Below are 48,790 nucleotides of genomic sequence, written 5' to 3'. Positions count from 1 at the left end.
CGGCGCCCGTGCCTGCCGCTGCGCCCGAGGTCGCTGTCGCAGCGCCCGAGGAACCGGCAGGAAGGATCGCCGGTTTTGCTGAAGGCATCGCCGGGCAGGTCCGCGCCCATCTGCCCTCAGGCAAAAGCGTCAGGGACACACTCACCAAACCGGTGCACTTCGTATCCGCCAGCTATTCCTGGGTGGTGACGCGGCTCGCTGATTAGGCGGCCGCAAGCGCCGCGTAGACGCGGGCCGATTGTCGCTGCTCGTTAACATGCAGCTTTTCCACCAGGTCGAGCAGTTCGCCGATCGCGCCATGCGCGTCATGATGGCGGAATTTTTCGAGAAGACGGCCGCAGACATTGCCGAGCACGCTGCCCGGCGCTTTTCTGGCGGCGTCGCGCCACAGCATCGTCGCCTCGACAAAGATCACGCTGATATTCCTCGGCAGGCCGGCGGACTCGTAGAGCGCACGCACGGCATGCATACGCCCGGTTGCCAGGATCGAACGCACCCGGCGCTCGCTGCACGCGGTCAGATCGACGATCGCGCCGGCGAAGAAGTCCACCTTGCCGGCGCAGAGCGCATGCATCAGGAAGGATGGCGTCAGCCGGCCGTTGAGGCGCAGATGCTGGACGAGGTCGGGGATTTCGCGCGGGGCAATATCGCCGGCGATCGAGACGATGGCAGCCTCGGTCGCCTCGCGGCTGATGCGCTGGAGCCGCTGCAGGCCGATCGCCGCCTGCACCAACGGCAGCCCGATCAGCGCATTGCTGACATGCTGGGTGAGCAACTGGCGGGCATCGGCCGGAAGGTCGCTTCGGTCGAGAAGCAGGTTGCGGATATCGCAGCAGTCCCCGAGCCGTTCGGCGATGCGCTTCAACGACAGGCTGGAGATCACCGCGCCGTCATTCTCGAGCAGGCAGAGGAGTTCTTCCTCGTCGCCGACCTCCGCAAGCGCGGCGGAGACCGGGCGCGTCACATGCGCCCTCGCCGCGATCAGCATGCGGGTCGCGCCATTGCCGCGCGCGGCAAGGTCGACCAGATCAGCGTCGCTCAAAAGTGGCGAACAGGTCACCGCATGGCAGGCAACCTCGGGCTGGTCTTCGGCAAGCGAAAGGATCAGGCTGCGCGGCGCATCGGGCGACCAGGCGATCGCCTCGGCAAGCGCAAGCCGCACACGTGGCGACGGATCGTCGAGAAGAAAGGTCATCGCCATTTCGGCCGCCGCCCGCTCGTCCGCAGACATTTCGGACTGCAGATAGGCGCGCCCGAGTGCGTTTGCGGCCCGGGCCCGGTCACCGGTCTTGGCCGTTTCGATCCAACGAAGGAAAGCTTCTACGATCACGCGACGCCCCAGCACTTGAACGCGATTCCCTCGCGCTCCATTCAATGCTGCGACCGTAGTGGCAAAAGGTTTAAGATTGGTTCACCATGCTTCTTAAGGCTTTGGACACCTTGCCGGTTCGGCTCAGCCTTGCTGCGGCTTCGGCCGGACCATCTCGAAAACTTCGCTGCCTTCGCTGTAATCCATGTAGCCCATGCGGGCCAAAGGTCGGGCGATCGACATGTCGAGGCGGCCATCCCTGACGATCGCTTCATCGATACGGATGCCGACCACTTCGCCGAAGACCAGGACGTTTTCGGACGGTTCCCCCGACAGCGTCTTCGGCTCGATGATCTCCGTGACCTTGCATTCGAGCACCGCGAAAGCCTCGCCGACATAGGGCGCGTCGATCAGTTCGGCCGGCTTCGGCGTCAGGCCGGCGAAATCGAATTCGCTGTCGCCGTAGGGCAGCGCCGCCGAGGAGAGATTCATCTTCTCGGCGAGATCGCGGCTGACGAAATTGCAGGTGAAGACGCCGGTCTCGGCCGCGTTGCGCTGGCTGTGCTTGCGTCCGGCCGAAGAAAACATCACCAGCTTCGGGCGGTCGGCAACGGCATTGAAGAAGGAATAGGGCGCCAGATTGATCGAACCATCCCTGCCCTTGCTGCCGATCCAGCCGATCGGTCGCGGCGACACGATCGCCTTGAACGGGTCATGCGCGAGCCCGTGCCGGTTGCTGTCGGTGGTGTAGAACATCAGTCGTCTCCGCCGACCCAGGTTACCGTATCGGCAAGTTCCGGCCGCGGCCGCTCGATTGCCGGAAATGTGGTCGAGCCGATATGGATGAACCCTGCCACCTTTTCATCCGGACCGACGCCGAGCAGCGGATAGGCGCGCTCGTCATAGGCGAACCACTCCGTCAGCCAGTTGGCGACATAACCATTGGCATTGGCGGCGAGGATGACGTTGAAGCAAAGCGCGCCTGCCGACATCAACTGCTCCCATTCCGGGATCTTGATATGCGGTCCTGCCTTGCTGACGACAGCGACGACCACGGGCGCGCGGGTGAAACGGCTGCGCTCGACCTGGATCATCTCTTCGGAAAGTTCGGGCTTTGTCTGAAGTGCCAGCGTCAGAAGCCCCTCGCCGAGACGCACGCGCTGCTCTCCGCGATAGACGATGAAGCGCCAGGGGGCGATCTTGCCGTGATCGGGAACACGCGAGGCTAGACGCAGAATCTCCTCGATCTCGGCCTTCTCGGGGCCTGGTTCGCACATCTGGAAAGCGGGGATGGAGCGGCGCACGGCGAGGTAGTCGATCAGCTTGATATCGGATTTCATGCGGGAGAGGCTCTCATTATTTATGCTGCTGCAAAGGGTGGGTCTTGAATTTGCCATCGCGTTGGTCTTGAAGTGGCCTTTGCGATTTCAGAAGTCAATCGGTTCACGAAACAGATGTTTGGCATTTTGCCTTTTGCACGCATCGGCCTTGCCATTGCCCTGATCATACTGACGCCCTTCGGCGCCGGCGCTCAGGATGCCTTCAAGGGATTCAAACAGCTTGAATCGACGCCGAAGATGCCGAAGCTCGATGCCTTCATCGCGCCCGGTGCGGCGCCCGAAGGGGTCAAACTGCGCGACGTCCCGATGGAGGCCAAGCTGACGGCGGACGGCACGCCGGTTGAGGAAGGCCTCTCCTGGTACGTCTTCAGCCCGATCGCCGGATCCGACGGCAAGTTGCCGCTGATCGCCAGCGCCAAGGGCGGGCCCGCCGCCTTCCAGCTCGCTCCGGGCGATTATTTCGTCAACGTCTCCTTCGGCCGAGCCGGCGTCACCAAGAAACTGACCGTGCCCGCTGAAGGCGAGGTCGACAAGCAGGTGATGGTGCTCGATGCCGGCGGCCTGCTCCTCAATGCCGTCTCCGGCACCGATGCCCGCATCCGCCCCGACCAGTTGAGCTTCTCGATCTATTCCTCGGAAGTGCGCGACGATGGCGAGCGCGGCCTCGTCATGGCCGATGTCTCGCCGAATACCGTTGTCCGCCTCAATGCCGGCACCTACCACATCGTTTCCGAATATGGCAGCGTCAACGCCGTGATCCGCGCCGACATCCAGGTCGAGGCCGGCAAGCTGACCGAAGCGACGATCCAGCATCGCGCCGCGCAGATCACCTTCAAGCTGGTCTCCGACGCCGGTGGCGAGGCGATCGCCGATACCGCATGGTCGATCCTGACGGCGGCCGGCGACAGCGTCGGCGAAAGCGTCAGCGCCTTCCCCACCATGGTTCTCGCCGAAGGCGGATATTCCGCCGTCGCCCGCAACAAGGACAAGATCTATCAGCGCGATTTCACCGTCGTCGCCGGCAGGAACACCGATGTTGAGGTCCTGATGAAGGACCAGCAGCCGCAGCCTCCGGCGGATGCTGCCCGCACGGTGCAGCAGGTGCCTGTGGGCACACCGACACCGCCGGGTGTCCAGCCGGCTCCGGTGCAGCCGCTGCCCTCTTACGAACAGCTCGTGCCGCAGGGCGGTGACGACACCAGCCTCGATTGATTTTACCGCGCGCGGTTTCGGCTCAGCCGAGACGTTTGGAAGGCGCGCTTCGGCGGCGCCATCGTGAGGACGGCCTCGTTATCGCGACTTAGAAGCCCCCGGCCGTACAATCAGCAGGTTTCATCATTGGTATGGGGAGATTCGTTGAAGCGCCGCTCGGCCTCGGGCGACGCGCAGACCGGATTTCCGACAGCGCCGAGCCTGGCGCTGTCGGATCCCTGCTATTCAGGCCGCCTTGGCTTTTTTTGCTTCGGCCTTGCGACGAATGTCGGGCGGTGTCGCTTCGAGGGCAAGGCTCTCGACGGCGGCGTCGAGCCCCATCGAAACCTGCTCCTGGCTGCCCAGGCGGCGGATATTGACCGTGCGCTCCTCGGCCTCCTTCCTGCCGCAGACGATGATGACAGGAACCTTGGTGACCGAATGTTCGCGGACCTTGTAGTTGATCTTCTCGTTGCGGAAGTCGGTTTCGACGTTGAGACCGGCCTCGCGCAGCGCCTCGGCCACTTCAAGCCCGTAGGCGTCGGCTTCCGAGGTGATCGTTGCGACCACCACCTGAAGCGGCGATACCCAAAGCGGCATATGGCCGGCGAAGTTCTCGATCAGGATGCCGAGAAAGCGCTCCATCGAGCCGCAGATGGCGCGGTGGATCATCACCGGCTGCGTCTTTTCGGAGTTGCTGTCGATATAGAAGGCGCCGAAGCGTTCCGGCAGGTTGAAGTCGACCTGCGTCGTGCCGCACTGCCATTCGCGGCCGATCGCATCCTTCAGCGTATATTCGAACTTCGGCCCGTAGAAGGCGCCCTCGCCCGGCAGAATGCCGGTCTTGATGTCATTCGACTGCTGCTGGATCGTCTCCAGCACGCCCATCATCACGTTTTCCGCGCGGTCCCAGAGTTCGTCCGAACCGACGCGCTTGTCCGGCCGGGTCGAAAGTTTGATGGTGACTTCGTCGAAGCCGAAATCCTTATAGACCGAAAGGATCAGGTCGTTGATCTTCAGGCATTCGGCGGCCATCTGCTCGTCGGTGCAGAAGATATGCGCATCGTCCTGCGTGAAACCGCGCACGCGCATCAGCCCGTGCAGCGCGCCCGACGGTTCGTAGCGATGGACATTGCCGAATTCGGCAAGCCGGATCGGCAGCTCGCGGTAGGATTTCAGCCCGTGCTTGAAGATCTGGATATGGCCGGGGCAGTTCATCGGCTTCAGCGCAAAGACGCGGTCGTCGTCGGTGTCGTCGCCGGCAACCGTCACCTTGAACATGTTATCGCGGTACCAGCCCCAGTGACCGGAGGTTTCCCACAGCGATTTGTCGAGCACCTGCGGCGCATTGACTTCCTGATAGTCGCCGGCAAGCCGGCGGCGCATATAAGCGACCAGCGTCTGGAATACGCGCCAGCCCTTGCCGTGCCAGAAGACGACGCCAGGACCCTCTTCCTGGAAATGGAAGAGATCCATCTCGCGGCCGAGGCGGCGGTGATCGCGCTTTTCAGCTTCGGCAAGCATATGCAGGTAGTTGTCGAGTTCCGACTGCTCGGCGAAGGCCGTGCCGTAGATGCGGCTCAGCATCGGATTGTTGCTGTCGCCGCGCCAATAGGCACCGGCCACCTTCAAGAGCTTGAAGGCTGAGCCGATCTGGCCGGTCGAGGCCATGTGCGGGCCGCGGCAAAGGTCGAACCAGTCGCCCTGATAATAGATCTTGAGATCCTGCCCTTCCGGGATCGCGTCGACGAGTTCGACCTTGTACTGCTCGCCCTTGTCGGCGAAGACCTGTTTCGCCTTCTCGCGCGACCAGACCTGCTTGGTGAAGGCGGCGTTGCGGGCGATGATTTCCTTCATCTTCTTTTCGATCTTCGGCAGATCGTCGAGTGTGAAGGGCTCGTTCTTGGCGAAGTCGTAATAGAAGCCGTTTTCGATGACCGGACCGATCGTCACCTGGGTGCCGGGCCAGAGCTCCTGCACCGCTTCGGCCATGACATGCGCTGCGTCGTGGCGGATGAGTTCGAGCGCGCGGTCGTCATTGCGGGTGATGATTTCGATCCGGCCGGTCGCCACGGGATCGGAAAGGTCGCGCACGGTGCCGTCGATTGCAACGGCGACTGCCTTCTTGGCGAGCGACTTGGAAATGGATTCGGCGACATCCCGGCCGGTTGCGCCAGAATCGTAGCTGCGCACGGAACCATCGGGAAATGTCAGGGAAATAGCTTGGGACATCGAAATTCTCCTTGTCCAGTCCCGCCAACGAATGCGGGTGGTTGCAACGACAGCGCCTCCGTCCTTGGATGCGCCGCCGCCTGATAGCCAGATTTGCTGCCCGAGTAAAGAAAAAGCGGGGCGATCCGGCACCGAAACGAGGTCGTGCGTCTATCCGCCGTAGGTCATTGCGTAATCCCTGAGCGCCGATTTCAAGGGCTGGTCAATCTCATCGTCCAGTGGCCCATCGTAAAGGCCGCGTCGCGAGAGGCTTCTTTTCAGTGCCGTGCGGGTGAAAGATGAAAACGCCTTCAACTCATCGGCAATCTGCCGGTCTCCCTGCCGCATTGCCAGAAGGATGTTTTCGGCTGCGTTTTCCGAACTGAAGGTCGCATCATAGGCATAGGCCAGCCGATAGGCGGCTCTGTTGTAGCCAGTGTCCATCGCCCGCAGATACCACTTGATGGCCTCTTGCCGGTTGACAGCAATTCCGAGGCCATCGTCGTAGAAACGCCCGAGCGAGAACATGCCGCCGGCCGAATTCAGCTCGGCGGATTTTTTGTAATATTGGAATGCGATAGCCTGATCTTGATCCTTGCCGTTCTCGTAGTACCACCCAAGATTAAGAGCGCCGGCCGCAGATCCCGCATCGGCCGCCTTCTGATACCAGTTGCGGGCGATGGTCTGGTCCTCTTTGGTGCCGATGCCATTCTGGTAGTAGTAGCCGACGGCGTTCATCGCTTCAGGATATTGCTTGAAGGCCGCCATCATGAACCAGCTGAGCGCCTTGGAGCGATCAATAGGCACGCCCTGCCCGTATTCGTAGATATCGCCCAGGGAGTATTGCGCTTTCGCATTGCCATGGGCCCCGGCCTTCGTCAGCCATTCCAGAGCTTTGCCGAAATCCTTCAGGTTTCCATCCGCTCCTCGATAGAGCGTCCCGAGCCTGTACATCGCGTCAGCAGAGTTCTTGTTCGCCGCCGCCTCGTACCACTCGATCGCTTTCGCATAGTCGCGGGCGACCCCATCGCCATCCTCATACTTGATGCCGAGCAGGATCATCGCCGTGACGTTACCGGCGGCCGCGCCTTTTTCCAGATAGTCGATCGACTTGCCGTCGTCCCGCGGCAGGTTGGCATCATTGGCGTACATTTCGCCAAGCTCGGCGAAGGCATCGATAAATCCGTTCTCTGCAGCGGCCTTAAACCAGTGTACGGCTTCTCTCGAATCCTGAGCCGTACCCTCGCCTCTTTCATACAAAAGCCCAACACAATACTGGGCCTTGGCCGAACCATTTTCGGCCGCCTTGAGATACCAGACAAAGGACTTTTGGGCGTCGGCAGTCGTACCCGAACCGTCATAGGAGCGGTCAGCGACTTCGAGAAATGCGTTGGTATCCCCTGCCTCCGCCGCCTTCTGGAACCATTCGAAAGCTTTGACCACATCCTTGGGAAGGCCGCCGCCTTTTTCATAACCATAGGCAAGCACCCGCATGGCGTCTGTCTCGCCGGCGGCCGCAGACTTCTCCAGCCATTTCACGCCGTTTTCGACGTCACGAGGACCACCCGTTCCCATATAGAGCGATTGACCGAAACGTCGGGCGCCGCTGGAATCTCCGAGTTCGGCAGATTTTCCATACCAGATGCGGGCTTCGCTCTCGTCTACCGGCACACCTTTACCTTGCTCATACATGGCGCCCACATCTGCCATGGCACGGGCATTCCCACGAGAGGCAGCTTCCTTCATCCAGTACATGGCCTGGTCATAGCGCGGATCGGGCATCTTCAATAAAAGCAAAGCCTTGCTGCGATAGGCAGCGAGTATGTCTTGCGCAATTGCCTGATCCAGCAGGCTCTCGGCCTTTGCGAAGTCACGCTTCGTCTCTCTGCCCGCCACGTAGACGTCTGCCAGCGTCCTCATCGCATTGCCGTCGCCAAGTGCCACGGCTTTCTCAAGGAGATCGAGCGCGGTCTTTCTCTGCGTCTTGTCCCCATCTCTCAGATAATATCGAGCAAGCGTCCTCATTCCATCGGCGGAACCTTTCCGCACCAGGTCGTCCAGCATGGCAACGGCGCGGCTGGCATTCTTCTCCGTTCCGATGCCTTTCGTGTAAAGGAATGTGATGTCCGTTGTCGCTCTCTCATGGCCCTGTTGTGCTGCGGCTGAAAGCAGTCCAAAACCCCGCTCGGCGTCAACGGGAACACCAATCCCGTCCACATACATCCAGGCAAGCGACCTCTTGGCGGGAATGTAGCCCAGCCGATCTGCAAGTTCGAAATAGGAGCGCGCCATGACAAAGTCCTGCGCAACGCCCCACCCCAACATGTACATCTCTCCAAGATAGTCGGCGGAGCGCGGATCGTTTGCTTCTCTTGCCTTTCTCAGCCAGGCCAGCGCGGCTTTGAAATCACGCTCACGCCCGAGACCGTAAGCAGATGCCTTCGCCAGGTAATCCATGGAGGGTGCGTGCCCATGGGCCGCCAACTCCTCGAATCCGGCAAGGGCCGGTTCGAATTGCTGAAGGTTGAACTTGCTGGCGAGCCAGAAATAACGGGCGTCGATGGAGCTTGGTTCTGCCTGCAAATAGGCTTCGCAAGCGGCAAGCGCATCCCGCCAGTAAGCGAGATTGTCGATTTCTACGCCATCACGCGCCAGATGGCGGCACGTGGCTTCCGATGCTGGGTCAACTGCGGTTGCAGCAGCTGCCGGGGAGTTGGCAATAGAGACGGCGAGAAAAAGCGAGGCAGTCGCGAGATAGTGAAAGAGCTTCATCAGTGACGGAATTTCAAAAATTAGAACAGGAAATACACTGATATCTGTCACTTATTCAACTGCAAGTACATTTTTTCTCAAGTGATGAAAACCTTTGAAGACGTGTTTTCCTTGCATCTAATCCAGCATGTCCATCAGAGTTCGCACCGTGTTCCAGTGCGCAGCATACCGACCGTCAGTAGCGGCATCATTTCCTGTCTGAGTAAAGACGAAGCCGGCCTACATGATCATTTCGGTGAGGCCGCGCACTGTGTTCCAGTTGCGCATCGTACCGACGCCAAGCTGCTTGGTCGTCAGCGCCGAAAGCAGCTTGGATTGGCTCGGCTTGCCGGCGAAATCGATCCAGAGATCGCCGCCGACGACGGCGATGCGCTGTCCCTCCGTCATTAGCGGCTTCAGCGCCTCCACCTTCTTCGGGTCGACCGGCAGGCGCATCACCCGGACGATCACCTGGTCGCCGTTGCCGTCCTTGAAGGGATTGGTGCTGCAAAGCGCCATCCAGGTGCAGTCGCTGCGCACGATGATATCGACATGTTTGCCGAACTTTTCTTCAAAGCCCTCTTCCAGGGTTACTTCGAGTTCGTGCGGCCGCATATCGTCGGCCTCGAAGACGAGATTGCCTGTGGAAACCAATGTGCGCGGCTCGCGATAGCCGAGCTCCTCGGCAAGGGCGCGCAAATCCTGCATGATGACGCGGCGATCGGGCGTCAGGACAATGCTGTGCAGAAGGGCGATGAAGGTGCTCATGGCACGCGCCCTCTCTTGCGTCCGAGGGTGAAATAGCGCCAAGGGGTCCACCAGCGGAAGCCGTCGCCGAGTATTTCCGGCACCTGGTCGAGGCCGCTGGTGCCGCCCGGGCCGCAGCGGCCGACGCGAAACAGCGTCATCCAGCCGCCGGCCCAGAGGCCGTGGCGGGCGATCGACTCGTAGCCATATTCGGAGCAGGTCGGGATATGGCGGCAGGAATTGCCGACAAAGCCGGACAGCGTCAGCTGGTAGAGGCGGATGAGACCCGTGCCGAGCAGGCGGTCGGGAGTTTTGCGGAAAGGACCGGTGTAATTGCGGGAAGTGCGTGCGGCCTTTTCACGCGGCTTGTCCGATCCGGCGGCGCCACCGTCGTCCTCATCGTCAGCCTGCTGGGCGCAGAACTCGCACATGTTAGTTAAGCCTCGACAACTTCCGCCCGTTTCGCCTCGATCTGCCCGATCGCGTCAACGACCGCATCGAAGGTCAGCATCGTCGAAGCATGGCGCGCCTTGTAGTCCCGCACCGGCTGGAGATAACGCATGTCCTCGAAGCGTCCATGGGGCCCCGCTCCATCCGCCTTCAACATGGCGAGCATGTCCTGGCGTGCCTGGCGCAATTCCCCCGATGTGGCGCCGACCACATGGCGGGCCATGATCGAGGACGAGGCCTGGCCGAGCGCGCAGGCCTTCACCTCATGGGCAAAACCGGTCACCGTATCGCCGTCCATCTTCAGCCAGATCCGCACCTTCGAGCCGCAGAGCTTGGAATAGGCCTGGGCGGTCGCATCCGCATCATCAAGCGTGCCGGTCAACGGAATATTGCCGGCGAATTCGAGGATTTTGCTGTTGTAGATATCGTCCATGCTGGATTTCCGCTCCAAAATCACTGCGGATCGGCCTTTATGGGGGCGTTATTGTCATCAAAACAAAAAACACACCGTGTCGTCTGAGGATACTTACATACGATGGCCGTCTTCCTATATGTATGTCGTTCGAAGGCCATTAAAATGCAATGGCCTCGTGTAAGTTTGATTGGGAAACCGTGCCGGACGGGCTGAACTTGCCCTGAAAGCCCCGGAGCCTGCCAAAGGTGCATGAATTCCCGCATGGGATTGACCAGTGGCGATTCCGACAGATGGGTCCGCGGTGCGGACCAGGAGACCATTGTTCATGGACGCCATCGTAAAGAATTTTCCGCAGACGAACCGCGACTCGGATCGCCCATCCCAGCAGGAGGCGGAGGAAGCCGTTCGCGTTCTGCTGCGCTGGGCCGGTGATGACCCGACGCGTGAAGGCCTGCTCGAAACGCCGGCCCGCGTCGTCAAATCGTACCGCGAACTCTTTTCCGGTTACGACATGGCGGCGGAAGACGTGCTCGGCCGCACATTCGAGGAGGTCGCCGGTTACGACGACATGGTCCTCGTCAAGGACATTCCGTTCTACTCGCATTGCGAACACCACATGGTGCCGATCATCGGCAAGGCCCACGTCGCCTACATGCCGGACGGGCGTGTGCTCGGCCTGTCGAAGATTGCCCGTGTCGTTGAGATCTATGGCCGCCGCCTGCAGACACAGGAAACGATGACCGCGCAGATCGCCCGGGCAATCGACGATACGCTTAATCCGCGCGGTGTCGCCGTGTTGATCGAGGCCGAACACATGTGCATGGCGATGCGCGGCGTTCAGAAGCAGGGCTCGACCACGTTGACGACGACGTTTACGGGAACGTTCAAGACCGAGCCGGCCGATCAGGCCCGTTTCATGACTATGGTGCGGAGCCGCTGATACCGGCTCCCTCAGGAGGGCCGCGATGAGTCAACTGATCTTCAATCAACCATCCGAGAACAAGTCGGCGTTGGAAGACGCCGGCGATTTCACGCCCCGTTTCGACGACCGCGGCCTGATCACCGCGATCGTCACCGACGCTGGCGATGGCGAGTTGCTGATGGTGGCGCATATGAATGCCCAGGCATTGGCGCTGACCATTCAGACCGGCACGGCGCATTATTTCAGCCGTTCGCGCGGCAAGCTCTGGAAGAAGGGCGAGACCTCCGGCAATCTCCAGACCGTGAAGGAAATCCGCACCGACTGCGATCAGGACGCCATCTGGCTTAAGGTCGAGGTCGCCGGCCACGACGCCACCTGTCACACCGGCCGCCGCTCCTGTTTCTACCGGACGATCACGCTTCAGGACGGAAAGCCGATGCTTGATATCGTTGACGACGAGCTTCAATTCGATCCGCAGGATGTCTACGGAAAATAGCCCGAATTTCCCGGTACTTGCTCCTTATTGCGCCAGAAACCGCTTCTATATACCATTTGGAAACTGATCGGGCACACTATCGGAAATCACGTGTTCTGCTGGGAGGGGAGAGCGCCATGTTGAGCTGGAGTCTGCATCGTCAAAGCTCTGAAGGCGAGGGTTCTGGTTCCGGCATGTCGACCACGCTCGATATGCTCCCGCCTCCGGCGCCTCAAAAGAAAATCAAGATTGCGCTCGCGCTCGGCGGCGGCGCTGCCCGCGGCTGGGCCCATATCGGTGTGCTGCGCGCACTCGACGAGGCTAAGGTCGAGATCGGCATGATTGCCGGCACCTCTATCGGCGCGCTGGTCGGCGGCTGCTATCTCGCCGGCAAACTCGATGAACTCGAAAGCTTCGCGCGCTCGCTGACGATGCGCCGTATCGCAAGTCTCCTCGACCTCACCATCGGCGGCAGCGGCCTGTTCGGCGGCATGCGGCTGACCAAGCGCATGCAGGAACATCTCGAAGGCCTGAACGTCGAGGATCTCGACCGGCCATTCGTCGCGGTCGCGGCCGAGGTCAATACCGGCCACGAGGTCTGGATTGCCAATGGTTCGCTGATTACGGCGCTGCGCGCCTCCTATGCCCTGCCCGGCATTTTCGAGCCGGTGCGCAGCAACCATCGCACGCTGGTCGACGGGGCGCTGGTCAATCCCGTCCCCGTCTCCGTCTGCCGCGCCTACGAACAGCCGCTCGTCGTTGCCGTCAATCTCAATTACGATCTCTACGGCCGCTCGGCCGTCGTCCGGCACAATGCCAGCCTCTCTCCGCAGGAAGTGCAGAAGCAGGAAGAGGCGCCCTATGCGCGCCTCGGTATGACCGGCGTCATGGTGCAGGCCTTCAACATTATCCAGGATAGGATCGCCCGCGCCCGCCTTGCCGGCGACCCGCCGGATATTTCGCTGCAGCCGCGTCTCAGCTATATCGGCCTTTCCGAATTCCACCGGGCTGGCGAAGCGATCGAACGCGGCTACGAGGAAGCCAGGGCCCGGCTCCCCGAGATCAAGCGCATGCAGGAAGTCTACGCCAGCCACCCCTGATGCAGGGCCGTCTAAAAGCCTGCAGCGGTTTTGCGATAACGACATCGGTCAAGCACGGCCGGCTAAAACCTCAGCCGGCGATATAGGCCTTGATTTCCTCGGCCTCACGCTCGACTTCGGCGATGCGCGATTTCACCACGTCGCCGATCGAAATGATGCCTGCAAGCTTGCCATTGCTTTCCACCGGCACGTGACGGAAACGGCGGCTGGTCATCAGCTCCATAAGCTCGTTGACGGTCGTATCCTCATGGCAGCGGTAGACCTTCGCGGTCATGACCTGGGCCAGCGACTGGTCGAGGCCTTCCTTGCCGTGTTTGGCGATCGCATGCACGAGATCGCGCTCGGTGAACATTCCCGAAATCCTGTTCTCCATGCCGACGACGACGATGGCGCCGATCTTTTTCTTGCTGAGGATGGCGGCCGCCTCGGCGACGGTGGTGCTCGGCCCGGCAGTGATGACGTCCCTGCCTTTCAGGTCGAGGATTGCTTTGACTGAACTGGTCATTCGAACCTCCTATGTCCGTGAAACACTTGTCACAGGCATCCGCGGCGGTTTCTCCCCCCATCGCAGATAGGTTGATGGTGCACTGCCCGGCTCAGGATTGCAACATATCCTTCTCGGTTCCGTCAGGTTCCATCACCGGCGGGCGCGGCGCCCGGTCGAACAGTGAAAACAGCAAGAATCCGAAGACGAATCCGCCGATATGCGCATCCCAGGCAATCGCCTGGTCGCTGTCGCCGACGAGCGGGATGCCGACGGCGATCAGCGCGTTGCCGACCAGCCAGAGCAGCATGAAGATGATGACGGTGCGGCTCTTCAGCGCCTCGACGATGGAAAGCCGGGGATTGAGATGCGCCGGCGCCATCGGCCGCCGTTCGGCCGGAAAGGCGAATCGGCAGGCGGCGCCCATCAGCCCGGAGATGACTCCCGACGCACCGATCAGCAGTGACACATCCCCCCAGTTCAGCACCGCGTGCAGGGCGGCGGAGGCGACGGCGGAAAAAACCCAGAAGAGCACGAAACGCAGCGTCCCGATGCGGCGCACGACCGGCGCGCCGAAGGCCATCAGCCAGAAGGCGTTAAAGAGGATATGCTGGACGCTGCCGTGCAGCAGCGAATAGGTGACGGGCGTCCAGAACAGCTCCAGCCCTTGCTGCGACAGCGGGGTCACGTAGCTGTGGGGATTAAAGCCGAAGGTGTTGAACAGCCAGTTCAGCGCATCGTCGGACAGCAGGAGTTCCTGCACCGCATAGATGAAACCAAGCAGGCAAAGACTGAAGAACAGTGCCGGCGGAAGGTTGAAGACCGGTTCGCGCGGTGGCCGTGCCGGCGGCTGGACCTCGGGAGGTTCGGGCGCCCTATGCGGCTCGGCCGTCTGCTCATTCATCTGTGTTTCGCCTCGTTGAGGCCACAGCCATACAGGAGCGACTGTCAAAAAAAAAGCCGTCCGAAGTGCCGGACGGCGTACCGGGAGCTCCAGGAAAGACCTCGGCCCGTAGGTTGTGCTGAACTTCGAAAGTCGAAGCGATGCGGAACAGTGTCACGACGGGCACCGCATCTCAACCGAAACCCTTTCTTAACCTTAACCGCCGCGATCTGGCATGAAATCCGCATAGTAGAGCCTGTACGGGCAATGACTGCCCGAAAATGATCCGGAATGGGACAGGTTGGTGTGAAATGCGTGTGCAAACGACCATCGAAATTTTTGACTACTGGAACCGTATCCGCGGCGCTGCCGATGCGCCGCTGAAATCACAGGTCGAACCCTCCGCCGTCCCCCACCTGCTCCAGAGTTTGTTTATTCTTGAGAGGCGCGAGGGCGGAGATATCGGTTTCCGGCTCGCCGGCACCCGCATCTGTGATCTCTTTGGGCGTGACCTGCGCGGCGAACGTTTTTCGTCTCTCTGGGCAAATAGTCAGCTCGCGGACATCGAACGCACGGCGATGGGTGTCATGGACCATGCGATGCCGGCCCTGTTCAACGCCACCGGCTACAGCACCGTCGGTCATCAGGCCTCCTTCGAGATTATCATGATGCCGCTGCGTTCGCCGGACGGCGCCTGCGACCGGCTGCTCGGTGCGATCGCGCCGGCCGCGGCCGCGAGCTGGCTGGAGATCGTACCGCTCGAATTCCTGGCGCTCGACCGCAGCCGCCTGCTGCCCGGAAAATTCGACAAGCCAGCACCGGCCGAACTGCGCCCCATCAACAGGATCGTCGCTGGCAAAAGCATCCATTTCGGGCAGGTCATGCGCCGCATGGTGTCGCAGCTGCTGAGCGTGGAGGTTCGCTGACGGTCCCATTTTAGGACATCTGATATACTCGTTTTCCGCTATGTCGGGACTGGGCGAAACAACCTTCTGTTAATGGATTGTGGGTAAAGATCGGTCTCTGCGATCTTGATGAAGAAGCCCTTTGATGCACTCGTTCCAGCCAGCTCAGACGCAACGACCTGCGCCGCGCCCTGAACAGGGCGTTTTCCAGCGCGTGCCCATCAATATGCAGGGCCGGCTGATGCTTGCGAACTACGAGGAATTCGAATGCATGGTGATCGACATGTCGCCTGGCGACATGTACGTCACCTGCCCCGGCCGGCCGCGCGCCAACGAACGCGTCGTCGCCTATATCGACCATCTCGGCCGCGTCGAAGGTTATGTCCAGACGATCGATGGCCGTGGCTTCACCATGTCGATCAACGCCACCGACCGGAAACGCGAGAAACTCGCGGCCCAGCTCACCTGGCTTGCCAACAAGCATGAACTCGGCCTGCCCGAGGATCGCCGCCACGACCGTCTGACGCCGCGCGACACGAAGACCGAGCTGACGCTCGAGGACGGCACGCGTTATTCCTGCCGCATCATGGACCTTTCGCTGTCGGGCGCTGCCGTCGACGTCGAGATGCGCCCTTCGATCGGAACGGCCGTGCGGCTCGGCAACATGCGTGGTCGCGTCGTGCGCCATTTCGTCGAAGGCGTGGCGATCGAATTCCTGTCGATCCAGTCCCGCGAGACGCTGCGGGAATTCCTTTAAGAGCTGCTGAAAATGGGCGATGCCGCGGATTCCGTGGCGGGTGCCAATTCTCGACAGACTTCCATCGAACGCTATTGCCAGGTCCGGTGCGCACCCGGTCAGGTCGTGTTGAAAAGCCTCCACTTCACGGCAAGAGACTTGCAAGCGGCAACAAATCTGGCTTTGGAACGCACGCGTGAATTCCTGTCGCAAGTCGTTCCACCCAGTCGGTAGATTATATTATGTGTGGAACAAGCTGCGACACCGATCGGCACCCAACGAGGTCGCCCAAAATTGTGCGGTGATTTTGCGTCCCGGAGCGCTCCGCCCTCGCCGTCTTCCCTTTGTCAGCGAGATGATAGATAAGGTCCGCTTCGACCGCAGGCGCACCGATGTCAGCTCTCTATCCGGAAATCGAACCTTATGATCATGGCCTGCTCGATACCGGCGATGGCAACCTGATCTACTGGGAGGCCTGCGGCAATCCGGCGGGCCGCCCGGCGCTGGTGTTGCATGGCGGCCCTGGCTCCGGCTGTTCGCCCACGGCGCGCCGCTATTTCGATCCCGATGCCTACCGAATCATTCTGTTCGATCAGCGCAATTGCGGCCGCAGCCTGCCAAGTGCTGCCGATTCCGAAACTGATCTTTCCCTCAACACCACCTGGCATCTCGTTGCCGATATCGAACGGCTGCGGGCCTGTCTCGGCATCGGCACCTGGCTCCTTTTCGGCAATTCCTGGGGTTCTACGCTGGCGCTGGCCTATGCCGAAACCCATCCGGAGCGTGTCGCGGCGATCGTCCTGTCAGGCGTGACCACCACCCGCCGCTCGGAAATCGACTGGCTCTATCGCGGCATGGCGCCGCTCTTTCCTGAAGAATGGCACCGTTTCCGCCAGGCGGTTTCCCCAGGCAGCCAGGGACGAGATGAGGACATGGTTGCCGCCTATCATCGTCTCCTCAACGCTCCGGACCCGGAGACGCGCCTCAAGGCGGCGCGCGACTGGCATGATTGGGAGGCGGCCTCGATTCTGCTCGCCGATCCCCAAGGCCTGCCGCGCCGCTGGGCCGATCCGGCCTATTTGCTAACACGGGCCCGCATCATCACCCACTACTTCAGCAATGGCGCCTGGCTGGAGGACGCCCAGCTTTTGAAGAACGCCGCGCGGCTCACCGGCATCCCCGGTATCCTGCTGCAGGGACGGTTCGACATCGAGGCGCCGCTCGTCACCGCCTGGGAACTGGCCCGCGCCTGGCCGAAAAGCGAGCTCAGCATCCTTGCGCATGCGGCCCATTCCACCGCAAATCCCGATATAAGCGCGGCGATCGTCGGTGCCACCGATCGATTTCGCGATATCTAGAAAAAATAATTTCCTGCCGGAATCGAGGATCTGAGCGACATTCTGCTTTTGAACCGGCCGAATCGGCCCATTCCAGCGGCATAGCCGGCCGGCTGCGCGTTGCCGCAGATCGCCAGCCGGCAGCTGAGATTTACCCGGCTCAACGAAAATCCTTAACATGCGGGCGGCAACGCAACCTTTTCGCGGGCGAAAGCCTTGTTGCGTTGATTACAATTTTAATCGATTTCGCGACAAATCCGCGTCAAATTTTATGCGCATTCGAATCTGTTTTTAGCCAAGTTTTATCGGCATTTGAATCAACTAAGCCTTTAATTCTATTGCGTAATTTTGCGTGAGATAAAAACGTCTGTGCCATTGTCGTCTCAACTTACGGGGAGACGGCAATGACAACTGCGAATATCCTGAAAGGCGGCCTTCTGGCCGGTGCCATCATGATGGCAATGGCGGGTTCGGGACAGGCAATGCCCGCCAGCATGGTACTGGCAGGCAATGCCAGCCCGCCGATCGGACACTATGAATTCTGCAAGGCGAATCCGACGGAATGTGTCGAAGTCGGCGGCGATGCCGGACCGGCCATCCTCAACGAGGATCGCTGGAAGGAAATTCTCAAGGTCAACTACACCGTCAATTCGACGATCCAGCCGATGACGGATGAGCAGATCTACGGTGTCGAAGAGCGCTGGGCCTATCCGCGCACCGTCGGCGACTGCGAGGACTACGCCCTGCTGAAGCGCAAGATGCTGATCGACGACGGTTTCTCGCCGTCCGACACGCTGATCACCGTCGTGCTGCAGCCGAATGGCGAAGGCCATGCCGTGCTGACGGTCCGCACCGATCACGGCGACTTCATCCTCGACAACATGCGCAACAAGGTGCTGCTGTGGTCGGATACCGAATACACCTATCTGAAGCGCCAGTCCGCCGACGATCCGGCTCGCTGGTCGAAGCTTCAGGACGGCCGCGCCGTCGCGGTCGGTAGCGTCAAGTAAGAACAGCCTGCCGGCCAATGCCGGCTGCTGCCTGCGGCCCGGTCAGTCCCCGCATCCCGTCCCCGACCGGTGCCCAAGAGCCGTTCCCGCTGTCCCGGGAACGGCTCGCTCCCTTTTGAGCCTTACGCCATCAGCGCATTAGCGAATTATTAACCCTGCTGGTCCGATCATGACGATGAGATTCATCATCGGCACCGGCGGCTCATGTTCTTCCTGCGGCGGACCGAAACCCGAAGAACCGCCATGAGCCATGCCGCGCACAGCGCACCCGACGAGCAGCCGCTTCTTTCCATGGGGTTTCTCCTCCGCACGATGGCGGTGATCGCCGTTCTGGCGGTCCTGACTGTTGCCATCAGCATTGGCGGCCGTTGGTTCGGCCGGCATATCTCGCTTGCCGGCAACACCGACAGCACGGCTGAAATCAAGCTGGCCATCGGCCGCGACACCGTGAAATTCCCCGAGAATGCCATCCGCTTCCCGAGTCAAAGACACGAAGGCGCCGCCGAGCGCGTCGATCTCTACCTCGCCTGGCCTGAAATGCAGGGTTACGGCAAGGAAAACCACCTTCGATTCGACGATATCGCTCAATCCTCCGGGCTGATCTTCCTGCAGATCACCCAGAGCACCATGTCGCGCGACATGTCCGGGCGGCTGGAACCGATCTATTCGCATCTGCTTGAAGGCCCGGCCGAGTCCTTCCGGGACGGGCTGACGCTGCACCGTCTTCGCGCCGATGCGGGTTACGGCGATGAAGTGCTGCTGACGGCGCCCGTCAAGGGTGGGCAGGATTACGTCGTGCGCTGCATATTGCCTTCAGCCCCAGATAAGGCTGCGGGCGGAGATTGTCAGCGCGATATCAAGGTCGGCAGGGATCTCAGCGTTCTCTACCGTTTCTCAAGCAGCCATCTCGACGACTGGGAACATATTGATGCCGCTATCCGCACCTTTGTGGACGCGCGTCTTGTGAACCGTTCTGCGACAAGTCCCTAAAATGCTCTCCGGACAGCGAAATAAACGATTCACCATAAACGGATTGGTAACGCCCAACCGGTAATTTTAGAAGACGAGCTGTACGGCGGGAGGTGTGCGGTTCCTGCCAAAATCTGAAGTGCCAAATATCTGAAATGCAAGCGAAGAGTGGAATAGTGTCAAGGTCAGTCTCCTCCGTATCATCGTCCCGATCCGGCAGTTTTTTCGCAAAGCTGCTGGCGATCCTTTCGGTGGCCGTCACGATCGTCCTGGTCGATTCGGTGAATGCCGACGCGGAAGCGGCAAATCCGAAATATGCAGGCATCGTCGTCGACGCCAAGACCGGTAACGTTCTCTACAGTGAGAATGCCGACCGGCTGCAATACCCCGCCTCCCTGACCAAGATGATGACCCTATACATGACCTTCGAGGCGTTGGAGCAGGGTCGCATCCGCCTCGATACGCCGGTCCCCTTCTCCGCCCATGCAGCAGCCCAGGCTCCGACCAAGCTCGGCGTGCGCGCCGGCGGCACGATCACCGTCGAGCAGGGCATTCTCGGTCTCGTCACCCTGTCGGCCAATGATGCCGCAACTGCGCTCGGCGAAATGCTGGGCGGTGGCAGCGAGGATCGCTTCGCCCAGCTGATGACCGCCAAGGCGCATGCGCTCGGCATGACGCGCACCACCTATCGCAACGCCAACGGCCTGCCGAATACGGCGCAGATGACGACGGCGCGCGACCAGGCCCGCCTTGGCATCGCCCTTCGCCAGCATTTCCCGCAATATTACGGCTATTTCTCCACGCGTGCCTTCAAGTTCGGCAGCCGCACGATCCGCAGCCACAACCGCCTGGTCGGTTCGGTGCGCGGCGTCGACGGCATCAAGACCGGTTACACGCGCGCTGCCGGTTTCAATCTGGTGAGCTCGGTACAGGTTGACGGCAAGTCGATCGTCGGCGTCGTTCTCGGCGGGGCGTCGACGCCTGCCCGCGATGCCCAGATGCGCAATCTGATCGCCAGTTACCTGCCGAAGGCATCGAGCCGCGGCGGATCGTCGGCGCTGATCGCCCAGGCAGCCCCTGCCCCGGCGATGATCGAGACGCCCGCTCCGGTCCAGCCGCAGAAGGCCCAGCAGAAAGCTCAGCCGCAAATGGCCCAACAGCAGGTCGCAAAGACGATCACCGCAGCGCAGCCGCCGATTTCAGCAGCGGCTGCCGATCTCAGCCTGCCGCACAAAGGCCCGCTGCCGGATGCGCGCTATCAGGTTGCCGAGACCGAAGTCGCCTATGCCGAGAGCGCTCAGTCGAAATCCGACAATCCGCTGGTGGCGCCGATGCCGGCGCCGACCAAAGTCAAGACCATGACCCTCAAGCAGCAGGCATCGGTCGCTGTGCCGACGCCGGCACCCGCCTATATGCCGCCGGAACAGGGCGATACCTCGGTCGATGAGGTCACCACCGCCTCGACCACTCCCTCCCCGACTCGTGCTGCTTCAACCAGCAACGGTCCGGCCGGCTGGGTGGTGCAGGTCGGCGTCTCGCCGAGCCGGCAGATGGCCATGGATCTTCTGGAAAGCGCCAAGAGCAAGGGCGGGAAGGCGCTGGCCTCGGCAAAGCCCTTCGCGGTCGCCTATGCCGCTGGCGGTGACCAGCTTTATCGCGCCCGCTTCGGCGGCTTCGATGACCAGCGCGACGCCGTCAATGCCTGCAAGGCCTTGAAGAAGGCCGGTATCAAGTGCTGGGCGGCTGCCCAATGAGCTATTCGATGCTGCCTGCAAGATGGCCGGCGGCATCGGTGACGGCCGGAATCGGTGTTTGCGTTTCCGGCCACCTTTCTTGAACTCGATCAGTATTGCGTACGGGGAAAACAATGGCGATCAATGAGAATTTTCCAGGAGTGCCAGCCGACCGCCGCATGGCGGCTAAAGGGCGCTCATCCCTCCATCCGCTGCACGAGGCGGCCTTGCGCCTTGCCGAGATCGGCCTGCAGCGGCCGAAGGCGAGGTCTCCGAAGACCCGGGATCTCATCAATCTGCTGCTTTGCCATGGCGCCCGCGCCTGGCGTTACTCCCAGCCCGAAGCCCGCATCCATCTGCATGTGACCTCGCCGGACGGCAGCGCGCCGGTGCAGTTGCGCCTGCGCTGAACTGCAGAGCGCCGCGCGTCCGAAAGGACGCGCGGAAGACGTTCAATCCACGCATAAACCTTTCCGGAAATCGGCTCCGGTTTTCCGGGATTAGAGCAGACCAAGGTCCGTAAGTTCGCGTCGAAGATCAGCGGGCATTTCGGCAATGCCGGCGCCAAGGCTTGTCAGGTCGCGCGGCACGTCATCCTCAGTGTAATAACGCCAGCCCTGGAACGGACGCTTCGGCTGCACGACCGTCTCGATGACCTCCGGGCCGAGCATCAGGCGGCAGCGCGAAATCCCCTCGCCGTCGGTGAAGGTCTCGATGTCGAGCAGCTTCTGCCTCGCCTGCACCTGCCCCTTGATCACCCAGTAGAGCGAGCCGCCGTCAAGCAGCTCCACCATCCGTTTCGGCGCCATGCGCGTCGTATGCACCGAATGCGGCTCGAGTCCGGCGGCGATGGCGCGCAGTGAGCGTTCCGCCACCCATTCGCGCAGATCGTCTATCGAGTCGGCGCCGACACAGAGTTTGATGAGATGCAATGCCATGCTGCCGTTGAAATCCTTTTGGCAGCGAGCGTCAAGCTTCAAGCATCAAGCATCCACAAACTCAGCATTCGACGACGTTGACGGCGAGCCCCCCGGTCGAGGTTTCCTTATATTTCTCGCTCATGTCGTGCCCGGTCTGGCGCATTGTTTCGATGCAGGCGTCGAGCGGCACGAAATGTTGGCCGTCGCCCTTGATCGCGAGCGAGGCTGCCGTGACGGCCTTGACGGCGCCGAGCGCGTTGCGCTCGATGCAGGGTACCTGCACCAGGCCCGCGATCGGATCGCAGGTCATGCCGAGATGATGTTCGAGCGCGATTTCGGCGGCGTTCTCGATCTGCTCCGGCGTTCCGCCCATGACCGCGGCAAGGCCCGCGGCAGCCATTGCCGCTGCCGAGCCGACCTCGCCCTGACAGCCGACCTCGGCGCCGGAGATCGAGGCATTGTGCTTGATGATGCCGCCGATCGCAGCGGCCGTCAGCAGATAGTCGCGGATGCCGTTCTGGTCCCAGTCCTCATGGAAATGCTCGTAGTAGCGGATCGTCGCCGGGATGACGCCGGCCGCGCCGTTGGTCGGCGCCGTGACGACGCGCCCGCCGGCTGCATTCTCCTCGTTGACCGCCATCGCATAGACGCTCAGCCAGTCGTTGGCGAGCAGCGGGTTGATGCGGTTGCTGCGCCATTCCTCTTCCAGCTTGTCGTGAATCCTGCGGGCGCGCCGCTTGACGTTGAGGCCGCCCGGCATGATGCCCTCGACCTTGAGGCCGCGCTCGATGCAGGAGCGCATCGCCTCCCAGATGCGGTCGAGCCCCTGATCGAGCTCCTCCTGGCTGCGCTGGCTCTCCTCATTCGCCCGCTTCATCTGCGCGATCGACAGCCCGGAGCGCGCCGCCATCTCGAGCATCTGCTTGGCGGTGGAGAAGGGATAGGGTACGCGCGTCCCACCAGCCGCGTTTTTCTTCGCCCGCATCTGCTCGAGCTCGGTGTCAGTGACGACGAAGCCGCCGCCGACCGAATAATAGATGCGCTTGACGAGCAGCCGGCCGTCCCTGTCATAGGCGGAAAAGACCATGCCGTTGGCATGCCCCGGCAGCGGCTGTTTCTTGTCGAAGATCAGGTCGGTTTTCGGCTGGAACTGATAGCCGGGATGGCCCTCCGGCATGATGCGGCCGGTGCGCTCTACCGTGTCGACGATGCCGTCCATTTTGTCGGGATCGACGCTGTCGGGCGCCTCGCCCATCAGCCCGAGAATTACAGCCCTGCCCGTGCCGTGGCCGATACCGGTATGGGCGAGCGAGCCGTGCAGGCTGACCTTAATCGCTGTGACCTGTGCACCCGATGACGGGCGCGGCCATTCGTTCGACAGGATCAGCTCGAGAAACCGGTTGGCCGCCGACATCGGACCCATCGTGTGCGAGCTCGACGGCCCGACACCGATCTTGAAGACATCGAATACCGAGAGAAACATGGGTGCGCCTTCCGAATATGAGGATGCAAGCTTAAGCGAGGCCGGTTTCGAATCCGTGCGGCGCACCGACATCGCATGGAGCCGGTGCGACATTCGGACTGCAGACTAGAGAGCGCCGCGACTCCAATAGGACGCGCAAGCACTTTGAGCTTGCGCATAATCCTTTCCGAAAATCGAATCCGATTTTCGGAATCGCGATCTGGCCGTAAGCGCTGGGGTGATGAAGACTATGCGGCGGAAGAACTGGTTGCCTTATCTTGACAGTCTGCACCGGCTCCCAATGTCCTACAGACGTCGATGCAACAGGACTGACGGAGGCCGGCCTGGACAGCGCCGGCAAATTGAACTCCTTCATTGATGCGGGCTCCCCGGATGGGGGCCGGGCAAGGTTGAGCAACCTGTCCGTTCTTAGACGAGACGACACCTTGCAGATTGGGAGATTGGGAGATTGGACTTATGGCGCTCAAACGGATGGACAATATGGGAATCGTCGTCGAAGACCTCGGCGTGACGATTGATTTCTTTCGCGAACTCGGCCTCGAGCTCGAAGGGCGGGCCACGATCGAAGGAGAATGGGCCGGACGTGTCACCAGACTGGGCGATCAGCATGTCGAGATTGCCATGATGCGCACGCCGGATGGCCACAGCCGGCTCGAGCTCTCCCGCTTTCTCACGCCGCCTGTCGTCGAGGATCACCGCAATGCCCCGGTGAACGCTCTAGGCTACCTCCGCGTCATGTTCACCGTAGACGACATCAATGAGACGCTTGAAAGGCTCCGCAAGCGCGGCGCGCAGCTCGTAGGCGACATAGTGGATTATCAAGACACATATCGGCTCTGCTACATCCGCGGGCCCGAAGGGCTTCTCATCGGGCTCGCCCAAGAACTCAGCTGAGCGCTATGCGCGAAGCTTCCCGTTGCGATTATCCTGAATGACCGTGCCGTCGGCGGCATCGGGTTCGGGCGTCGTCGAGATTTGCCGTTGATCGGCCATGGTTGAAGTTTCGCCGCGCAGCAGGCGCTTTTCGATCTCTTGCAGGTTGAGGATCGCGCGGTCCATTTGATCAGCCGGAGTTTCGCGCGGAACCATCCGCAGGCGATTATCCTGCCATAGCTGGACCAGCCGCCGCCGACCGGGAACCTCGATCGTCTCGTGGATGAACCATGCCCCGATTGCCGCAACGAAAAGCGTCACCACGATGAGCGCCGGTTCTGGCATCAAGGCATCAAAAGTCAGACGCGTCAGGAACATTATGGGGACATGAAAAAGGTAAAGTGAAAAGCTGATCTTCCCTAGAAACCGTACTGGTGCAGCTGCCAGGACATGTGCAGCGATGGGCGGTTGTCGAGCGACGAGCCCGACAATGACGGCCGCGGCCACCGCACTTTGCAGGCTCCAGAATTCAGGGGAAAAGCCCGACAAGATATGCCTGTAAGTGAAGAACACCGCCAGAAGGAAAAGCGTTAAAATTCCTGTGATGGCAGATGGATTCCATTTATTCCAATGGGAATGCATCATCCCGGCAATTGCGCCGAAAAGAAAGTAAGGAAGCTTGGAGACGAGCATTATTCCCGGGCCTGGCAATTCAATCAGGCCATCCACGATCACGACCACTGTGAGGCCGACAATCACGCCGCTATAGCGGTGCGGTCGGGCCAGGCAAAGCCACAGGACAGGAAAGAGCAGATAGAATTGGATCTCGGGTGGTATCGACCAGAAAACACCACTCGAGCCGAGAAGAAAGACATGACGCACAAAATCCGTGATGCCAACGATAGGCTGAACAAAATCCAGATTTTGCATGATCGACAGCATCGCCACGAAAACGACGGCCGCCAGGTAAACCGGATAGATGCGAGCAAAGCGGCTCACAAGAAAATCCAAGACGTTTTCTCTCGTCACCGGCCGTGAACCATAGAGATGAGCCATCAGGAAGCCGCTGAGAGCAAAAAACAAACCGACAGCTTCGTCGCCCAGCGTCACGAGATGCGGCGCCGTGATTGGAAAGATAAAGCCAATATGGGCTTCAACGACCAGGAGCGCAGCGACACCGCGCAGGCCATCGAGACTGGGAATGTAATCCGGCCGGCTCATGGGTCACTTTTGAATCAGGTTTTCAGTCCTGAACAATTGGCTATCACGACTTTACAAGCGGTTAACGCGGTGCCCTGCCCGTGCACCTCTAGACTGGCGTTACGCTAAAGCATGTCGCGCAAAACTGTGCAGCGGTTTTCCGACAGCGACATGCCTAAAACAAAGGCCTCAAGCGCGAGGAGCGGATCTGAATGATCGCGACGCTCTAACTCTTTCAATCCTCGCATCGTGCTTTCCGATAATCGATTCCGATTTTCGAGCCGATGCGCTAGGGTGCGCCCTCAAGACGGCAAATTGCTTTGGAAAACGGAACCGCTTCTCCATGACAGCCACCAACCGCATCGCCCTCTCCAGCGACCACACCGCCATTCAGCTCCGGCAGGCCATTGCCGGTCATATCGCGGCGCAAGGCTGGATAGCGGTCGATATCGGACCGACGACGCCGGAGAGCACACACTATCCTAAGCACGGTGAAGCGGCGGCGCGGCTCGTCGCCTCCGGCGATTGCCGGTTTGGCATCATTCTATGCGGCACCGGCCAGGGCATCATGATGGCGGCGAACAAGGTAAAGGGCATCCGTTGCGGCGTCTGCGTCGACACATTCTCGGCCCGCATGATCCGCCAACACAACGATGCCAACATGCTATCGATTGGCGTCCGCGTGGTGGGCGAAGGGCTGGCGCTCGATATCGTGGATGCGTTCCTGACCGCCCAGTTCGAAGGCGGCCGGCATGCAACGCGGGTGGAGATGATTGAGGCGCTGGAGGGGTAGCGCCGTCCTTTTCTTCTTCTTCTTCTTCTTTGGGTCCCGCCCCGAATCTCCAAGCTGACGGATCACCGCATTGCTACATTTAGGTCCAGAAGATGCCGGTCGGCTATCCACCAAGCCTCGTCGTTTCCCGACGACTCGATTATGCCGAACTGCCGCATGGCCAAAAGCCCGCGTCAAGCCGCCCAACTCGGCCATGCGGCAAAATTCAACTTGCGGCATACTAGCCGCATTCATGCGGAGACTGGATCACTGATGACGACGGCGGACTATATCGCTCTGGCCTTCTTTGCCTGGGTCTGGATGGGCTATTCCTGGCTGCTGCGTGGCCGTACCTTCTTCGGGCGCACCAGCCTCACCCATGCGATGACCGAGCGGCGGCGGGAGTGGATCTATAATTCGCTGCGCCGCGACCTGAAGATGATCGACACGCAGATCATGGCCGGCCTGCAGAACGGCACCGCCTTCTTCGCTTCGACCTCGATCTTCGCGATCGGCAGCTGCTTTGCTTTGCTCGGCGCGACGGAGAAAGTCGACGCCGTCTTCGCCGACCTGCCCTTCGTCTTCCATGGCGGCCATGCCGTTTTTGAGATGAAGGTCGGCGGGCTGGCAGCGCTTTTCGGCTATGCCTTCTTCAAGTTCGGCTGGTCCTACCGGCTGTTCAACTATTGCACTATTCTCTTCGGCTCGATCCCGATGATGCGCGACAGCGAGCGCGACATCATCGCCGCCGAGCGGGCCGCCGAACGCGTCATCCGCATGAATGTCATTGCCGGCAGCAATTTCAACGAGGGCCTCAGGGCGATCTTCCTGTCGATTGGTTATCTCGGCTGGTTCATCAACCCTTATGTCTTCATGATGACGACGGCGATCGTCATCTTCGTGCTGGCGCGGCGGCAATTCTTCTCGGAGGCGCGGCTGGCGATCATGGATGCCGGCCCGCCATCAAATCTCCACCTTTCTGCTATTCGCCGCGATATGCCGTCGAGCGACGGACGTGATTTGCCCGAGGGACTTTGATGACATTGCCGGCAACGGAAACCGATGCGGCGGCAATGCCACCGCGCATCGGTCTATTGGATACGGCGCGCGGCGTCGCGCTGATCGCCATGGCGAGCTACCATTTCAGCTGGGATATGGAGTTCATGGGCTATCTCGCGCCGGGCACGGCCGAGACCGGCTGGCTGAAGATCTATGCCCGGGCGATCGCCACGACCTTTCTCTTCATCGTCGGCATCAGCCTGGTGCTGTCGAGCAAGCCCGAGATTCGCTGGCCCTCCTTCTGGAAGCGCTTCGGCATGATTGCCGCGGCAGCCGCGGTGATCTCGATCGCCACACGCATCGCGATGCCGAACGAGTGGATCTACTTCGGCATCCTGCATTGTATCGCGGTGCTCACGCTCATCGGCGTCGTTTTCTTGAGACTGCCGCTCGCCTTCACCCTCATCGCCACGCTCGCGCTCTTTGCCGCCTGGATCACCGACAATTTCGGCCCACCCGGCCTGCTGCGCTCATCCTTCTTCGATCCCCGATATCTCGCCTGGATCGGCCTTGCGGTGATGCCGGAACGGTCCAACGACTACGTGCCGCTATTTCCCTGGGCAACGCCCTTCTTCGCTGGATTGAGCATCGCCTCAATCGCCATCAGAACCAGGCTGCTGCACCGGCTTGCCGCCATTGGCACCGGGTCCTGGTGGCCGGCAAGGCTTGGCCGCCACAGCCTTGCCTTTTACCTCATCCACCAGCCGGTGTTGATCGGTATCGCCTATGGGCTTTCCCTCGTCGTCCCACCGCAGGCGCCGGATCCGGTTGCGACTTACCTAAGGCAATGCAACGCCTCTTGCGTCATGCAGCAAGGCGAAGCGCTCTGCCGCAGCTTCTGCCGGTGCACGCTGGAGAAATTGCAGGCGCAGGCCCTGTTCACGCCGCTTCAGGCGGGCGCGATCGATATACAGAACGACGAGCGGGTCCAGACCATTGCCGCCGAATGCAGCGCCGAGGCAGAATGAATTCGCCGACAATACGGCGCTTGATCAGGTGGTGACGCCGATTTCGGCGAGGCGGCCGAGGCAGGTCTCTTCGATAGCGTCGAGTTCCGCCAGCGTGTCGTCGATATCCTTGCGCTTCTGGCGCAGGTCGTCGCGCTTCTCGTCGACGCGCTTCATCAGGAGCTTCAGCTGGCCGAGTTCGCCCGGCGGCTCCTTGTAGACCTGGATGATCTCACGGATTTCGGCGATGGTGAAACCGATGCGCCGGCCGCGGAGGATTTCGGCGATGAGCCGCCGGTCGGCTTGCCGGAACAGACGGGTGCGCCCGCGCCGCTCCGGATGGATCAGTCCCTCGTCCTCGTAGAAGCGGAGCGTGCGCGTCGAGACCCCGAATTCGCGCGTCAGCTCCGTTATGCTATAAAACTTGTTCACCGGCATGTGTTCCCCGTCGTCGGACAGACGATAATATTGACTTTTACGTAATAGTCAATTTTTGGCGGTTCAGATGCCGAACCACCATGTGGCGATGCCGAGAAAGGCGAAGAAGCCGGTACAGTCCGTCACCGTTGTGACGAAGACGGAAGAGGCGATCGCCGGGTCGGCCCCCATCTTGTCGAGCAGCAGCGGCAGCAGGATGCCGGCAAGGGCTGCCGCTATCAGATTGATAATCATCGCCGCCGCAATCACCCCGCCGAGCTGGTAGTCGTGGAACCAGGTACCGGCGATCGCGCCCATGATCGTCGCAAAGACGATGCCGTTCAAGATGCCGACGCCCGCCTCCCTGCGGATGATGCGGCCGGCATTGTAGATGTCGAGATCGCGGGTGGCGAGCGCGCGTACCGTCACCGTCATCGTCTGCGTGCCGGCATTGCCGCCCATCGAGGCGACGATCGGCATCAGCACCGCAAGCGCGATCATCTTCTCGATCGAGGCGTCGAACAGGCCGATGACGCTTGCCGACAGCATCGCCGTGCCGAGATTGATCAAAAGCCACAGGAAGCGCGAACGCACCGTCGACAGCACATTGTCCGACAGCTCTTCGTCGCCGACGCCGCCGAGGCGCTTGATGTCTTCGTCTGCCTCCTCGTGGATGACGTCGACGACATCGTCGATGGTCAGCACACCGACCAGCCGGCCGTTTTCGTCGACGACGGCAGCCGAGAGAAGGTCGTACTGTTCGAAGAGCTGGGCGGCCTCCTCCTGGTCCATCTCGGCTGGGACCGGATGGTTGGTCTCACGCATGATCTGCTCGATCTTCGTCTGCCGCTTGGTGCGCAGGATCTGGTCGAGATCGACGGCGCCGAGCAGCTTGAAGGTCGGATCGATGACGAAGATCTGCGAGAAGGAATAGGGCAGATCCTCCTCGTCGCGCATGTAGTCGATCGTCTGGCCGACTGTCCAGAACGGCGGCACGGCGACGAATTCCGTCTGCATGCGGCGCCCGGCCGAGCTTTCGGGATAGTCGAGCGCCCGGCGCAGCCGCACCCGTTCAGTAAACGGCAGCTGGGCAAGGATTTCCTCCCGGTCCTCCTTGTCGAGGTCCTCGAGAATGTAGACGGCATCGTCCGAATCGAGCTCGCCGATCGCGGCGGCGATCTGCGCGTTCGGCATCTGGTCGACGATTTCGCGGCGGATCGCCTCATCGACCTCGGTCAGCGCCGTCATGTCGAAATCGTCGCCGAGCAGGCGCACCAGCGCCAGGCGCTGATCCGGCTGGATCGATTCCAACAGGTCGCCTATTTCCGATTCATGCAGGCGAGCAACGTTCTGACGCAGGAACAGCGTGTCGCGGTCGGCGATCGCAGCACCGACGAGCGCCAGGAAATCGCTGCGGACATTGCCGTCCTCGTCGTAGATATCAGCGTCCTCGTCATCAGGACGCCTGCGGATGCGGTCTTCCTCATCGGTCGTCGTCATCTGCCGCCCTCGCATCTGGTTCGAATTTCAACGACTGCCGCACCGCATTCGCAAATGTCGGCTGAAAACACATTATCAACAAGCGGATAAGCGAATCCCGCGCGAGGCTCCCGCAGCCGGAATTCTTGGCCCCTGCTAGCCCAAAGCACCCGTGTCGTAAAGCGGCAAACCGCGCTTCGTGATGACAATGCTCGTGGCCGGCGATAGTTTCCTCACCCGTCCAAGCAGAGGAAGCCTGCCCCATGCCCATCCGTCCAATTTTGTGCTATCCACATCCGGGCCTGAAGACTGTCTGCGCACCGGTGACGGCCTTTGATTCCTCGCTCGCCGCGCTTGCCGACGACCTGCTGGTGACGATGCGCGCTGCCCCCGGCGTCGGTATCACCGCCGCCCATATCGGTGTCTTCAACCGTGTCACGGTGCTGGAACTCGACAAGGCCGACGGCGTGCGCCTCTACGTCAATCCTCATATCACCTGGTTTTCGAAGGAGACGATGAGCCATACCGAAGGCAGCGTCTCCATGCCCGGTGCGACCGACGAGGTCACGCGCCCGCGGGCGATCCGATTCCGCTATCAGGATGCCGAGGGCGCCGTGCACGAGGACGGTGCCGAAGATTTCCTTGCCATCTGCATTCAGCACGAAGTCGACCAGCTCGACGGCATTTTCTGGCTACAGCGCCTCTCACGGCTGAAACGCGACCGTCTCGTGAAAAAATGGGAGAAGGCCCAGGGCTGACAATCACGGCCGACAAATCGCCGTCTATGCCGAACCATTCGCCGTTGCCGGCGTTTCCAGCAAAGAAACAAGGAGCGACTGCAATGGCAAGAATCGGTGACAAGCCCCCGATTTCCCGGGAAAAGCCTGAGCTTTCCCGGGAGGAAGATTATCGCGACCTCGAAGAGCGCAATCTCGACGATGGCTGGCCCTATGCCGACGGTAGCGGCGCCGACCCCGCCAACCGCCCTTATGGCGAGACCGCAGCCAATTTCGACAGCGATCCCAACAAGGGCTTCCGGGTCGATGGCACGGATGAGGACGGCAACGAGAATCGCCTGAAGGATTCGCTGCGCGCCGATACGATCGACCGCGATGAAAGCGACGATCTCGAAGCGCGGGTGAACGACAATCTCGAAAACATTCCTGAGGTCGACATCGACAGCATCGAGGTTCATGCAGATGGTCACGTCGTCACCCTGGAAGGGTCGGTGGAGACGATCGGCATCGCTCGCAAGGTCGAACTCGGCGCGCTTTCGGTCGATGGCGTCCGTCACGTCCGCAACAAACTGCAGCTGACCGGTGTCGATGCGCATATCCCGAACGACGACTGAGTTCACGCCCAAGGCGCAGATCACCAACCGAAGGCGGGCTGCCGCCTGCCGTTGGTGATCTTTCCCAATATTACCAAAAGTTAACAATTTAAGATTGCAGCACCAGCTGTCTTATTCGTGACACCAATCGCCTATTTTTGTTAGGCGGCTTCTGTCACGCGAAGGTCAATTTCGTTGACAACACTGTGATTTCATTTGGACAAAAGGTCGCGGGTGCGTCGCCATATTATCACAAAATTGCCTGAATTGGGGCGCGAACTCGTGTGTGCCGAGGGTTAGTTTATGTTGTGGAATTCAACAGCAGATTGAGGAGATAAACCCATGCGCATCAAATTTGCCCTTGCCGCGTCCCTGTTCGCCGTCAGCCTTGCAGGCGCTGCCTTCGCCCAGCCGACCTATTCCGACGACTACACCAACGACAGCGACGGCTTCGCGCCGAGCCCCACCTCGAAGCCGGCCCCAGTGCACTACAGCAGCCGCAAGGCTCCGTCCTATTCCAGCGACTACACCAATGACAGCGACGGCTTCGCACCGAGCGCCATGGCAGCCCCTGCCGTCGACAAGACCGCAACGGCCAGCATCACGCCGCTGCCCCCATGCCATAGCATGATCGGCCCGAAGGGCTCCCATACCAAGGGTGCCGACAGCGGCGCTTCCCGCACTGAAGCATGCCGCGCAACCCATTGATCCGATAAAAGAAAGGGCCGGAAACCGGCCCTTCTCTTTTTCAATCCATCTCTAGACGCTCGGCGAGCCGTTCCCCAAAGGGTCAGGTTTCTCCCATCGTTTCCCCGAAAACCGCTTCGAAGGCCGTGCGCAGCCGGATATCGACATCAGCCATCATCACAGGCAGGCCAAGATCGACGAGGCTGGTCACGCCATAGGCTGATATCCCGCAGGGCACGATGCCGCCGAAATGATCAAGATCCGGATCGACGTTGAGCGACAGTCCGTGGAAGGTCACCCATTTCCGCAGCCTTATGCCGAGAGCGGCGATCTTGTCCTCGGCCATCGTCCCATCGGCCAGCAACGGCTTTTCCGGCCGGCGCACCCAGACGCCGACGCGATCTTCACGTCGCTCACCGCGGACATTCATCATGTCGAGCGTGCGGATGACGACATCTTCAAGGGCAGCGACAAAGGCGCGCACGTCCTGGCGCCGCCTTTTCAGGTCGAGCATGACATAGGCGACGCGCTGGCCGGGTCCATGATAGGTATATTCACCGCCACGCCCTGTCGCAAAGACCGGAAACCGGTTCGGCTGGACGAGGTCCCTCGCATTGGCGCTGGTGCCGGCAGTATAGAGCGGCGGATGTTCGACGAGCCAGACGAGTTCATCGCCGCCATCTGATATCACCGCCACCTCGCGCTCCATCGTCTCCACCGCCTCCTCATAGGGAACGAGGCCATCGGCGATGCGCCAGCGTACCGGCCGGGTTCCGAGTCGGGGAAGCATAGAGAATTCGAGATCGGTGCGAAGCATGGTCATTCCTTGCCGCTCTCCCCGAAATGCCTGCGAAAAGGGGGCGGCAGGACAGCTATATGGACCTGTTTCGGGGCCAATTCAAATGCTGTGAGCGGTTTTCAAAAAAACTGTCATATCGCCCTTGTGCACCCCAGATGCTTTTGCTACATGCTGCCCCGCCGACGCAAATCGGCACCTACCACGATGCGGTCGTGGCGGAATTGGTAGACGCGCAGCGTTGAGGTCGCTGTGGGGCAACCCGTGGAAGTTCGAGTCTTCTCGACCGCACCATTTCCCTTCAGGGAAACGCTCTCTAAGCGATGATTTCGATTTCACCTCGAAGCTATTTGCGGTTGCTTGGCTTGATTGCCTGGCTTTCCCGTGATTGATGGCGTCATCCTCGCAAGAATCAGCAGCCATGTCAGAGCCCCATCAAAATTCCCTGCAGGGCATGGCCATCATGTCCGGCGCCATGCTCATCCTGCCGACCATGGATGCGATCGCCAAATACATGGCGACCTTCGAGGCGATGTCGCCGGGCCAGGTGACCTTCTACCGATTCTTCTTTCAGATCGCCTGTACCCTGCCGATTCTTTTCGCCCTCTTCGGGCTTAAGGCGCTTTCGGCCAAACGGCCATGGATGAATCTGCTGCGCGGCGTGCTGCATGGCGCTGCGAGCCTGCTTTTCTTCGTCGCCGTCAAATACATGCCGCTCGCCGATGTCTTCGCCATCTATTTCGTCGAGCCCTTCATGCTGACCGCGATGTCGGCACTGTTTCTCGGCGACAAGGTCGGCTGGCGGCGCTGGATGGCGATCATCGTCGGCTTCGGCGGCGCAATGATCGTCATTCAGCCAAGCTACGAGATCTTCGGGCTGAAGGCGCTGCTCCCGGTCGCCTGCGCCTTTCTGTTCTCGCTCTATCTCTTCCTCAACCGCGCCATTGGCGAGGCCGATTCGCCGCTGACCATGCAGACGATGGCCGGCATCGGCGGAACGATCTTCATGGCGGCTGCGCTTTTCGTCGGAAACAGTTTCGGCAATGCCGATTTTGCCGTCTCTCTGCCCTCCTCCGGTCTCGGCCTTATCCTGCTTCTCGCCCTCGGCTCGATCTCGGGATATGCGCATATGCTCGTGGTCCGGGCTTTCCGCCTCGCTCCGCTGTCGCTGCTTGCGCCGTTCCAGTACTTCGAGATTATCTCGGCGACCGTTCTCGGCTATGCGTTGTTCAACGATTTCCCGAGCTTTTCCAAATGGATCGGCATCTTCATCATCGTTGCATCAGGCCTTTTCATCATCTGGCGCGAGCGGCTGCAGGCGCAAACGTTAAAATCTTCCTGACCTCGGGAATATCAGATTAACTCCTCTTCTTGAGGGATCGTCAATTCGCAGGCGCTAAAACTGTCTCCGGTTTCATGATGAAGCCTGGAGTTAAAACATGAGCGAATTTCGTCTCGCTTTTCCGGCCTGTGTCGTGGCCGGCAAGCATCGGCTGACGGCCGAAGATATAGTACTGCTGCGCAAACATAGTTTTCCGGAGGGTATCCGGACATCCGACGACGTCGTGGCGATGTTGGCGCTCAACAATTCCTGCCCTGAAAAATGTGCCGACTGGAACGCTTTCTTCGTGGAGCAGCTCGCCGGTTTCATCGTCCATTACACCTATCCGCAGGGCTCGCTGGATGAAATCAACGTCGCCTGGATCATGCGCATGTTCACGACCAATGGTGTCGTCAACTCGGCGCTCGAGCTCGAGCTCATTCTCCACGTTATGGAGATTTCGACCGATGTCCCAGTTGAGTTGAGAGCGCTTGCCCTCGATCAGCTTCGTCTGGCGATCACCGACAATATCGGTGGCTACAAGCTGTCGCGCGCCATCGATCGCCGGGGCATCACCCGCCAGGACGTCGACTACGCAATGCGCATCTTCAGAAGCGTCGCCGAAGGCGGCATCATCCCCGTCTCGTCGGTCGAATACGGCGTTCTCCAGCAGATCGAGCAGGCAACGCTGTCCGGCGCCAATCATCCGCACTGGGCGGGGATCATGGCTGCCGTCGAGCTGCGCGATTATGCCGAGCCGCGTCGCAGCCGCTGGCTGCGCATCGTCGACGAGGAACCTGTCTCCGAAGCTGCCGTCGCCTGACGCTCCGCAAGCCTGATTGTGCGTTCCGGTGTTTTGTGCGTAAAACTCCGGGATGCATTTCTGGGTGGAGTCTCCATGTTCAAGAAAATCCTGATCGCGAATCGCGGCGAAATTGCCTGCCGCGTGATCAAGACTGCGCGCCGCATGGGGATTCTGACCGTCGCGGTCTATTCGGATGCGGATCGGGACGCGCTGCATGTCGAGATGGCTGACGAGGCTGTGCATATCGGCCCGGCGGCGGCGTCGGAGAGTTATCTCGTCGCCGAAAAGATCATCGCCGCCTGCAAGGCGACGGGGGCCGAGGCCGTCCACCCCGGTTACGGCTTCCTCTCCGAACGCGCCTCCTTCTGCGCTGAACTCGAAAAGCAGGGCATCGTCTTCATCGGCCCGAAGCCGAAGGCCATCATGGCGATGGGCGACAAGATCGAATCGAAGAAATTCGCCAATGCCGCCGGTGTCTCCACCGTGCCGGGCCATCTCGGCATCATCGAAGATGCCGCCCATGCGGAAGTGATCGCTGGCGAGATCGGCTATCCTGTCATGATCAAGGCGTCGGCGGGTGGCGGCGGCAAGGGCATGCGCATCGCCTGGAACAAGGCTGATGTGCGTGACGGCTTCGAGCGCGCCCGCTCGGAGGCAAAAAGCTCCTTCGGCGACGACCGCGTCTTCATCGAGAAGTTCGTCGTCGAGCCGCGCCATATCGAGATCCAGGTGCTGGCCGACGCGCATGGCAACGTCGTCTATCTCGGCGAGCGCGAATGCTCGATCCAGCGGCGGAACCAGAAGGTCGCGGAAGAGGCGCCCTCGCCCTTCCTCGATGAAGCCACCCGTAAGTCCATGGGCGAACAGTCGGTGGCGTTGGCGAAGGCCGTCGATTACCAGAGCGCCGGCACCGTCGAATTCATCGTCGACCGCGACCGCAATTTCTATTTCCTAGAAATGAACACCCGCCTGCAGGTCGAGCATCCCGTGACCGAACTCGTCACCGGTATCGATCTCGTCGAGCAGATGATCCGGGTGGCAGCCGGAGAGCCCCTTCCCTTTGCTCAGGAGGACATCAGGCTCGACGGCTGGGCGATTGAGAGCCGGCTCTATGCCGAAGATCCCTACCGCAACTTCCTGCCCTCGATCGGCCGCCTGACGCGTTACCGCCCGCCGGCGGAAGGCAGGACCGGCAATGTCGTTATCCGCAACGATACCGGCGTCTTCGAGGGTGCCGAGATTTCGATGTACTACGATCCGATGATCGCCAAGCTCTGCACCTGGGCGCCGACCCGGCCCGAGGCGATCGACGCCATGGGCCGGGCGCTCGACGGCTTCGTCGTCGATGGCATCGAGCACAATGTGCCTTTCCTGTCGGCGCTGATGAAACATCCGCGCTGGCGCGAGGGCCGGCTGTCCACAGGCTTCATCGCCGAGGAATATCCCGATGGTTTTGCGCCGATGAAACCGGACCCGGCGGAAGAAGCCGTGCTTGCCGGCATCGCCCTCTCCGCCTCGCTGATCGAGACAAACCGCCGCGAACGTTTCGCCGATCGTCTGCGCGCCGCATCGGGCGCGCTGCGCGAGGAATGGGTGGTCAAGATCGGCGACAACCACGTCGCTGCAAGATTGCTCGACGGCCTCGTCACTATCCCCTTCGATATGGACATCGCGATCGAGGGGGCGATAGAGGGCGAGAGCAAGAGTGTTGTCACCGATTGGAGACCGGGGGATCCTGTCTGGAGCGGCAAGGTCGGCGGTCGCGACATCACCGCGCAGATTCGCCCCGTTCTGAACGGGTTGCGTATCGACTGGCAGGGGCTTTCAGTGATTACCAAGGTCTTTTCGCCGCGTCATGCCGAGCTCGACAGGCTGATGCCGGTGAAACTGCCGCCCGATACCTCCAAGCTCCTGCTCTGCCCGATGCCTGGCCTCGTCGTCGCCATCGCGGTTGCCGAGGGCCAGGAGGTCAAGGCCGGTGAGACGCTTGCGATCGTCGAAGCGATGAAGATGGAAAACGTGCTGCGCGCCGACCGCGATCTCGTCATCTCGAAGATCAATGCCGCGGCCGGCGAAAGCCTGGCCGTCGATGCCGTGATCATGGAATTCGCCTGAGAGGAAAAGACCGGGCGACCGGCCGTTTTCGCTTGAGCCGAGTTCGCCGACCATGCCAAGCTCAGCCCGATAAATCAGCTGGGAACCAACAAAAATCGACAGGGAGATGTGAAGATGGACGTTCGCGCCGCCGTTGCCGTTCAGGCCGGAAAACCGCTGGAAGTGATGACCGTGCAGCTGGAAGGGCCGCGGGCCGGCGAAGTGCTGGTCGAGGTCAAGGCGACGGGCATCTGCCACACCGACGATTTCACCCTGTCGGGCGCCGATCCTGAAGGCCTGTTTCCGGCCATTCTCGGCCATGAGGGTGCCGGCATCGTCGTCGATGTCGGCTCCGGCGTCACCTCGGTCAAGAAGGGCGACCATGTCATTCCGCTCTACACCCCGGAATGCCGCGAGTGCTATTCCTGCCTTTCCCGCAAGACCAATCTCTGCACCTCGATCCGCGCTACCCAGGGCCAGGGGCTGATGCCGGATGGAACGAGCCGCTTTTCGATCGGCAAGGACAAGATCCACCACTATATGGGGTGCTCGACTTTTTCGAACTTCACCGTGCTGCCGGAGATCGCCCTTGCCAAGGTCAATCCCGACGCGCCGTTCGACAAGATCTGCTACATCGGCTGCGGCGTGACGACCGGCATCGGTGCGGTCATCAATACCGCCAAGGTGGAGATCGGCGCCACGGCGATCGTCTTCGGTCTCGGCGGCATCGGTCTCAACGTGCTTCAGGGCCTGCGTCTTGCCGGTGCCGACATGATCATCGGCGTCGATATCAACCCTGACCGCAAGGCATGGGGCGAGAAATTCGGCATGACCCATTTCGTCAATCCGAAGGAGGTCGGTGACGACATCGTGCCTTACCTCGTCAACCTGACCAAACGCAACGGCGACCTGATCGGTGGCGCCGACTACACCTTCGACTGCACCGGCAACACCAAGGTGATGCGCCAGGCACTGGAAGCCAGCCATCGCGGCTGGGGCAAGTCGGTTATCATCGGCGTGGCCGGCGCCGGCCAGGAAATCTCCACCCGTCCGTTCCAACTGGTCACCGGCCGCAACTGGATGGGCACGGCTTTCGGCGGCGCGCGCGGCCGCACCGACGTGCCGAAGATCGTCGAATGGTACATGCAGGGCAAGATCCAGATCGATCCGATGATCACCCACACCATGCCGCTCGAAGACATCAACAAGGGCTTCGAGCTGATGCATTCAGGCAAAAGCATCCGCGGCGTCGTGGTGTACTAATGCATGACACAAAGACTGCGGGCTTGAAGTAAAACCGCTCGATACCCCAAAAATAACGGGCCTGATCTGCAGAGGGCTTCACCAAGTGTGAAGCCCTTTCATGTTACCGCTTCGGTGCTTGGCAATCGTGCTTCGCCAAAAGGGGGGCCCTATGATTTTTCGGACTATTATTTCGGCCTGTGCATTTGTGTTACTGCCCGCCATTGCATTTGCGGACCCCACAGGTTCCTACAAGGTCGCTGGCACCAGCGAGGACGGCAGCAAATATCAGGGCACCGTCAAGGTGCTTCGCAACGGCGAGACCTATATCGTCGACTGGATGATCGGCAAGAACGAGTCGATCGGCACCGGCCTCGGCGCAAAATTCAGCGGCGATCGTTTCGAAATGGGTCCGGCAAGCGACGAGGATACGGCGATCTCCGTCGGCTACGTCTCCAAGGAGAATTTCGGCATCGCCATGTATTTCGAGCAGCCGGACGGCAGCTGGCAGGGTGTCTGGACCTATGGCGGCTCGGAAAAGGTTGCGAGCGAAATCTGGACTCGCGAGTAATCCGCGCGTATCAGGCGTCGGCATTGAATGAGGTAAACAGCCTTTGATCTATGTCGACGCCGATGCCTGCCCGGTGAAGCCGGAAATCCTGAAGGTGGCCGAACGTCTCGGCCTCGAAGTCACCTTCGTGGCCAATTCCGGCCTGCGCCCCTCGCGCGATCCGATGATCCACAACGTCATCGTCTCCAACGCCTTTGACGCCGCCGACAACTGGATCGCCGAACGAGCCGGTGCGGGCGATGTTGTCGTCACCGCCGATGTGCCGCTTGCCGTACGCTGTGTCGCCGCTAGCGCCTTCGTCAGCGGACCCACAGGGCGCGTCTTCGACGAGACCAATATCGGCATGGCGAGCGCCATGCGCGATCTCGGCGCGCACTTGCGTGAAACCGGCGAGAGCAAGGGCTACAACGCCGCCTTCAGCCCGAAAGACCGTTCACGCTTCCTCGAAACCTTCGATCGCCTCTGCCGCCGCGCCAAGAGCCTTTCCGCCGAGGCTGGCGGGCAATCCTGATCCGGCTCCCAAGCCCGCAAGAAACGGGTGGCATGGCAGCCGTGCCGATTCCGACCTTGAACACCGCCGCCGCCTCACGCATATAGGCGTTATCGCAGACGACTGCGGCATCCTCCAGGATGCAACTGTCGCGGGGACGGCCTCGCTCTTGAACAAGGAGAGTCGCATGGCCTGGTTTCTGCTTTTTCTCGCCGGTCTTTTTGAATGTGGCTGGGCAATCGGCCTTAAATATACCGATGGTTTCACGCGGCCGCTGCCGACGGCGCTGACCGTCATATCCATGGTGGTGAGCATCGTGCTGCTCGGCCTGGCGGTGAAGCACCTGCCGATCGGCACCGCCTATGCGGTCTGGACCGGCATCGGCACGGTCGGCACCGTATTTCTCGGCATCTGGCTGCTCGGCGATGAGGCAAGTGTCTCCCGTCTTGCCTGCATCACTTTGATCGTCGCCGGCATCGCCGGTCTCAAGCTTACCGCCTGATGTCAGACTGAGGGGCGTCGCGACGCCCCTCAGTCTATCGTTCAGGCTGTCTTGCGGTTATCGACGGCAAAAGCGCCGGGACCGGAGAAGAACAGGTAAAGGAAGACGAAGCAGAACAGGATCGCGGCGTCACCCTGGTTGACGGCCGGGAAGAAGCTGTTCGGAGCATGCGCCATGAAATAGGCGACGGCCATTTCACCGGCGAGGAGGAAGGCGACAGGGCGCGTCAGCAGGCCGACGAGAATGAGGATACCGCCGATAAGCTCAAGAAGGGCGGCGAAAAGCATCAGCGGCGGCAGCGGGCCGGCCATCTGCGCAGCCGGGAAAGCGAAAAGCTTCATCGTGCCGTGTTCGATGAACAGCAGCGCGGTGATGATTCTGAGAGCGGCCAGCCCATAGGGGCGATAGGCAGAAAGACGCTCGAAAGTTGACATTAAACCTCTCCATTAAAACAATAAGAGCCGAGCGTTAGCCTGTCCCTCGCAAGGATTGAACACACGGATCGCTGACGGCCGTTCACTTTTTCGACAGCGGGTAAACACCCGATCGCGCAGCTTTGTTCGGCGGAAAACGTTAAAGCGGGATGTTGTCGTGTTTCTTCCACGGATTGGCGAGATCCTTGTTGCGCAGCATCTTCAGCCCGCGCGCCAGCCGCCGCCGGGTGGAATGCGGCATGATCACCTCGTCGACATAACCACGCTCGGCGGCAACGAAGGGCGAGAGGAACCGGTCCTCATACATTTTCGTATGGGCGGCGATCTTTTCGGGATCGGCGATATCCTTGCGGAAGATGATCTCGACGGCGCCCTTGGCGCCCATCACGGCGATCTGCGCCGTCGGCCAAGCATAGTTGAGATCACCGCGCAGATGCTTCGACGCCATCACGTCATAGGCGCCGCCGAAAGCCTTGCGGGTGATGACGGTGAGCTTCGGCACCGTCGCCTCGGCGTAGGCAAAGAGCAGCTTGGCGCCGTGTTTGATGAGGCCGCCATATTCCTGCGCCGTACCCGGCAGGAAACCCGGCACGTCGACGAAGGTGACGATTGGAATGTTGAAGCAGTCGCAGAAGCGCACGAAACGGGCCGCCTTGCGCGATGCGTCACTGTCGAGCACGCCGGCCAGCACCATCGGCTGGTTGGCGACGAAACCGACGGTGGAGCCTTCGACGCGGCCGAAGCCGCAGACGATATTTCCGGCAAAACTCGCCTGGATCTCGAAGAAATCCCCCTCGTCCGCCACCTTCCGGATCAGTTCCTTGATGTCGTAAGGCTTGTTGGAACTCGCCGGCACCAGCGTGTCAAGCGAGGTGTCGATCTCTGTCACCGACTGGTAACATTCGATCTCGGGCAGCGGCGCGGTATTTGACAGCGGCAGGAAATCGATCAGCCGCCGTACCTGCAAGAGCGTTTCGACGTCATTGTCATAGGCGCCATCGGCAATCGACGAGCGCACCGTATGCACCACGGCGCCGCCGAGTTCTTCGGCCGTCACCGTCTCGTTGGTCACGGTTTTCACCACATCGGGACCGGTGACGAACATGTAGGAGGTATCACGCACCATGAAAATGAAATCTGTCATCGCAGGCGAATAAACGTCGCCGCCGGCGCAAGGACCCATGATCACCGAGATCTGCGGAATGACGCCGGAGGCGAGCACATTGCGCTGGAATACCTCGGCATAACCGCCGAGAGCCGCCACGCCCTCCTGGATACGGGCGCCGCCCGCATCATAGATACCGACAATCGGCGCGCGGTTCTTCAGCGCCATGTCCTGCACCTTCATGATCTTCTCGGCATGCGCTTCCGATAGCGAGCCGCCGAAGACGGTGAAGTCCTTGGCGAAGACGAACACCGTGCGGCCATTGACCGTGCCCCAGCCGGTGACGACGCCGTCGCCGGCAATCCGGCTCTTATCCATGCCGAAATCGGTGGAGCGATGTTCGACAAACATGTCGAATTCCTCGAAGGAGCCCTCATCGAGGAAGAGGTCAATACGCTCGCGCGCCGTCAGCTTGCCGCGTTTGTGCTGGGCGTCGATGCGTGCTTCGCCGCCGCCAAGGCGGGCAATGCCGCGGCGCCGTTCCAGTTCCTCGAGAATTTCCTTCATGTAATCTCCCTCGCCGCTGCGGGCGGCAATCCGGCGGTTGGATTATGCGCTAGAGCATGATGCCGAAAAGTGAGCGCGGTTTTCGGACAACATCATGTTCTAACTATTTAGCGCCCGCGCCCGCTGAGTGAGAAAACCGAGCGTATCCTTGCCGCGACGTCCTCGGCCAGGATCTCGTCGGCAAGCTTGGGATCAGCAGCAATGCTGGTCACGTCGAAGGCGCTGACGGCGATGACCGAGCCGTCCTCGACCGAGGCCGCGTCGATGCTGATCTTGGCGACGTTGCGGTCCTTCTGGAAGCCGAGGCCCTTTTGGATGGAAACCACGCGGATCGTCAGCACCACCCGCGGCAGCACGGTGTCGCGCACGGTGGCGTTGATCGCGGCGTTGACGCGGTCGTTGATGCCGGAAAGCAGCTCGGCCGGCATGTTCGGACCGGAGAGAACGACGGCGCTGCGCACATCATAGACCGGTGCCTCCGGCTTGGTGGCCGAGAGGCCGACGCAGGCCGTAAGCGCGATACAGACAAGTGCGGCCCGGCAAAAACACGACCTCAGCCAATTCATTGCAAAATCCCGCACCACCCCGTTGGAGTCGCAGACTTCGTCATAATGCATTGGAAGGCAATATGTTTCAGGCGCTTAGGGCGAAAAAAACATCCGCTGCCGCTTTGAACTCGGCAAAGCGCTTGGCCCGCCGCTCCTCGGCTTCCTCGTCGCTGCCCCAATGCTCGATCGTCCAATCCTCGTCGAGATGGGCAAGCGACCAGGCCTCCTCAGTCGTTACCCGGCCCTCGGCGAAGGCGAGCGCCAGGATCGCCGAGCCGGTCAGCGTGGTGACCGTGTGGAGCGCTGCAAGTGCCATCGGGCTATCATATCTCGCGAGCGTGACGGCGAAGGCGGCAGTCGCCTCGCGCGGCTGCTCCTGAGGCATCACCCCTTCGACGAGGATGAACCGGGCGCCGAGATCATTCGCCGCCCAGTCGATCACGGGATCCCAGTGCTCGGCCTGGCGTTCGACCAGAAGTTCCGGCTCCCCCGCTCGGTAGCAGATGAGGTCGCTGGAAGAAAAGCGCAGGATATCCTCGAAGATCGCCTGCGCGTTGGCGGCAACGCCGTCGAGTGCGGTGTTGACGAGCCGCGTTACCGGCATGCTCACGGGATTGATCTCCTCGCCCTGCGCCTGCCATTCGGCAGCGACAAGCTGCGCGAGCGCCTCGGTCGGCACGGCGAGAACCTGCCGTGCCGGCGTGCGCACCATCTTGCCGTCGAGCGTGATCGCAAAACCGCCCTCGTGTTCGGCAATGGAGACGTCGGTATAGAAGCGCTTCGGCAGCGGCTTCTTCATCTGGATCTGCGCGCGGCGGATGGGATCGGGATGGCTCAGGCCTTCGGAAAGGTCGTTCAGCAGATCGCGCATGGGCTCACCTCAAGAAAAATGACGCAATATCTCGTTCGGATGGTAGGCGATCGCATCAGCGCCGTTGGCGATCAGCTCATCCACGCTGGCATAGCCCCAGGCAACACCGATCGCCTTGGCGCCGGCAGCCTTTGCCATCTGCATATCGTAAACCGCGTCGCCGATGACAATGGTGTCGGCGGCATTCATGCCGGTTTCATCGCAGCATTCCGTCACCATGGCTGGATGCGGCTTGGAGGGGCAATCGTCGGCGGTGCGTGCGACGATGAAATGCGCGTCGAAACCATGTGTCTCCATCACGAGCTTGAGCCCGCGGCGGGATTTGCCCGTCACCGCGCCGATCAGCAGGTCATCGCGCCCGCTGATCGCGTCGATCATCTCGCGGATGCCGGGAAACAGCGGCTCCCTGTAATCGAGGTCCTGACGCACGATCGAGAACAGCGATTTGTAATGCGCCGTCATGTCGATGTCTTCCTGCTCCACATGCTGCCTGCCCTGCATGCGGGCAATCGCAATATCGAGGGACAGGCCGATAATGGCCTTGGTGTCTTCAAAGCGCGGTTCCGGCCTGCCGAACTTATCGAAGGTCCTGCGCATGGTTTCGTGGATCAGACCGGCGCTATCGACCAGTGTGCCATCGCAATCGAAAAGCGCCAGTTTCATTCGGCGTCCCTTTCGGCACTGGCGAGATCGAGGCCGAGAAGATTCCAGGTCTGCACCATATGCGACGGCAGCGGCGCACTGATGCGCAGGCGCCCGCCGGAGGGGTGCGGGATGTCGATGTGACGTGCGTGCAGATGCAGCTTCTTCTGGACGCCGCCTGGAAAATCCCAATTCGGATCGTCGTCGAAATATTTCGGATCGCCGATGATCGGATGGCCGATATGCAGCGCGTGCACACGCAGCTGATGGGTACGGCCGGTATAGGGTTCCATCTCCAGCCAGGCGAGGTTCTGGGCGGCGGTTTCGAGCACACGATAGAAGGAGACGGCGTGATCTGCTCCATCCTCGCCGTGCTTGGCGATACGCATGCGGTCGCCGTCAGCCGTCGGCTCCTTGACGAGCCAGGTCGAGATCTTGTCTTCGTGTTTGCGTGGCACGCCCTTGACCAGCGCCCAGTAGGTCTTCTTGGTATCGCGCTCGCGGAAGGCCGCCGTCAGCTTCTGCGCGGCACCGCGGGTGCGGGCGATGACGAGAACACCAGACGTATCGCGGTCGAGACGGTGGACGAGCCGCGGCTTCTCGCCCTTCGGGCTGGTCCAGGCTTCGAGCATCTGGTCGATATGCCTGGCGACGCCGGAGCCGCCCTGCACGGCAAGACCGGGTGGCTTGTTGAGCACGATCACCTTTTCGTCCTCATGCAGCACCATGCGCGACAGCAGTTCGAAATCCGTCGAATGCTTGAGATCCTTGCCGGCGATCGGTCCTGACTTCAGCTTGGCATCGACATCCAGCGGCGGCACGCGCACCGTCTGGCCGGGCTGCACGCGCGCATCCGATTTGACACGTCCGCCGTCGACGCGCACCTGGCCGGAGCGCAGCAGCTTCTGCAGCGGGCCGAAACCGAGCCCCGGAAAGTGTACCTTGAACCAGCGATCGAGCCGCATGCCGGCTTCGTCGGGTTCAACCTTGATATGTTCAATGCCAGCCATAAAAAATCTTTCGGAAATTGCAGCGCAGGCCGAGCCGGCGTTCTTGCCGCAGCCTTTAGAGCATTTTCACGCAAAACGGAAACCGGAAAAGAAATCAGGCCAAAGCGCGCATGACAGCAAGGCCTGCTATGACGGCCGCCATCGAAAGTCCGACGCTCGCAGCGATATAAATGCCGCCGGCAACAGCCTCGCCGCGTTCGAACAGCGAGATGGCATCCAGCGAGAAGGCCGAAAAAGTGGTGAAGCCACCGAGGAAGCCGGTGATCAGCAAAAGGCGCAGTTCCGTCGAGGCGTTGAACTTCCGCGCGATCAGCTCGGCGAAGACGCCAATGACGAAGCAGCCGACAACATTGACGGCAAGCGTTCCCCAGGGAAAGGTCGGCCCCATGAGACGTAGCGTCCACTGACCGACGTAATATCTGAGAACGGAACCGATAGCGCCGCCGAAGGCGACAAGGAGAGTCTGGATCATGAGCCGGATTTACCGCGTTGCGAAAGTGATTCCAATCGAGCTCATATGAATTCTTACCATTTTGTAAAATGCCAATGATTTTCTTATGATGGCGCCAAGGTCATGCCGATACGGTGACTGGCATGACCCAGCTCCTGTCCATATCGGCCAACACCGCCGCGGTTGCTTTCGAGTCGCTCCGAATCCCGCAGCGTGTCGCGACGAGCACTGCGGCGCGCGACGCACGGCGGGCTGTCGACCGGCAGTTGAAGGCCGAAGGCACTGAGGAAATAGACGAGCCCTCCAGCATCATCCAGTCAACCGAAGTTGCGCTCGACTTGATGGCGAAGGGCAACCGCCAGCCGCAGTCCGGCCTGAAACAGGCGCTGCGATCCTACGAAGACTTCTGAGGCTATCGCCTTCCAAACGAAAGCCCGCGACTGCGATTGCTGTCGCGGGCTTTTTTTAACTACAGCGCCGCGCGTCTTTCCAGACGCGCAAAGGACGCTGTAGCACTTTGAATCGCTGCTCTCACTTGCCTTGAGCGGAGAGCACCTGCAGGACCAGATCGACCTTGCCGGCCCTTTCGAAGGTCAGCGTCACCGGCACCGTGTCTCCCTGCTTGAACGGCGTCTTCACCTTCTGGAACATCAGGTGCAGGTTGCCGGGCTCAAGCTTGACCGTCTCACCAGCGGCGATGGCGATGCCGTCCTTCAGCTGGCGCATCCGCATGACGTTGTCCTTGGTCTCCATCTCGTGGATCTGAACTTCGCCTGATACAGGCGAGGTCACGGACAGCAGGCGATCGTCCGTCTTGCCGTTGTTTTTCACCGTGAAAAAGCCGCCGCCGACCGGCTGGCCGGGCAGCATTGCCTTGGCGAAGCCGCCGGAAATTTCGAGATCGCCGGCCTTGACCGTTTCGCCAGCCGGTGCGGCAGCGGCCATGCCAGCCATGCCGGACATGTCCATGCCGGCCATATCGTCATGGTCGTGACCATGGTCTTCGCCGGCGACGACCTTCAACAGCGGCGCCGGGCTTTTCAGTCCATGCGCGTCGCCACCTTCCTTTGCCACCTGATCCCAGGCCGTGACCGTATCGCCGCACATCTGCGTCACCGGAAAGGCGAGCGAGGTGCCGGCCTCGACTCCTGACACTTTACCCTGGATGACGAAAGTATCGTAGAAATCGTCGGAGAGATTGCCGTTCTTCCAGCGCACTTCGATCGCGCCCGTCTTCACCTTGTCGCCGTGATTGTCGTAGGTCTTCTGGTAGTCGCCCTTGATCACGTCGAGCTCCCAGCCTGCCTTCGGCTGCGGCTTGGCGAAGACGAAGCCTTCCGGCAGCTTGACCCGCACTTCCGTGGTCGCCTTGCCGTCGCAGCCGTGCGGCACCTGCAGCGTGGCAAGAATGGTGCTGTCCTGCTTCGCCTCTCTGTCGAGGAAGGTCACGTGCGCCTCAGCGCCGGCAAAGGCGGTCGCGGAAAGAACGGCGGCAAGCCCGAATGTCTTGCCAAATGTCTTGATAGTTTTCATCGGATATCTCCTCGCCGGCCACGGACCTCTCTCGGGCGGACCGGCATGCTGCATCATGGGTTGCGGAAGCAGATCAGGCGAGGACGGGAGGTGCGCGGGAATTCGGCCGGCTGACGGCGCTTACGCTGGCAACTGCTGAGGTTTCGATCGGCGCGTTGATCAGCGCGGCGAGCTTGCGCTCGAGCCAGGAGCCCGCATCCGGCGCCGGCAGGATGACGGAGGCCGACAGCCGACAGGCTTCGCAATTCGGCTTGAAGGCGACGGTCTTGCCGTCGGTGTCCTTCACGGTGACGCAGAGCGAGGCGAAGGTACCGTCAGGCAGCACATAGGCCGCTGCATCGTAGCCTTCGGAGGCGACAGCCTGAGGTGCCTGATGGGCGAGGCCAAGCAAAAGCAGGCTCAATGCGCAAAGCATGCGCAGGAAGAGCGTCGCTTTCAGTCCGGTCTGCCGCATGAGATCCCCTTCAACAGCATGTCGCGATAGCCGGTTTCCCCACGGAATGCAAAAGCAGATTTGCCGCAGATCAGGGCTTGGCATGGATATGGCGACAAAAAATTGTCCGGTCACGACATTTGGCCTTGCCAAGCGCTACACCCGCCGGATAATTGCGCCAACCTTGTTGGGAGAAGCCGGTGCTTTCGCCACCGGTGCCGAAGGAGCAACCGCCCCGGAAACTCTCAGGCAAAAGGACCAGCAAGGGGCAGACGGAACTCTGGAGAGAAGCGTTCTCGAAACGCTCGCCGAAGGGATAACAATCTCAGGCAAAGGGACAGAGGGGGCTCAGGAGAGAAGTGCGCAGCCGCGCCTTCAGATTTGAGCCCGCGCCTTCGTGAGAAGGCGCAAACCCCGGAGGCGTCTTTTGGACGATACTGCTGCCCTGAAGAAAACCCCGCTGCATGCCCTGCATCTTTCGCTCGGCGCCCGCATGGTGCCGTTCGCGGGTTACGACATGCCGGTGCAATACCCCGCAGGCGTCATGAAGGAGCATCTTCATACCCGCGCCGAAGCCGGCCTCTTCGATGTCTCCCACATGGGCCAGGTCATCGTGAAGGCGAAATCTGGCAGCTACGAGGATGCGGCGCTGGCGCTCGAAAGCCTGGTGCCGGTCGATATCCTCGGCCTTGCCGAAGGCCGCCAGCGTTATGGCTTCTTCACCGATGATACCGGCTGCATTCTCGACGATCTGATGATCACTCATCTCGACGATCACCTTTTCATCGTCGTCAACGCTTCCTGCAAGGAGGCCGATCTCGCTCATCTGCAGGCCCATATCGGCGACCAGTGCGACATCACGCTCCTCAATCGCGCTTTGATCGCGCTACAGGGACCGCGCGCGGTCGAAGTTCTCGCCGAGCTCTGGGCCGACGTCGCGGCGATGAAATTCATGGACGTGCGCCATTGCCGCCTGCACGATGTTTCCTGTCTGGTCTCGCGCTCCGGCTATAGCGGCGAGGACGGCTTCGAGATTTCGATCCCCGTCGACAAGGCCGAGGATGTCACCATGAGGTTGCTCGAGCATCCCGATGTCCAGGCGATCGGCCTTGGCGCCCGCGATTCGCTGCGCCTGGAAGCCGGCCTCTGCCTCTACGGCAACGATATCGACACGACCACCTCACCGGTCGAGGCGGCGCTGGAGTGGGCCATGCAGAAGGCAAGACGCGGCAACGGCGCG

General features: G+C 60.9%; 52 protein-coding genes, 1 tRNA gene, 1 pseudogene and 2 riboswitches. Of the genes and pseudogenes, 29 read left to right on the top strand and 25 right to left on the bottom strand.

Annotation, left to right across the window (positions count from 1 at the left end):
- A pseudogene (locus MOV76_RS19935) lies at window positions 1–206 on the top strand (hypothetical protein); the annotation flags it as partial.
- Here the strand turns inward: MOV76_RS19935 and MOV76_RS19930 are convergent.
- From MOV76_RS19930 to MOV76_RS19920, 3 genes are all read right to left on the bottom strand, one after another.
- Window positions 203–1,345, bottom strand: coding sequence for a DUF2336 domain-containing protein (locus MOV76_RS19930; protein ID WP_026230507.1), 1,143 nt, complete (start codon window positions 1,343–1,345; stop codon window positions 203–205). The pseudogene MOV76_RS19935 and the gene MOV76_RS19930 overlap by 4 nt on opposite strands.
- 108 nt (window positions 1,346–1,453) lie before the next feature.
- Entirely contained in the window at window positions 1,454–2,065 is a 612-nt protein-coding gene (locus tag MOV76_RS19925; protein ID WP_130758773.1) for a flavin reductase family protein, read from the bottom strand.
- Window positions 2,065–2,649, bottom strand: a complete 585-nt coding sequence (locus MOV76_RS19920; RefSeq protein WP_130758774.1) for a nitroreductase — start codon at window positions 2,647–2,649, stop codon at window positions 2,065–2,067. Before MOV76_RS19920 ends, MOV76_RS19925 begins: the two co-directional genes overlap by 1 nt.
- Window positions 2,650–2,763: 114 nt before the next feature.
- Here MOV76_RS19920 and MOV76_RS19915 point away from each other — a divergent pair, with 114 nt between their 5' ends.
- Window positions 2,764–3,861, top strand: coding sequence for a hypothetical protein (locus MOV76_RS19915; protein WP_168338981.1), 1,098 nt, complete (start codon window positions 2,764–2,766; stop codon window positions 3,859–3,861).
- A 225-nt stretch (window positions 3,862–4,086) separates the two neighbouring features.
- Here MOV76_RS19915 and thrS read toward each other — a convergent pair whose 3' ends face one another.
- From thrS to MOV76_RS19890, 5 genes are all read right to left on the bottom strand, one after another.
- Window positions 4,087–6,072, bottom strand: coding sequence for a threonine--tRNA ligase (gene thrS / locus MOV76_RS19910; protein ID WP_247265133.1), 1,986 nt, complete (start codon window positions 6,070–6,072; stop codon window positions 4,087–4,089).
- A gap of 150 nt (window positions 6,073–6,222) precedes the next feature.
- Entirely contained in the window at window positions 6,223–8,823 is a 2,601-nt protein-coding gene (locus tag MOV76_RS19905; protein ID WP_247265132.1) for a tetratricopeptide repeat protein, read from the bottom strand.
- 219 nt (window positions 8,824–9,042) lie between these two features.
- The gene (locus MOV76_RS19900; protein WP_028733743.1) at window positions 9,043–9,570 is read right to left on the bottom strand and encodes a DUF1697 domain-containing protein; all 528 of its coding nucleotides are present in this window, start codon (window positions 9,568–9,570) and stop codon (window positions 9,043–9,045) included.
- Complete coding sequence (gene yidD, locus MOV76_RS19895) at window positions 9,567–9,980, bottom strand: membrane protein insertion efficiency factor YidD (protein WP_247265131.1); 414 nt, start codon at window positions 9,978–9,980, stop codon at window positions 9,567–9,569. Before yidD ends, MOV76_RS19900 begins: the two co-directional genes overlap by 4 nt.
- A 5-nt stretch (window positions 9,981–9,985) precedes the next feature.
- Window positions 9,986–10,432, bottom strand: coding sequence for an iron-sulfur cluster assembly scaffold protein (locus MOV76_RS19890; RefSeq protein ID WP_018445265.1), 447 nt, complete (start codon window positions 10,430–10,432; stop codon window positions 9,986–9,988).
- Window positions 10,433–10,739: 307 nt separating this feature from the next.
- Between MOV76_RS19890 and folE the strand changes: the two genes are divergently transcribed.
- The 3 genes from folE (at window position 10,740) to MOV76_RS19875 (ending at window position 12,911) form a co-directional block, all read left to right on the top strand.
- On the top strand, window positions 10,740–11,354 hold the full coding sequence (gene folE / locus MOV76_RS19885) for a GTP cyclohydrolase I FolE (protein ID WP_017960561.1): 615 nt from the start codon (window positions 10,740–10,742) through the stop codon (window positions 11,352–11,354).
- A gap of 25 nt (window positions 11,355–11,379) precedes the next feature.
- Complete coding sequence (hisI, locus tag MOV76_RS19880) at window positions 11,380–11,832, top strand: phosphoribosyl-AMP cyclohydrolase (protein ID WP_247265130.1); 453 nt, start codon at window positions 11,380–11,382, stop codon at window positions 11,830–11,832.
- Window positions 11,833–11,948: 116 nt separating this feature from the next.
- A complete protein-coding gene (locus tag MOV76_RS19875; protein ID WP_018242118.1) occupies window positions 11,949–12,911 on the top strand; it encodes a patatin-like phospholipase family protein in 963 nt (320 codons plus the stop codon).
- Between the two features lie 70 nt (window positions 12,912–12,981).
- On the opposite strand, the gene MOV76_RS19870 is transcribed toward MOV76_RS19875, so the two are convergent.
- Both MOV76_RS19870 and MOV76_RS19865 read right to left on the bottom strand, forming a co-directional pair.
- Window positions 12,982–13,416, bottom strand: a complete 435-nt coding sequence (locus MOV76_RS19870) for a CBS domain-containing protein (protein WP_112903200.1) — start codon at window positions 13,414–13,416, stop codon at window positions 12,982–12,984.
- Window positions 13,417–13,507: 91 nt separating this feature from the next.
- Window positions 13,508–14,299: a rhomboid family intramembrane serine protease gene (locus tag MOV76_RS19865; RefSeq protein WP_168338978.1), complete on the bottom strand. Its 792-nt coding sequence runs from the start codon at window positions 14,297–14,299 to the stop codon at window positions 13,508–13,510.
- A 260-nt stretch (window positions 14,300–14,559) separates the two neighbouring features.
- Here MOV76_RS19865 and MOV76_RS19860 point away from each other — a divergent pair, with 260 nt between their 5' ends.
- The 7 genes from MOV76_RS19860 to MOV76_RS19830 all read left to right on the top strand — a co-directional run bounded on the left by MOV76_RS19860 (window position 14,560) and on the right by MOV76_RS19830 (window position 21,378).
- On the top strand, window positions 14,560–15,204 hold the full coding sequence (locus MOV76_RS19860; protein ID WP_113543534.1) for a PAS domain-containing protein: 645 nt from the start codon (window positions 14,560–14,562) through the stop codon (window positions 15,202–15,204).
- Window positions 15,205–15,328: 124 nt separating this feature from the next.
- Window positions 15,329–15,940, top strand: coding sequence for a PilZ domain-containing protein (locus MOV76_RS19855; RefSeq protein WP_018072182.1), 612 nt, complete (start codon window positions 15,329–15,331; stop codon window positions 15,938–15,940).
- Window positions 15,941–16,311: 371 nt separating this feature from the next.
- Window positions 16,312–17,277 carry a prolyl aminopeptidase gene (gene pip, locus MOV76_RS19850; RefSeq protein WP_247265129.1) on the top strand — a complete coding sequence of 322 codons (966 nt, stop codon included), beginning with the start codon at window positions 16,312–16,314 and terminating at the stop codon, window positions 17,275–17,277.
- A gap of 383 nt (window positions 17,278–17,660) precedes the next feature.
- Complete coding sequence (locus tag MOV76_RS19845) at window positions 17,661–18,266, top strand: transglutaminase-like cysteine peptidase (RefSeq protein ID WP_018242123.1); 606 nt, start codon at window positions 17,661–17,663, stop codon at window positions 18,264–18,266.
- Window positions 18,267–18,470: 204 nt separating this feature from the next.
- Window positions 18,471–19,256, top strand: coding sequence for a hypothetical protein (locus MOV76_RS19840; protein WP_247265128.1), 786 nt, complete (start codon window positions 18,471–18,473; stop codon window positions 19,254–19,256).
- Between the two features lie 134 nt (window positions 19,257–19,390).
- Entirely contained in the window at window positions 19,391–20,989 is a 1,599-nt protein-coding gene (locus MOV76_RS19835) for a serine hydrolase (protein WP_247265127.1), read from the top strand.
- A gap of 113 nt (window positions 20,990–21,102) precedes the next feature.
- The gene (locus MOV76_RS19830; RefSeq protein WP_018445257.1) at window positions 21,103–21,378 is read left to right on the top strand and encodes a hypothetical protein; all 276 of its coding nucleotides are present in this window, start codon (window positions 21,103–21,105) and stop codon (window positions 21,376–21,378) included.
- A gap of 90 nt (window positions 21,379–21,468) precedes the next feature.
- Here the strand turns inward: MOV76_RS19830 and MOV76_RS19825 are convergent, their stop codons facing one another.
- Together MOV76_RS19825 and MOV76_RS19820 are read right to left on the bottom strand one after the other, a co-directional pair.
- Complete coding sequence (locus MOV76_RS19825) at window positions 21,469–21,906, bottom strand: DUF1489 family protein (protein ID WP_247265126.1); 438 nt, start codon at window positions 21,904–21,906, stop codon at window positions 21,469–21,471.
- 61 nt (window positions 21,907–21,967) lie between these two features.
- Window positions 21,968–23,371 carry an L-serine ammonia-lyase gene (locus MOV76_RS19820; protein ID WP_026230502.1) on the bottom strand — a complete coding sequence of 468 codons (1,404 nt, stop codon included), beginning with the start codon at window positions 23,369–23,371 and terminating at the stop codon, window positions 21,968–21,970.
- A gap of 456 nt (window positions 23,372–23,827) precedes the next feature.
- On the opposite strand from MOV76_RS19820, the gene MOV76_RS19815 reads away from it, so the two are divergent.
- On the top strand, window positions 23,828–24,265 hold the full coding sequence (locus MOV76_RS19815) for a VOC family protein (protein ID WP_247265125.1): 438 nt from the start codon (window positions 23,828–23,830) through the stop codon (window positions 24,263–24,265).
- 3 nt (window positions 24,266–24,268) lie between these two features.
- Here MOV76_RS19815 and MOV76_RS19810 read toward each other — a convergent pair whose 3' ends face one another.
- A complete protein-coding gene (locus tag MOV76_RS19810) occupies window positions 24,269–25,465 on the bottom strand; it encodes an acyltransferase (protein ID WP_247265124.1) in 1,197 nt (398 codons plus the stop codon).
- A gap of 322 nt (window positions 25,466–25,787) precedes the next feature.
- Here MOV76_RS19810 and rpiB point away from each other — a divergent pair, with 322 nt between their 5' ends.
- The 3 genes from rpiB (at window position 25,788) to MOV76_RS19795 (ending at window position 28,243) form a co-directional block, all read left to right on the top strand.
- Window positions 25,788–26,237: a ribose 5-phosphate isomerase B gene (gene rpiB, locus MOV76_RS19805; RefSeq protein ID WP_210067467.1), complete on the top strand. Its 450-nt coding sequence runs from the start codon at window positions 25,788–25,790 to the stop codon at window positions 26,235–26,237.
- A 252-nt stretch (window positions 26,238–26,489) separates the two neighbouring features.
- Window positions 26,490–27,254, top strand: a complete 765-nt coding sequence (locus MOV76_RS19800) for a DUF599 domain-containing protein (protein WP_026188402.1) — start codon at window positions 26,490–26,492, stop codon at window positions 27,252–27,254.
- Complete coding sequence (locus tag MOV76_RS19795; protein WP_247265123.1) at window positions 27,254–28,243, top strand: heparan-alpha-glucosaminide N-acetyltransferase; 990 nt, start codon at window positions 27,254–27,256, stop codon at window positions 28,241–28,243. Before MOV76_RS19800 ends, MOV76_RS19795 begins: the two co-directional genes overlap by 1 nt.
- 24 nt (window positions 28,244–28,267) lie before the next feature.
- Here MOV76_RS19795 and MOV76_RS19790 read toward each other — a convergent pair whose 3' ends face one another.
- Complete coding sequence (locus MOV76_RS19790; protein WP_018242133.1) at window positions 28,268–28,660, bottom strand: MerR family DNA-binding transcriptional regulator; 393 nt, start codon at window positions 28,658–28,660, stop codon at window positions 28,268–28,270.
- A 63-nt stretch (window positions 28,661–28,723) separates the two neighbouring features.
- Window positions 28,724–30,139, bottom strand: a complete 1,416-nt coding sequence (gene mgtE / locus MOV76_RS19785) for a magnesium transporter (RefSeq protein ID WP_018242134.1) — start codon at window positions 30,137–30,139, stop codon at window positions 28,724–28,726.
- 242 nt (window positions 30,140–30,381) lie between these two features.
- On the opposite strand from mgtE, the gene MOV76_RS19780 reads away from it, so the two are divergent.
- The 3 genes from MOV76_RS19780 (at window position 30,382) to MOV76_RS19770 (ending at window position 32,156) form a co-directional block, all read left to right on the top strand.
- A complete protein-coding gene (locus MOV76_RS19780; RefSeq protein ID WP_028733754.1) occupies window positions 30,382–30,876 on the top strand; it encodes a peptide deformylase in 495 nt (164 codons plus the stop codon).
- Window positions 30,877–30,959: 83 nt separating this feature from the next.
- The gene (locus tag MOV76_RS19775; RefSeq protein WP_018445248.1) at window positions 30,960–31,469 is read left to right on the top strand and encodes a BON domain-containing protein; all 510 of its coding nucleotides are present in this window, start codon (window positions 30,960–30,962) and stop codon (window positions 31,467–31,469) included.
- Between the two features lie 321 nt (window positions 31,470–31,790).
- Window positions 31,791–32,156 (top strand): hypothetical protein, encoded by a 366-nt coding sequence (locus tag MOV76_RS19770; protein WP_018242137.1) that lies wholly within the window; start codon window positions 31,791–31,793, stop codon window positions 32,154–32,156.
- Window positions 32,157–32,238: 82 nt separating this feature from the next.
- Here MOV76_RS19770 and lipB read toward each other — a convergent pair whose 3' ends face one another.
- Window positions 32,239–32,958, bottom strand: coding sequence for a lipoyl(octanoyl) transferase LipB (gene lipB, locus MOV76_RS19765; protein ID WP_130652458.1), 720 nt, complete (start codon window positions 32,956–32,958; stop codon window positions 32,239–32,241).
- Between the two features lie 182 nt (window positions 32,959–33,140).
- Between lipB and MOV76_RS19760 the strand changes: the two genes are divergently transcribed.
- The 8 genes from MOV76_RS19760 (at window position 33,141) to sugE (ending at window position 39,956) form a co-directional block, all read left to right on the top strand.
- Window positions 33,141–33,225: transfer RNA gene (locus tag MOV76_RS19760), tRNA-Leu, on the top strand.
- 97 nt (window positions 33,226–33,322) lie between these two features.
- Window positions 33,323–34,273 carry a DMT family transporter gene (locus MOV76_RS19755; RefSeq protein ID WP_018242140.1) on the top strand — a complete coding sequence of 317 codons (951 nt, stop codon included), beginning with the start codon at window positions 33,323–33,325 and terminating at the stop codon, window positions 34,271–34,273.
- A gap of 97 nt (window positions 34,274–34,370) precedes the next feature.
- Window positions 34,371–35,075, top strand: a complete 705-nt coding sequence (locus MOV76_RS19750) for a hypothetical protein (RefSeq protein WP_028733758.1) — start codon at window positions 34,371–34,373, stop codon at window positions 35,073–35,075.
- A gap of 75 nt (window positions 35,076–35,150) precedes the next feature.
- Complete coding sequence (locus MOV76_RS19745; RefSeq protein ID WP_247265122.1) at window positions 35,151–37,172, top strand: acetyl/propionyl/methylcrotonyl-CoA carboxylase subunit alpha; 2,022 nt, start codon at window positions 35,151–35,153, stop codon at window positions 37,170–37,172.
- Window positions 37,173–37,286: 114 nt separating this feature from the next.
- The gene (locus MOV76_RS19740; RefSeq protein WP_018246033.1) at window positions 37,287–38,414 is read left to right on the top strand and encodes an S-(hydroxymethyl)glutathione dehydrogenase/class III alcohol dehydrogenase; all 1,128 of its coding nucleotides are present in this window, start codon (window positions 37,287–37,289) and stop codon (window positions 38,412–38,414) included.
- Between the two features lie 151 nt (window positions 38,415–38,565).
- The gene (locus tag MOV76_RS19735) at window positions 38,566–38,964 is read left to right on the top strand and encodes a hypothetical protein (protein ID WP_018242144.1); all 399 of its coding nucleotides are present in this window, start codon (window positions 38,566–38,568) and stop codon (window positions 38,962–38,964) included.
- 43 nt (window positions 38,965–39,007) lie between these two features.
- Window positions 39,008–39,475: a YaiI/YqxD family protein gene (locus MOV76_RS19730; RefSeq protein WP_018242145.1), complete on the top strand. Its 468-nt coding sequence runs from the start codon at window positions 39,008–39,010 to the stop codon at window positions 39,473–39,475.
- 166 nt (window positions 39,476–39,641) lie between these two features.
- Complete coding sequence (sugE, locus tag MOV76_RS19725) at window positions 39,642–39,956, top strand: quaternary ammonium compound efflux SMR transporter SugE (RefSeq protein WP_018072208.1); 315 nt, start codon at window positions 39,642–39,644, stop codon at window positions 39,954–39,956.
- 41 nt (window positions 39,957–39,997) lie between these two features.
- Here sugE and MOV76_RS19720 read toward each other — a convergent pair whose 3' ends face one another.
- The 7 genes from MOV76_RS19720 to crcB form a co-directional block, all read right to left on the bottom strand.
- The gene (locus MOV76_RS19720; RefSeq protein ID WP_018242146.1) at window positions 39,998–40,390 is read right to left on the bottom strand and encodes a DoxX family protein; all 393 of its coding nucleotides are present in this window, start codon (window positions 40,388–40,390) and stop codon (window positions 39,998–40,000) included.
- 139 nt (window positions 40,391–40,529) lie between these two features.
- A complete protein-coding gene (locus tag MOV76_RS19715) occupies window positions 40,530–42,062 on the bottom strand; it encodes an acyl-CoA carboxylase subunit beta (protein WP_018445240.1) in 1,533 nt (510 codons plus the stop codon).
- 107 nt (window positions 42,063–42,169) lie between these two features.
- Window positions 42,170–42,628: a hypothetical protein gene (locus tag MOV76_RS19710; RefSeq protein WP_168319113.1), complete on the bottom strand. Its 459-nt coding sequence runs from the start codon at window positions 42,626–42,628 to the stop codon at window positions 42,170–42,172.
- A gap of 67 nt (window positions 42,629–42,695) precedes the next feature.
- The gene (locus tag MOV76_RS19705; RefSeq protein ID WP_018242149.1) at window positions 42,696–43,481 is read right to left on the bottom strand and encodes an ATP12 family chaperone protein; all 786 of its coding nucleotides are present in this window, start codon (window positions 43,479–43,481) and stop codon (window positions 42,696–42,698) included.
- A gap of 9 nt (window positions 43,482–43,490) precedes the next feature.
- A complete protein-coding gene (locus tag MOV76_RS19700) occupies window positions 43,491–44,144 on the bottom strand; it encodes an HAD-IA family hydrolase (protein ID WP_018242150.1) in 654 nt (217 codons plus the stop codon).
- Complete coding sequence (locus MOV76_RS19695) at window positions 44,141–45,133, bottom strand: RluA family pseudouridine synthase (protein WP_018242151.1); 993 nt, start codon at window positions 45,131–45,133, stop codon at window positions 44,141–44,143. The genes MOV76_RS19700 and MOV76_RS19695 overlap by 4 nt, the downstream gene beginning before the upstream one ends.
- Before the next feature lie 94 nt (window positions 45,134–45,227).
- Complete coding sequence (gene crcB, locus MOV76_RS19690; RefSeq protein ID WP_247265121.1) at window positions 45,228–45,605, bottom strand: fluoride efflux transporter CrcB; 378 nt, start codon at window positions 45,603–45,605, stop codon at window positions 45,228–45,230.
- 122 nt (window positions 45,606–45,727) lie between these two features.
- Between crcB and MOV76_RS19685 the strand changes: the two genes are divergently transcribed.
- Window positions 45,728–45,994 (top strand): hypothetical protein, encoded by a 267-nt coding sequence (locus MOV76_RS19685; protein WP_028733766.1) that lies wholly within the window; start codon window positions 45,728–45,730, stop codon window positions 45,992–45,994.
- 121 nt (window positions 45,995–46,115) lie between these two features.
- Here MOV76_RS19685 and MOV76_RS19680 read toward each other — a convergent pair whose 3' ends face one another.
- Together MOV76_RS19680 and MOV76_RS19675 are read right to left on the bottom strand one after the other, a co-directional pair.
- Window positions 46,116–47,117 carry a DUF1775 domain-containing protein gene (locus MOV76_RS19680; protein WP_028733767.1) on the bottom strand — a complete coding sequence of 334 codons (1,002 nt, stop codon included), beginning with the start codon at window positions 47,115–47,117 and terminating at the stop codon, window positions 46,116–46,118.
- A 73-nt stretch (window positions 47,118–47,190) separates the two neighbouring features.
- A complete protein-coding gene (locus MOV76_RS19675) occupies window positions 47,191–47,571 on the bottom strand; it encodes a hypothetical protein (RefSeq protein WP_018445234.1) in 381 nt (126 codons plus the stop codon).
- A 157-nt stretch (window positions 47,572–47,728) separates the two neighbouring features.
- A riboswitch (glycine riboswitch) is annotated at window positions 47,729–47,817 on the top strand.
- Window positions 47,818–47,820: 3 nt separating this feature from the next.
- Window positions 47,821–47,901: riboswitch (glycine riboswitch) on the top strand.
- A 76-nt stretch (window positions 47,902–47,977) separates the two neighbouring features.
- Here MOV76_RS19675 and gcvT point away from each other — a divergent pair.
- On the top strand, window positions 47,978–48,790 hold an 813-nt coding region (gene gcvT, locus MOV76_RS19670; protein ID WP_247265120.1), incomplete at its 3' end, for a glycine cleavage system aminomethyltransferase GcvT.

The sequence above is a fragment of the Rhizobium sp. PRIMUS64 genome (genome assembly GCF_023006465.1).
Classification (GTDB): Bacteria; Pseudomonadota; Alphaproteobacteria; order Rhizobiales; family Rhizobiaceae; genus Rhizobium; species Rhizobium leguminosarum.
This window is presented reverse-complemented; position numbering and strand designations above follow the sequence as displayed.

Bases quoted from the DNA above. Each gene is read 5' to 3' on its own strand.
- MOV76_RS19925 (WP_130758773.1), bottom strand. From the start codon at position 2,065: ATGTTCTACACCACCGACAGCAACCGGCACGGGCTCGCGCATGACCCG.
- MOV76_RS19920 (WP_130758774.1), bottom strand. From the start codon at position 2,649: ATGAAATCCGATATCAAGCTGATCGACTACCTCGCCGTGCGCCGCTCC.
- MOV76_RS19915 (WP_168338981.1), top strand. From the start codon at position 2,764: ATGTTTGGCATTTTGCCTTTTGCACGCATCGGCCTTGCCATTGCCCTG.
- thrS (WP_247265133.1), bottom strand. From the start codon at position 6,072: ATGTCCCAAGCTATTTCCCTGACATTTCCCGATGGTTCCGTGCGCAGC.
- MOV76_RS19905 (WP_247265132.1), bottom strand. From the start codon at position 8,823: ATGAAGCTCTTTCACTATCTCGCGACTGCCTCGCTTTTTCTCGCCGTC.
- MOV76_RS19900 (WP_028733743.1), bottom strand. From the start codon at position 9,570: ATGAGCACCTTCATCGCCCTTCTGCACAGCATTGTCCTGACGCCCGAT.
- yidD (WP_247265131.1), bottom strand. From the start codon at position 9,980: ATGTGCGAGTTCTGCGCCCAGCAGGCTGACGATGAGGACGACGGTGGC.
- MOV76_RS19890 (WP_018445265.1), bottom strand. From the start codon at position 10,432: ATGGACGATATCTACAACAGCAAAATCCTCGAATTCGCCGGCAATATT.
- folE (WP_017960561.1), top strand. From the start codon at position 10,740: ATGGACGCCATCGTAAAGAATTTTCCGCAGACGAACCGCGACTCGGAT.
- hisI (WP_247265130.1), top strand. From the start codon at position 11,380: ATGAGTCAACTGATCTTCAATCAACCATCCGAGAACAAGTCGGCGTTG.
- MOV76_RS19875 (WP_018242118.1), top strand. From the start codon at position 11,949: ATGTTGAGCTGGAGTCTGCATCGTCAAAGCTCTGAAGGCGAGGGTTCT.
- MOV76_RS19870 (WP_112903200.1), bottom strand. From the start codon at position 13,416: ATGACCAGTTCAGTCAAAGCAATCCTCGACCTGAAAGGCAGGGACGTC.
- MOV76_RS19865 (WP_168338978.1), bottom strand. From the start codon at position 14,299: ATGAATGAGCAGACGGCCGAGCCGCATAGGGCGCCCGAACCTCCCGAG.
- MOV76_RS19860 (WP_113543534.1), top strand. From the start codon at position 14,560: ATGATCCGGAATGGGACAGGTTGGTGTGAAATGCGTGTGCAAACGACC.
- MOV76_RS19855 (WP_018072182.1), top strand. From the start codon at position 15,329: ATGCACTCGTTCCAGCCAGCTCAGACGCAACGACCTGCGCCGCGCCCT.
- pip (WP_247265129.1), top strand. From the start codon at position 16,312: ATGTCAGCTCTCTATCCGGAAATCGAACCTTATGATCATGGCCTGCTC.
- MOV76_RS19845 (WP_018242123.1), top strand. From the start codon at position 17,661: ATGACAACTGCGAATATCCTGAAAGGCGGCCTTCTGGCCGGTGCCATC.
- MOV76_RS19840 (WP_247265128.1), top strand. From the start codon at position 18,471: ATGTTCTTCCTGCGGCGGACCGAAACCCGAAGAACCGCCATGAGCCAT.
- MOV76_RS19835 (WP_247265127.1), top strand. From the start codon at position 19,391: ATGCAAGCGAAGAGTGGAATAGTGTCAAGGTCAGTCTCCTCCGTATCA.
- MOV76_RS19830 (WP_018445257.1), top strand. From the start codon at position 21,103: ATGGCGATCAATGAGAATTTTCCAGGAGTGCCAGCCGACCGCCGCATG.
- MOV76_RS19825 (WP_247265126.1), bottom strand. From the start codon at position 21,906: ATGGCATTGCATCTCATCAAACTCTGTGTCGGCGCCGACTCGATAGAC.
- MOV76_RS19820 (WP_026230502.1), bottom strand. From the start codon at position 23,371: ATGTTTCTCTCGGTATTCGATGTCTTCAAGATCGGTGTCGGGCCGTCG.
- MOV76_RS19815 (WP_247265125.1), top strand. From the start codon at position 23,828: ATGGCGCTCAAACGGATGGACAATATGGGAATCGTCGTCGAAGACCTC.
- MOV76_RS19810 (WP_247265124.1), bottom strand. From the start codon at position 25,465: ATGAGCCGGCCGGATTACATTCCCAGTCTCGATGGCCTGCGCGGTGTC.
- rpiB (WP_210067467.1), top strand. From the start codon at position 25,788: ATGACAGCCACCAACCGCATCGCCCTCTCCAGCGACCACACCGCCATT.
- MOV76_RS19800 (WP_026188402.1), top strand. From the start codon at position 26,490: ATGACGACGGCGGACTATATCGCTCTGGCCTTCTTTGCCTGGGTCTGG.
- MOV76_RS19795 (WP_247265123.1), top strand. From the start codon at position 27,254: ATGACATTGCCGGCAACGGAAACCGATGCGGCGGCAATGCCACCGCGC.
- MOV76_RS19790 (WP_018242133.1), bottom strand. From the start codon at position 28,660: ATGCCGGTGAACAAGTTTTATAGCATAACGGAGCTGACGCGCGAATTC.
- mgtE (WP_018242134.1), bottom strand. From the start codon at position 30,139: ATGACGACGACCGATGAGGAAGACCGCATCCGCAGGCGTCCTGATGAC.
- MOV76_RS19780 (WP_028733754.1), top strand. From the start codon at position 30,382: ATGCCCATCCGTCCAATTTTGTGCTATCCACATCCGGGCCTGAAGACT.
- MOV76_RS19775 (WP_018445248.1), top strand. From the start codon at position 30,960: ATGGCAAGAATCGGTGACAAGCCCCCGATTTCCCGGGAAAAGCCTGAG.
- MOV76_RS19770 (WP_018242137.1), top strand. From the start codon at position 31,791: ATGCGCATCAAATTTGCCCTTGCCGCGTCCCTGTTCGCCGTCAGCCTT.
- lipB (WP_130652458.1), bottom strand. From the start codon at position 32,958: ATGACCATGCTTCGCACCGATCTCGAATTCTCTATGCTTCCCCGACTC.
- MOV76_RS19755 (WP_018242140.1), top strand. From the start codon at position 33,323: ATGGCGTCATCCTCGCAAGAATCAGCAGCCATGTCAGAGCCCCATCAA.
- MOV76_RS19750 (WP_028733758.1), top strand. From the start codon at position 34,371: ATGAGCGAATTTCGTCTCGCTTTTCCGGCCTGTGTCGTGGCCGGCAAG.
- MOV76_RS19745 (WP_247265122.1), top strand. From the start codon at position 35,151: ATGTTCAAGAAAATCCTGATCGCGAATCGCGGCGAAATTGCCTGCCGC.
- MOV76_RS19740 (WP_018246033.1), top strand. From the start codon at position 37,287: ATGGACGTTCGCGCCGCCGTTGCCGTTCAGGCCGGAAAACCGCTGGAA.
- MOV76_RS19735 (WP_018242144.1), top strand. From the start codon at position 38,566: ATGATTTTTCGGACTATTATTTCGGCCTGTGCATTTGTGTTACTGCCC.
- sugE (WP_018072208.1), top strand. From the start codon at position 39,642: ATGGCCTGGTTTCTGCTTTTTCTCGCCGGTCTTTTTGAATGTGGCTGG.
- MOV76_RS19720 (WP_018242146.1), bottom strand. From the start codon at position 40,390: ATGTCAACTTTCGAGCGTCTTTCTGCCTATCGCCCCTATGGGCTGGCC.
- MOV76_RS19715 (WP_018445240.1), bottom strand. From the start codon at position 42,062: ATGAAGGAAATTCTCGAGGAACTGGAACGGCGCCGCGGCATTGCCCGC.
- MOV76_RS19710 (WP_168319113.1), bottom strand. From the start codon at position 42,628: ATGAATTGGCTGAGGTCGTGTTTTTGCCGGGCCGCACTTGTCTGTATC.
- MOV76_RS19705 (WP_018242149.1), bottom strand. From the start codon at position 43,481: ATGCGCGATCTGCTGAACGACCTTTCCGAAGGCCTGAGCCATCCCGAT.
- MOV76_RS19700 (WP_018242150.1), bottom strand. From the start codon at position 44,144: ATGAAACTGGCGCTTTTCGATTGCGATGGCACACTGGTCGATAGCGCC.
- MOV76_RS19695 (WP_018242151.1), bottom strand. From the start codon at position 45,133: ATGGCTGGCATTGAACATATCAAGGTTGAACCCGACGAAGCCGGCATG.
- crcB (WP_247265121.1), bottom strand. From the start codon at position 45,605: ATGATCCAGACTCTCCTTGTCGCCTTCGGCGGCGCTATCGGTTCCGTT.
- MOV76_RS19685 (WP_028733766.1), top strand. From the start codon at position 45,728: ATGACCCAGCTCCTGTCCATATCGGCCAACACCGCCGCGGTTGCTTTC.
- MOV76_RS19680 (WP_028733767.1), bottom strand. From the start codon at position 47,117: ATGAAAACTATCAAGACATTTGGCAAGACATTCGGGCTTGCCGCCGTT.
- MOV76_RS19675 (WP_018445234.1), bottom strand. From the start codon at position 47,571: ATGCGGCAGACCGGACTGAAAGCGACGCTCTTCCTGCGCATGCTTTGC.